At 73.7% G+C, this 56931-nt stretch carries 53 protein-coding genes (2 of these 53 cut by a window edge); 28 read left to right on the top strand and 25 right to left on the bottom strand.

The genetic code is table 11. The annotated features are described in order from the left end of the window. From OG937_35090 to OG937_35075, 4 genes are all read left to right on the top strand, one after another. Window positions 1-68: the 3' portion of an aldo/keto reductase gene (locus OG937_35090; GenBank protein ID WUD76546.1), read on the top strand. The gene continues 925 nt to the left of window position 1, outside the view; the window shows 68 of its 993 coding nt (coding positions 926-993); its start codon lies off the left edge, out of view; its stop codon occupies window positions 66-68. Continuing rightward, window positions 65-376, top strand: a complete 312-nt coding sequence (locus OG937_35085) for an L-rhamnose mutarotase (GenBank protein ID WUD76545.1) — start codon at window positions 65-67, stop codon at window positions 374-376. The genes OG937_35090 and OG937_35085 overlap by 4 nt, the downstream gene beginning before the upstream one ends. After that, window positions 373-1227 (top strand): amidohydrolase family protein, encoded by an 855-nt coding sequence (locus OG937_35080; GenBank protein ID WUD78991.1) that lies wholly within the window; start codon window positions 373-375, stop codon window positions 1225-1227. The genes OG937_35085 and OG937_35080 overlap by 4 nt, the downstream gene beginning before the upstream one ends. A gap of 84 nt (window positions 1228-1311) precedes the next feature. Next, the gene (locus tag OG937_35075) at window positions 1312-2955 is read left to right on the top strand and encodes a PucR family transcriptional regulator (protein WUD76544.1); all 1644 of its coding nucleotides are present in this window, start codon (window positions 1312-1314) and stop codon (window positions 2953-2955) included. 37 nt (window positions 2956-2992) lie between these two features. Here OG937_35075 and OG937_35070 read toward each other — a convergent pair whose 3' ends face one another. From OG937_35070 to OG937_35055, 4 genes are all read right to left on the bottom strand, one after another. After that, window positions 2993-4525, bottom strand: coding sequence for an NCS1 family nucleobase:cation symporter-1 (locus OG937_35070; protein ID WUD76543.1), 1533 nt, complete (start codon window positions 4523-4525; stop codon window positions 2993-2995). 70 nt (window positions 4526-4595) lie between these two features. Further along, the gene (locus OG937_35065) at window positions 4596-5618 is read right to left on the bottom strand and encodes a TIGR03842 family LLM class F420-dependent oxidoreductase (protein ID WUD76542.1); all 1023 of its coding nucleotides are present in this window, start codon (window positions 5616-5618) and stop codon (window positions 4596-4598) included. 20 nt (window positions 5619-5638) lie between these two features. Then, window positions 5639-7039, bottom strand: a complete 1401-nt coding sequence (gene hydA / locus OG937_35060; protein ID WUD76541.1) for a dihydropyrimidinase — start codon at window positions 7037-7039, stop codon at window positions 5639-5641. Between the two features lie 16 nt (window positions 7040-7055). Next, a complete protein-coding gene (locus tag OG937_35055) occupies window positions 7056-7898 on the bottom strand; it encodes an acyltransferase (GenBank protein WUD76540.1) in 843 nt (280 codons plus the stop codon). Between the two features lie 300 nt (window positions 7899-8198). Here OG937_35055 and OG937_35050 point away from each other — a divergent pair, with 300 nt between their 5' ends. Beyond that, complete coding sequence (locus tag OG937_35050; protein WUD76539.1) at window positions 8199-8864, top strand: helix-turn-helix domain-containing protein; 666 nt, start codon at window positions 8199-8201, stop codon at window positions 8862-8864. A 118-nt stretch (window positions 8865-8982) separates the two neighbouring features. Further along, a complete protein-coding gene (locus OG937_35045) occupies window positions 8983-9711 on the top strand; it encodes an SRPBCC domain-containing protein (GenBank protein ID WUD76538.1) in 729 nt (242 codons plus the stop codon). 84 nt (window positions 9712-9795) lie between these two features. Here OG937_35045 and OG937_35040 read toward each other — a convergent pair whose 3' ends face one another. Next, window positions 9796-12015 (bottom strand): NADP-dependent isocitrate dehydrogenase, encoded by a 2220-nt coding sequence (locus tag OG937_35040; GenBank protein WUD76537.1) that lies wholly within the window; start codon window positions 12013-12015, stop codon window positions 9796-9798. A gap of 268 nt (window positions 12016-12283) precedes the next feature. Here OG937_35040 and OG937_35035 point away from each other — a divergent pair, with 268 nt between their 5' ends. Together OG937_35035 and OG937_35030 are read left to right on the top strand one after the other, a co-directional pair. Continuing rightward, window positions 12284-13660, top strand: a complete 1377-nt coding sequence (locus OG937_35035; protein ID WUD76536.1) for an MHS family MFS transporter — start codon at window positions 12284-12286, stop codon at window positions 13658-13660. An 80-nt stretch (window positions 13661-13740) separates the two neighbouring features. Beyond that, window positions 13741-14160: a VOC family protein gene (locus OG937_35030; protein ID WUD76535.1), complete on the top strand. Its 420-nt coding sequence runs from the start codon at window positions 13741-13743 to the stop codon at window positions 14158-14160. Here the strand turns inward: OG937_35030 and OG937_35025 are convergent. From OG937_35025 to OG937_35015, 3 genes are all read right to left on the bottom strand, one after another. Next, entirely contained in the window at window positions 14151-16079 is a 1929-nt protein-coding gene (locus tag OG937_35025) for a GAF domain-containing protein (GenBank protein WUD78990.1), read from the bottom strand. The two genes, OG937_35030 and OG937_35025, sit on opposite strands and share 10 nt — an antisense overlap. A 66-nt stretch (window positions 16080-16145) precedes the next feature. Next, window positions 16146-16970: a 3-hydroxybutyrate dehydrogenase gene (locus tag OG937_35020; GenBank protein ID WUD76534.1), complete on the bottom strand. Its 825-nt coding sequence runs from the start codon at window positions 16968-16970 to the stop codon at window positions 16146-16148. Window positions 16971-17055: 85 nt separating this feature from the next. Next, on the bottom strand, window positions 17056-17541 hold the full coding sequence (locus tag OG937_35015; GenBank protein ID WUD76533.1) for an NUDIX domain-containing protein: 486 nt from the start codon (window positions 17539-17541) through the stop codon (window positions 17056-17058). Between the two features lie 156 nt (window positions 17542-17697). Here OG937_35015 and OG937_35010 point away from each other — a divergent pair, with 156 nt between their 5' ends. Next, a complete protein-coding gene (locus OG937_35010) occupies window positions 17698-18762 on the top strand; it encodes an O-antigen ligase family protein (GenBank protein WUD76532.1) in 1065 nt (354 codons plus the stop codon). 26 nt (window positions 18763-18788) lie between these two features. Here OG937_35010 and OG937_35005 read toward each other — a convergent pair whose 3' ends face one another. Then, window positions 18789-19286, bottom strand: a complete 498-nt coding sequence (locus tag OG937_35005; GenBank protein ID WUD76531.1) for a hypothetical protein — start codon at window positions 19284-19286, stop codon at window positions 18789-18791. 199 nt (window positions 19287-19485) lie between these two features. Here OG937_35005 and OG937_35000 point away from each other — a divergent pair, with 199 nt between their 5' ends. The 3 genes from OG937_35000 (at window position 19486) to yicI (ending at window position 24335) form a co-directional block, all read left to right on the top strand. Continuing rightward, window positions 19486-20523: a LacI family transcriptional regulator gene (locus OG937_35000; GenBank protein ID WUD76530.1), complete on the top strand. Its 1038-nt coding sequence runs from the start codon at window positions 19486-19488 to the stop codon at window positions 20521-20523. A gap of 78 nt (window positions 20524-20601) precedes the next feature. Further along, complete coding sequence (locus OG937_34995; protein ID WUD76529.1) at window positions 20602-21999, top strand: GH1 family beta-glucosidase; 1398 nt, start codon at window positions 20602-20604, stop codon at window positions 21997-21999. After that, a complete protein-coding gene (yicI, locus tag OG937_34990) occupies window positions 21996-24335 on the top strand; it encodes an alpha-xylosidase (GenBank protein ID WUD76528.1) in 2340 nt (779 codons plus the stop codon). The genes OG937_34995 and yicI overlap by 4 nt, the downstream gene beginning before the upstream one ends. 68 nt (window positions 24336-24403) lie before the next feature. Here yicI and OG937_34985 read toward each other — a convergent pair whose 3' ends face one another. Together OG937_34985 and OG937_34980 are read right to left on the bottom strand one after the other, a co-directional pair. After that, window positions 24404-24931 (bottom strand): hypothetical protein, encoded by a 528-nt coding sequence (locus OG937_34985; protein WUD76527.1) that lies wholly within the window; start codon window positions 24929-24931, stop codon window positions 24404-24406. 91 nt (window positions 24932-25022) lie between these two features. Then, the gene (locus tag OG937_34980) at window positions 25023-25811 is read right to left on the bottom strand and encodes an aspartate/glutamate racemase family protein (protein WUD76526.1); all 789 of its coding nucleotides are present in this window, start codon (window positions 25809-25811) and stop codon (window positions 25023-25025) included. A gap of 57 nt (window positions 25812-25868) precedes the next feature. On the opposite strand from OG937_34980, the gene OG937_34975 reads away from it, so the two are divergent. Next, window positions 25869-27089, top strand: a complete 1221-nt coding sequence (locus OG937_34975) for a glycosyltransferase (GenBank protein WUD76525.1) — start codon at window positions 25869-25871, stop codon at window positions 27087-27089. On the opposite strand, the gene OG937_34970 is transcribed toward OG937_34975, so the two are convergent. Further along, window positions 27053-28210: a glycosyltransferase gene (locus OG937_34970; protein ID WUD76524.1), complete on the bottom strand. Its 1158-nt coding sequence runs from the start codon at window positions 28208-28210 to the stop codon at window positions 27053-27055. The two genes, OG937_34975 and OG937_34970, sit on opposite strands and share 37 nt — an antisense overlap. 320 nt (window positions 28211-28530) lie before the next feature. On the opposite strand from OG937_34970, the gene OG937_34965 reads away from it, so the two are divergent. From OG937_34965 to OG937_34950, 4 genes are all read left to right on the top strand, one after another. Next, window positions 28531-29025 carry a hypothetical protein gene (locus tag OG937_34965; protein WUD76523.1) on the top strand — a complete coding sequence of 165 codons (495 nt, stop codon included), beginning with the start codon at window positions 28531-28533 and terminating at the stop codon, window positions 29023-29025. A 60-nt stretch (window positions 29026-29085) separates the two neighbouring features. Beyond that, window positions 29086-29922 (top strand): MOSC domain-containing protein, encoded by an 837-nt coding sequence (locus OG937_34960; GenBank protein WUD76522.1) that lies wholly within the window; start codon window positions 29086-29088, stop codon window positions 29920-29922. 134 nt (window positions 29923-30056) lie between these two features. Continuing rightward, entirely contained in the window at window positions 30057-30665 is a 609-nt protein-coding gene (locus OG937_34955) for a hypothetical protein (protein ID WUD76521.1), read from the top strand. Between the two features lie 166 nt (window positions 30666-30831). Then, entirely contained in the window at window positions 30832-33267 is a 2436-nt protein-coding gene (locus OG937_34950) for a right-handed parallel beta-helix repeat-containing protein (GenBank protein WUD76520.1), read from the top strand. On the opposite strand, the gene OG937_34945 is transcribed toward OG937_34950, so the two are convergent. After that, on the bottom strand, window positions 33237-35537 hold the full coding sequence (locus OG937_34945) for a hypothetical protein (GenBank protein WUD76519.1): 2301 nt from the start codon (window positions 35535-35537) through the stop codon (window positions 33237-33239). The genes OG937_34950 and OG937_34945 overlap by 31 nt on opposite strands. A gap of 249 nt (window positions 35538-35786) precedes the next feature. Between OG937_34945 and OG937_34940 the strand changes: the two genes are divergently transcribed. Then, window positions 35787-36650 (top strand): DeoR/GlpR family DNA-binding transcription regulator, encoded by an 864-nt coding sequence (locus OG937_34940; protein ID WUD76518.1) that lies wholly within the window; start codon window positions 35787-35789, stop codon window positions 36648-36650. 25 nt (window positions 36651-36675) lie between these two features. Beyond that, window positions 36676-37152 carry an SRPBCC family protein gene (locus OG937_34935; GenBank protein WUD76517.1) on the top strand — a complete coding sequence of 159 codons (477 nt, stop codon included), beginning with the start codon at window positions 36676-36678 and terminating at the stop codon, window positions 37150-37152. A 26-nt stretch (window positions 37153-37178) separates the two neighbouring features. On the opposite strand, the gene OG937_34930 is transcribed toward OG937_34935, so the two are convergent. The 3 genes from OG937_34930 to OG937_34920 form a co-directional block, all read right to left on the bottom strand. Next, window positions 37179-38369 carry a hypothetical protein gene (locus tag OG937_34930; GenBank protein WUD76516.1) on the bottom strand — a complete coding sequence of 397 codons (1191 nt, stop codon included), beginning with the start codon at window positions 38367-38369 and terminating at the stop codon, window positions 37179-37181. Between the two features lie 90 nt (window positions 38370-38459). Continuing rightward, a complete protein-coding gene (locus tag OG937_34925) occupies window positions 38460-39860 on the bottom strand; it encodes a hypothetical protein (GenBank protein WUD76515.1) in 1401 nt (466 codons plus the stop codon). Between the two features lie 93 nt (window positions 39861-39953). Further along, window positions 39954-41051, bottom strand: a complete 1098-nt coding sequence (locus OG937_34920; protein WUD78989.1) for a PLP-dependent cysteine synthase family protein — start codon at window positions 41049-41051, stop codon at window positions 39954-39956. Between the two features lie 158 nt (window positions 41052-41209). On the opposite strand from OG937_34920, the gene OG937_34915 reads away from it, so the two are divergent. Next, window positions 41210-41518 carry a hypothetical protein gene (locus OG937_34915; protein ID WUD76514.1) on the top strand — a complete coding sequence of 103 codons (309 nt, stop codon included), beginning with the start codon at window positions 41210-41212 and terminating at the stop codon, window positions 41516-41518. 189 nt (window positions 41519-41707) lie between these two features. Next, on the top strand, window positions 41708-42265 hold the full coding sequence (locus OG937_34910; protein WUD76513.1) for an ATP-binding protein: 558 nt from the start codon (window positions 41708-41710) through the stop codon (window positions 42263-42265). A gap of 64 nt (window positions 42266-42329) precedes the next feature. On the opposite strand, the gene OG937_34905 is transcribed toward OG937_34910, so the two are convergent. Genes OG937_34905 through OG937_34895 form a run of 3 tightly spaced genes read right to left on the bottom strand, consistent with a single transcriptional unit; the run spans window position 42330 to window position 45963 of the window. Next, the gene (locus tag OG937_34905) at window positions 42330-44906 is read right to left on the bottom strand and encodes an ABC transporter permease (GenBank protein WUD76512.1); all 2577 of its coding nucleotides are present in this window, start codon (window positions 44904-44906) and stop codon (window positions 42330-42332) included. Further along, window positions 44903-45673: an ABC transporter ATP-binding protein gene (locus OG937_34900; protein WUD76511.1), complete on the bottom strand. Its 771-nt coding sequence runs from the start codon at window positions 45671-45673 to the stop codon at window positions 44903-44905. The genes OG937_34905 and OG937_34900 overlap by 4 nt, the downstream gene beginning before the upstream one ends. Then, a complete protein-coding gene (locus OG937_34895; protein ID WUD78988.1) occupies window positions 45670-45963 on the bottom strand; it encodes an SHOCT domain-containing protein in 294 nt (97 codons plus the stop codon). The genes OG937_34900 and OG937_34895 overlap by 4 nt, the downstream gene beginning before the upstream one ends. 163 nt (window positions 45964-46126) lie before the next feature. On the opposite strand from OG937_34895, the gene OG937_34890 reads away from it, so the two are divergent. Beyond that, on the top strand, window positions 46127-47023 hold the full coding sequence (locus tag OG937_34890; GenBank protein ID WUD76510.1) for a DUF2797 domain-containing protein: 897 nt from the start codon (window positions 46127-46129) through the stop codon (window positions 47021-47023). 29 nt (window positions 47024-47052) lie between these two features. Here OG937_34890 and OG937_34885 read toward each other — a convergent pair whose 3' ends face one another. After that, window positions 47053-48276 (bottom strand): ROK family protein, encoded by a 1224-nt coding sequence (locus OG937_34885; protein WUD76509.1) that lies wholly within the window; start codon window positions 48274-48276, stop codon window positions 47053-47055. Between the two features lie 83 nt (window positions 48277-48359). Between OG937_34885 and OG937_34880 the strand changes: the two genes are divergently transcribed. The 4 genes from OG937_34880 to OG937_34865 all read left to right on the top strand — a co-directional run bounded on the left by OG937_34880 (window position 48360) and on the right by OG937_34865 (window position 51299). Further along, complete coding sequence (locus OG937_34880) at window positions 48360-49532, top strand: MFS transporter (protein ID WUD76508.1); 1173 nt, start codon at window positions 48360-48362, stop codon at window positions 49530-49532. A 136-nt stretch (window positions 49533-49668) separates the two neighbouring features. After that, window positions 49669-49971, top strand: a complete 303-nt coding sequence (locus OG937_34875; GenBank protein WUD76507.1) for a hypothetical protein — start codon at window positions 49669-49671, stop codon at window positions 49969-49971. 45 nt (window positions 49972-50016) lie between these two features. Continuing rightward, window positions 50017-50763, top strand: coding sequence for a maleylpyruvate isomerase family mycothiol-dependent enzyme (locus OG937_34870; protein ID WUD76506.1), 747 nt, complete (start codon window positions 50017-50019; stop codon window positions 50761-50763). A gap of 68 nt (window positions 50764-50831) precedes the next feature. Continuing rightward, complete coding sequence (locus OG937_34865; GenBank protein ID WUD76505.1) at window positions 50832-51299, top strand: DUF4442 domain-containing protein; 468 nt, start codon at window positions 50832-50834, stop codon at window positions 51297-51299. A gap of 30 nt (window positions 51300-51329) precedes the next feature. Here OG937_34865 and OG937_34860 read toward each other — a convergent pair whose 3' ends face one another. Beyond that, entirely contained in the window at window positions 51330-51725 is a 396-nt protein-coding gene (locus OG937_34860) for a MarR family transcriptional regulator (GenBank protein WUD76504.1), read from the bottom strand. An 87-nt stretch (window positions 51726-51812) separates the two neighbouring features. Here OG937_34860 and OG937_34855 point away from each other — a divergent pair, with 87 nt between their 5' ends. Then, a complete protein-coding gene (locus tag OG937_34855; protein WUD76503.1) occupies window positions 51813-53309 on the top strand; it encodes an MFS transporter in 1497 nt (498 codons plus the stop codon). 55 nt (window positions 53310-53364) lie between these two features. Here the strand turns inward: OG937_34855 and OG937_34850 are convergent, their stop codons facing one another. The 3 genes from OG937_34850 to OG937_34840 are packed head-to-tail and all read right to left on the bottom strand — an operon-like array spanning window position 53365 to window position 56076. Beyond that, a complete protein-coding gene (locus OG937_34850) occupies window positions 53365-54030 on the bottom strand; it encodes a response regulator transcription factor (GenBank protein WUD76502.1) in 666 nt (221 codons plus the stop codon). Further along, complete coding sequence (locus OG937_34845; GenBank protein WUD76501.1) at window positions 54027-55298, bottom strand: sensor histidine kinase; 1272 nt, start codon at window positions 55296-55298, stop codon at window positions 54027-54029. Before OG937_34845 ends, OG937_34850 begins: the two co-directional genes overlap by 4 nt. 58 nt (window positions 55299-55356) lie before the next feature. Further along, window positions 55357-56076 carry a TetR/AcrR family transcriptional regulator gene (locus tag OG937_34840; GenBank protein ID WUD76500.1) on the bottom strand — a complete coding sequence of 240 codons (720 nt, stop codon included), beginning with the start codon at window positions 56074-56076 and terminating at the stop codon, window positions 55357-55359. 150 nt (window positions 56077-56226) lie between these two features. Here OG937_34840 and OG937_34835 point away from each other — a divergent pair, with 150 nt between their 5' ends. After that, entirely contained in the window at window positions 56227-56685 is a 459-nt protein-coding gene (locus OG937_34835) for a nitroreductase/quinone reductase family protein (protein ID WUD76499.1), read from the top strand. Here OG937_34835 and OG937_34830 read toward each other — a convergent pair. Next, window positions 56678-56931, bottom strand: partial view of a DUF4230 domain-containing protein gene (locus tag OG937_34830; GenBank protein ID WUD76498.1) — the 3' end only. The gene runs 418 nt beyond the window's last position; only the last 254 of its 672 coding nucleotides appear in the window; its start codon lies off the right edge, out of view — the gene reads right to left on this strand; the stop codon is at window positions 56678-56680. The two genes, OG937_34835 and OG937_34830, sit on opposite strands and share 8 nt — an antisense overlap.

The raw sequence follows: 56931 nt of genomic DNA, 5'->3' as shown, positions 1-56931 counted from the left end.
GGGCCGACCTGCGCGCCGAGGGCCTGCTCCGCGCGGACGTACCCGTACCGGATGAGGAGGTGTCATGAGGGTCGCCCTGCACACGAAGGTGCGAGCGGACCGGATCGCCGCGTACGAGGCGGCGCACCGTGAGGTGCCCGCTGAACTGACCGCCGCCATCAGCGGCGCGGGCGTGCGGGAGTGGACGATCTGGCGCAGCGGCGGCGACCTCTTCCACCTGCTGGACGTCGACGACTACCCGGCGATGCTCGCCGCGCTGGAACGGCTGCCCGTCAACATCGCCTGGCAGGCGCGGATGGCGGAGCTGCTGGAGGTCGCCCACGACTACTCCGCCGAGGGCGCGGGGGCGCCGCTGCCGGTGGTGTGGCAGCTGTGACCGCGGTGGAGGGCATCGTCGACGCGCACCACCACCTGTGGGACCTGTCGGTGCGCGACCAGGACTGGATCACCGGGGAGCGGCTGGCCCCGCTGCGCCGCGACTTCACCCTCGCCGACCTGGAGCCGGAGACGAAGGCCGCCGGGGTCACCGCGACCGTCCTCGTCCAGACCGTCACGGTGGCCGCGGAGACCCCGGAGTTCCTGGCGCTGGCCGCGGGCAGCGACCTGGTGGCCGGGGTGGTCGGCTGGACCGACCTGACGGACCCCGCGGTCGCGGACCGGCTCGCCGCCCTGCGCGAACTGCCGGGCGGCGAGCACCTGGTGGGCATCCGCCACCAGGTGCAGGGCGAACCCGACCCCGAGTGGCTGCTCCGTCCCGACGTGCTGCGCGGGCTGCGCGCGGTGGCCGACGCGGGACTCGTCTACGACCTGGTGGTGCTCGCCCACCAGCTCCCGGCCGCGACCCGCGCCGCCGGCCTCGTGCCCGAGCTGGTGTTCGTCCTCGACCACCTGGGCAAGCCGCCCATCTCCGAGGGCGGGACACGGCCATGGAGCGACGACCTGCGGTCGCTCGCCGCGCGGCCCAACACCGTGTGCAAGCTGTCCGGCATGGTCACCGAGGCCGACTGGGACAGCTGGACCACCGAGGACCTCGCGCCCTACGCCGCCACCGTGCTCGACGCCTTCGGGCCCGGCCGCCTGATGTTCGGCTCCGACTGGCCGGTGTGCCGGCTCGCCGCCTCCTACGCCGAGGTGGTCGACACCGCCCACGCCCTGACCGGCGGACTGGACGACGGCGAGCGGCGGGAGGTCTTCTCCGGCACGGCCCGGCGCGTCTACGGCCTCTGATCCCCCCGCGCGCGGACCGGCCCCGGGCGGGGTGCGGGTGACTAGACTCCCACCCCTGGCAGCACGAGGGACGGGCGTGGGCGCGTGAGCGACGGCAGACCGGACACACCCCCGGCGAGCGCGGCGGGGCGGCTCACCGTGCGCGACGTCCTCGACCTCGACCTCGTGACGCCCTGGGTGCCGGAGGTCGTGGCCGGTTCCGCCCATCTGCACCGCGCGGTGCGCTGGCTGCACGTGGCCGAGGCCCTGGACGTCGGGGTCATGCTCAGCGGCGGGGAGATGGTGCTGACCACCGGACTGCTGCTGGCGGGCGACGAGCGGGCGCAGCGCGAGTACGTCGAGTCGATGCAGCGCGCTGACGTCGCGGCGGTCGTCCTGGGCCTCGGCCGGGCGTTCCGCACCACGCCCGAGCCGATGCGCCGGGCCGCCGAGCGCTGCGGGGTGCCGCTGATCGTGCTGCACCGGCCGGCACCGTTCGCGCGGCTCACCGAGGAGGTGCACGCGCGGCTGGTGCACGGCCGGTTCGCCGCGCTCGACCTCTCCGACCGGGTCCGCTCCTCGCTGACCGCGCTCAACCTCTCCGGCGCCAGCCTCCAGCAGGTCCTGGACGAGATAGCGGCGCACAGCGGATGTCCGGCCGTCGTCGTCAACCTCGCGCAGCGCGTGCTGGCCTCGGCCGGGAACAAGGGCTCGCTCAACGACCTGCTGCGCGACTGGGAGCGGGTCTCGGGTCAGGTCGCCGAACTGGCCGGCAGCGGCGCGGTGACGGTCGGCCCGGACGGCTGGGTCGTCGCCCCGCTGGAGGCGCGGGGCCGGCAGTGGGGGCGCCTGGTGCTCTTCGGCTACCACGGCCCGGAGGAGTTCGGCCGGGTGCTCGGCGCCCGTGCCTCCGAGGCGCTCGCCATGCACCGCCTCCTCGGTGACCAGGACCGGGGCTGGGAGGACCAGGCCGCCGAGTCGCTGCTGCACGACCTGGCGACGGGCACGGCCCGCCCCGAGCAGTTGGTCACCCGGGTGCGCGCCGCGGGGCTCCCGGTCAACCGGCGCACCTTCGTGCCCGTCGTCGTCCGCCCCCTCGGCGCGGTGCCGGAGGGCCGGGACGACATGCCGGAGCTGATCGAGCACGTGCTGGCCGAGCACCCCGGCGTCGCCGGACTGGTGGCGCGGATCGGCTCCGCCGGCACGGCGGTCCTGCTGAGCATCCCGTACGGTCAGGACGCCGACGCCGCCGTGCACAAGGTGGCGGTGCGGGTGCACGAGGAGCTCGCCGGGCGGCACCGTACCGCGGTGGCCGGCGCGGGTTTCGGCTGCCGGGAGCTGGACGAGGTCCGCCGTTCCTTCGTCGAGGCGGTGCACGTGGCGGACGCGGCGGTCGCCGGCCCGCCCGGGGCACCGGTGGCCCGGCTGCGCGACGTGCGGTTGCGCGGCCTGGTGCGCCTGCTGCGCGACGAGCCGGAGCTGCAGGCCTTCATCGGGCGGGAGCTGGGGCCCCTGCTGGGGAACCCCGCGCTGCTGGAGGTGCTGCGCACCTATCTGGCCACGGGCCGCAACAAGTCGGCCGCCGCCCAGGTCCACCACGTCAGCCGGCCCGCCCTGTACCGGCGGTTGCAGAGCATCGAGTCGCTGCTCGGCATCGACCTGGACGACTGGGAGCAGCTCACCTCGCTGTACGTGGCGCTGCTCGCGCACGAGGCGCAGCGCGCCGCGGGGCCCGGGTCCGGCCGCTGAGCGGACCGGACCCGGGCCCCGGTGCGAACCGGCGGGGTCAGCTCCTGCGGTCGGGCGCGAGACGGCCGAGCAGGAGGTAGACGAGGAGGGAGGCGGCGAGGCCGACGGCCCACCCGTAGTCCGCGAGCGGCTTCAGGAAGGGGATCATCCCGTCGACGGGGAACGGCCCCTGCTTGACGCCCTTGGCGTCGAGCCCGGAGTGCGAGCCGCCGATGGCCAGGACACCGCCGACCGCGAACGCCGCCAGCGCCCGCCAGTTCCACCCGCCGTCGTACCAGTAGCGGCCCTCCGTCCGGTACAGGTCGGCCAGTTCCAGCCGGGTGCGGCGCAGGATCCAGTAGTCGGCGATGAGGATGCCGGCCACCGTGCCGAGCAGACCGCCGACGGTGCCGAGCCAGGTGAAGATGTACGCCTGCGGGCTGGCCAGCAGCTTCCAGGGGAAGATGACGACGCCCACGACCGCGGTGATCAACGAGCCGGTGCGGAAGCTGATCCTGCGCGGCGCGATGTTGGAGAGGTCGAAGGCGGGCGAGACCACGTTGGCCGCGATGTTCACCGACAAGGTGGCCACCAGGACCGTGATCAGCGCGAAGAGCACCGCGGCCCAGTTGTCGAGCTTCGCGGCCAGCGCCACCGGGTCCCAGATCGGCTCGCCATACACCGCCTGCGAGCCGGAGGTCACCAGCACCGACAGCAGCGCGAACAGCGTCATCGTGGTGGGCAGTCCGAGGGACTGGCCCCACAGCTGGGCGCGCTGGCCGGCGGCGTAGCGGGTGAAGTCGGGGATGTTGAGGGAGAGGGTCGACCAGAAGCCGATCATGCCCATGAGGGCGGGGAAGAAGACCTTCCAGAAGTCACCGCCCCAGCCGAGTGCGGAGGGCTGGTCGAGCAGCGGGCCGAAGCCGCCGGCCTTCACGCTCATCCAGATCAGCAGCGCGATCGCGCCGACGATGACGAAGGGGGCCGCCCAGTTCTCGAACCTCCGCACCATCTCCATGCCGCGCACGATGATCGCGACCTGGATGATCCAGAAGACGACGAAGGAGAGCCACTGCGTCCACGGGTAGCCGCCGATCGTCCCGGCGGTCGCCCAGGAGTCGCCGAAGAGCTTCCCCGCGAGCAGGAAGATGCCGGAACCGCCGATCCAGGTCTGGATGCCGAACCACACGCAGGCGACCGCCGCCCGGACCAGGGCGGGCAGGTTGGCCCCGCGCACCCCGAACGACGCGCGGGCGAAGACCGGGAACGGGATGCCGTACTTGGGACCGGCGTGGCCGGTGAGCAGCATCGGTACGAGCACGATGAGGTTGGCGAGGGCGATGGTGAGCACCGCCTGCTTCCAGTCCATGCCGAGGGCCACCAGGCCCGAGGCGAGGGTCCAGGAGGCGACGTTGTGCGCCATCCCGATCCACAGCGCGGTGAAGTTGTACGTGGTCCACTTCCGCTTGGCGAGCGGAACGGGGAGCAGGTCCTCGTTGGCGTAGGGGCCGGACGGGACGGCGTCGGGCGAGAGCTCGACGCGGCCGTCGGCCCCGGCTCTTCCGGCGGGGGGTGGAGCGGTGGCTGTCATGGCAGCCCCCTTCGTTCGAGGCGGGGAACGGGGATCGAACGTGCCGTGCGGGGGGATGGCGGGCCCGGGATCAGCCGCGGAGCGCGGGGATGACGGTGGAGCCGTAGACGTCGATGGTGGACTCCTTGGCGTCCTGCATGTCGTACAGGGCGAACTGGTCGACACCGAGGGCCTTCAGGGCGCGCAGCTTCTCGACGTGCTGCTCTGCGGTGCCGATGAGGCAGAAGCGGTCGACGATCTCGTCGGGGACGAACGCGGTGTCGGGGTTGCCGGTGCGGCCGTGGTGCGAGTAGTCGTACCCCTCACGGGCCTTGATGTAATCCGTGAGCTCCTGGGGGACCGCGCTCGACACCTCGCCGTACCTGGTCACCAGGTCGGCGACGTGGTTGCCGACCATGCCGCCGAACCAGCGGCACTGGTCGCGGGCGTGGGCCAGGGCCTGCGGGGAGTCGTCCTCGGTGACGTACGCGGGGGCCGCCACGCAGACCTTCACCTGCGAGGGGTCGCGGCCGGCGGCGACCGCGGCGTCCCTGACCGACTTGACCATCCACTCGGTCAGGTAGACGTCGGCGAGCTGCAGGATGAACCCGTCCGCCTTCGCCCCGGTGATCGCCAGCGCCTTCGGCCCGTACGCCGCCATCCACACCGGCAGTTCGGCACCGGGCCGCACCCACGGGAACTTCACCACCGTCCCGCCGCCGAGGTCGGCCTCGCGGCCCTCGGCGAGCTCGCGGATGACGTGCATCGCCTCCTCGATGCGGGCGAGGGTGTTGGGCTTGCGGCCCGCCACTCGCATCGCCGAGTCGCCCCGGCCGATGCCGCAGATCGTCCGGTTGCCGAACATCTCGTTCAGCGTGGCGAAGGTCGAGGCGGTCACCTCCCAGGTACGGGTGCCCGGATTGGTGACCATCGGGCCGACGACCATCCGCTCCGTCCGCGCCAGGATCTGGCTGTAGATGACGAACGGCTCCTGCCACAGCACCGTGGAGTCGAACGTCCAGCCGTGGGTGAAGCCGTTGCGCTCGGCGCGCCGCATCAGCTCCACGACCCCCGACGCGGGCGGGTCCGTCTGCAGGACGAGACCAAAATCCATAGCTCTGCTCCCTGGGGTGGCTAGACGAGGTACTGGCAGGTCTCGCGGGTCTGGTAGCGGCCGTGGCCGGCCCGGCCCAGGTAGCGGTCCTGGTCGACGACGACGGTGCCGCGCGACATCACGGTGCGGGCCTTGCCGCGTACGCGCCGGCCCTCGTAGGCCGAGTAGTCGACGTTCATGTGGTGCGTGGAGGCGGACATGACCTGCTCCGCATCGGGGTCGTAGACGACGATGTCGGCGTCCGCGCCCGGCGCGATGGTGCCCTTGCGCGGATACAGCCCGAACATCCGCGCCGGGGTCGCGCAGGCGATCTCGATCCACCGGCGCCGGCTGATGTGCCCGTCCACCACCGCCTGATGGAGTAGGTCCATCCGGTTCTCCACCCCCGGCAGACCGTTGGGGATCTTGGAGAAGTCACCCCGGCCCAGCTCCTTCTGCCCCACGAAGCAGAACGGGCAGTGGTCCGTGGACACCACCTGCAGGTCGTTGGTCCGCAGACCCTTCCACAGCTCCGTCTGGTGCTCCCTGGGCCGCAGCGGCGTGGAACAGACGTACTTGGCGCCCTCGAAGTCCGGCTCGGCCAGGTTGTCCGTGGACAGGAACAGGTACTGCGGGCACGTCTCGGCGAAGACGTTGAGGCCGCGGTCGCGTGCCGTGGCCAGCTCCGCGACCGCCTGCTGGGCAGAGACGTGGACGACGTAGAGCGGCGCACCGGCCACCTCGGCCAGCCGGATGGCCCGGTGGGTCGCCTCGGCCTCCAGCAACTCCCGCCGGACCTCGCCGTGGTAGCGGGGGTCGGTCTTGCCCGCGGCCAGCGCCTGCTCGACCAGGACGTCGATGGCGATGCCGTTCTCCGCGTGCATCATGACCAGGCCGCCGTTGGCCGCGCCACGCTGCATGGCCCGCAGGATCTTGCCGTCGTCGCTGTAGAAGACGCCGGGGTAGGCCATGAACAGCTTGAAGGAGGTGACCCCTTCGTCGACGAGGAGGTCCATCTCCTTGAGGCTGTTCTCGTTGACGTCCGACACGATCATGTGGAACGCGTAGTCGACGGCGCAGTTGCCCTCGGCCTTGGCGTGCCAGGCGTCGAGTCCGGCACGCAGCGACTCGCCCACCGACTGGACGGCGAAGTCCACGATCGTCGTCGTACCGCCCCAGGCGGCGGCCCGGGTGCCGGTCTCGAAGGTGTCCGAGGCGTGGGTGCCGCCGAAGGGCAGCTCCATGTGGGTGTGCGCGTCGACACCGCCCGGGATGACGTACGTCCCGGTCGCGTCGATCACGGTGTCGGCCGTCCAGCCCTCGGCGACCGTGCTGCCGGTGGTGGCGAGGGCGACGATCCTCTCGTCCTCGACGAGGACGTCGGCGTGGACCTCCTCAGCGGCGGTGACGACCAGTCCGCCGCGGATCAGGGTTCGGCTCACCGGTTCCCTCCCTCCCTCAGGCCTCGGTCAGCGGGCCGTAGGCGTCGGGGCGGCGGTCCCGGTAGAAGGCCCACTGCTGACGGACCTCCTCGATCTTCCCGAAGTCCAGGTCGCGGACGACGAGTTCCTCCTCCTTGTCGGAGGCGACGTCGCCCACGAACTGACCGCGCGGGTCGACGAAGTAGGACGTGCCGTAGAAGTCGTTGTCGCCGTACTCCTCCTGGCCGACCCGGTTGATGGCGGCGACGAAGTACTCGTTGGCGACGGCCGCGGCCGGCTGCTCCAGCTGCCACAGGTACGAGGAGAGCCCGCGCGAGGTGGCGGAGGGGTTGTAGACCAGTTCGGCGCCGGCGAGGCCGAGTGCCCGCCAGCCCTCGGGGAAATGGCGGTCGTAGCAGATGTAGACGCCGACCTTGCCGACGGCCGTGTCGAAGACCGGCCAGCCCAGGTTGCCGGGCTTGAAGTAGTACTTCTCCCAGAAGCCCTTGACCTGCGGGATGTGGTGCTTGCGGTACTTGCCGAGGTAGCTGCCGTCGGCGTCGATCACGGCGGCGGTGTTGTAGTAGAAGCCCGCCTGCTCGATCTCGTAGACCGGCACCACCATCACCATGCGGAGCTCCTTGGCGAGCGCCTGCATCCGCACGATCGTCGGGCCGTCCGGCACCGGTTCCGCCCACCGGTAGTGCTCGGGCTCCTGCACCTGGCAGAAGTACGGGGCGTTGAACACCTCCTGGAAGCCGATGACCTGCGCCCCCTGGGCGGCCGCCTCGCGGGCGTACCGCTCGTGGAGGTCGGTCATCGATTCCTTGTCGCCGGTCCACTTCGTCTGGACGAGCGCGGCGCGCACTACTCGACTCATCGGTCTTCCCTCCGACGTCGCGGCAATGAGCGGGCCGCGGAGGTGAACTCCGGGCCGCTTGACGGCTGACATTAGGAGCCCTGGGGTGCGGGGTGCAGTACCACGCTGTAACGCGCTGGGGCCCCCGGCGTTCCGTCGCGTCACCTGTGCGGACACGGCCCACGGCGGTGTCAGGTCCGTTCGCGCGGCAGGTGAAATCGGTGTTTCGTCCCGGGCGCCGGCGTTACCGGCGGGTGTCCCCGACTCACCGACAAGAAATGTGGGCTGGACAAAAAAACTTTTCGGTGAGACGGTGGGGCCATGTTGGACGTGAGCGTGATCGAGGACTCGGCGGCCGCCGCCGCCACGCTGGACCCCGTACGGGCCCGCCTCCTCGCCGAGCTGGCGGAGGGGCCGGCGTCGGCGGCCATGCTCGCCGCCCGGGTCGGGCTGCCGCGGCAGAAGGTGAACTACCACCTGCGGACGCTGGAGGCGCACGGCCTGGTCGAGCTTGCCGGCGAACGCCGGAAGGGCAACGTCACCGAACGGCTGATGCGGGCCACCGCGGCCTCGTACGTGATCTCCCCGCTCGCGCTCGCCGCCGTCCAGCCGGACCCCGGGCGCTTCCGCGACCAGCTGTCCGCGCGCTGGCTGCTGGCCGTCGCCGCCCGGCTCGTCCGCGACGTCGGCACCCTGATCACCGGTGCGGCCAGGGCCCGCAAGCGGCTCGCGACGTACGCCCTCGACGGAGAGGTGCGCTTCGCCTCCGCCGCCGACCGGGCCGCGTTCGTGGAGGAGCTGACCCGCGGGGTGAGCGCGCTGATCGCCAAGTACCACGACGCTGACGGCGAGGGCGGTCGCGAGCACCGCATCGTGGTCGCGCTCCACCCCACCGTCAAGGAACCCGGTCCCCCGTCCGGGCCGTCCGGGGAGTCCGCACCGGCCGTCGGGCGGGCCACGCCGGCCGCCGTCGAGGAGTCCCCGTGAGCGGCCCGTGACCCGTCCCGGCCCGCACTGCACCGCACCGCCGAACACCCCCCACCACCCCACCACCCACCACGTCGTCCGGGCGTCCGGGCCCGTCCCCCGAGGAGCGAGCAGCACCATGTCCAAGGAATTCGAGATCGTCCGCGAGTTCGAGACCGAGGCGAGCCCGGAGGAGGTCTGGGAGGCCGTCACCACCGGTTCCGCCGGCTGGCTGTGGCCCCAGGAGTTCGAGCCGCGCAAGGGCGGCGCCGCGCCCTTCGGCGGCACCCTCACCGCCTGGGACCCGCCGCACCACCTGATCGCCCGGTCGGAGAGCCCGGAGGGCGTCGACAACCAGTTCTTCAACCAGCTCGAGCACGTCGTCGAGGAGCGCGAGGGCGGCGGTGCCTGGGTGCGCTACGTGCACAGCGGCGTCTTCGTCGACGACTGGGACAACCAGTACGACGGCGCGAGCAAGCACACCGACTTCTACCTGCACACCCTGCGCCAGTACCTGACCCACTTCACCGGGCGGCCGGCCGCCTTCGCCACCGTGGGCGGCCCCGCCGCGTCCACCGCGCCGGACGCCCTCGAGGCCGTCAGCCGCGCCCTCGGGGTGCCGGACGACGCGGCCGAGGGCGCCGTGGTGCGTGTCGAACTGCCCGGCGCCGGGCCGGTGGAGGCCGTGGTCGACTACCGCGACCGGTACTTCGTCGGCCTGCGGACCGGCGACGCGATGTACCGGGTCTTCGGCCGCAACCACTTCGGCGCCCCGGTCGGCGTGAGCGTGCACGACTTCGCCCCCGGCGCCGACGGCGAGCGGGCCGGGCAGCGCTGGCAGGCGTGGCTGGACGGCGTCTTCGCGTAACCGCGCGCCCCACCGCGCCCCGTGCACGGGACCGCCCCGGCTGGATCACCAGCCGGGGCGGTTCGCGTCGTGCTGCCGGTCGCGTCAGGCGAGGGTCGCCAGCGCCTCGTTGAAGGTCGCGGACGGACGCATGACGGCCGCGGCCTTGGCCGGGTCGGGCTGGTAGTAGCCGCCGATCTCTGCCGGAGAGCCCTGCACGGCGATCAGCTCGTCGACGATCACCTGCTCCCTCTCGGTCAGCGTCTGGGCGAGCGGGCCGAAGGCCTTGGCCAGCTCGGCGTCGTCCGTCTGCCCGGCCAGCTCCTGGGCCCAGTACATCGCCAGGTAGAAGTGGCTGCCGCGGTTGTCGATGCCGCCGAGCCGGCGGCTGGGCGACTTGTCCTCGTTGAGGAAGGTGCCCGTGGCGCGGTCGAGGGTGTCGGCCAGGACCTGGGCGCGGGCGTTGCCCGTGGTGGTCGCCAGGTGCTCGAAGCTGACCGCGAGCGCGAGGAACTCGCCGAGGCTGTCCCAGCGCAGGTAGTTCTCCTTGACCAGCTGCTGGACGTGCTTGGGCGCGGAGCCGCCGGCGCCGGTCTCGAAGAGGCCGCCGCCGTTCATCAGCGGCACGACCGACAGCATCTTGGCGCTGGTGCCCAGCTCCAGGATCGGGAAGAGGTCGGTCAGGTAGTCGCGCAGCACGTTGCCGGTGACGGAGATCGTGTCCTCGCCGCGGCGGATGCGGTCGAGGGAGAACTTGATCGCCTCGACCGGGGACTTGATCTCGATCCGCAGGCCCTCGGTGTCGTGCTCCGTCAGGTACTGCTTCACCTTGGTGATGAGGTTCGCGTCGTGGGCGCGCTCCTCGTCCAGCCAGAACACCGCCGGGTCGCCGGTCGCGCGGGCGCGGGTGACGGCGAGCTTGACCCAGTCCTTGATCGGCGCGTCCTTGGTCTGGCAGGCGCGGAAGATGTCGCCGGCGGAGACGGCCTGCTCCAGGACGACGTTCCCGGCCTGGTCGACCAGGCGGACGGTGCCGGTGTGCTGGATCTCGAAGGTCTTGTCGTGGCTGCCGTACTCCTCGGCCTTCTGCGCCATGAGGCCGACGTTGGGCACCGAGCCCATCGTGGCCGGGTCGAAGGCGCCGTGCGCGCGGCAGTCGTCGATGACGGCCTGGTAGATGCCGGCGTAGCTGCTGTCCGGGAGCACCGCGAGGGTGTCGGCCTCCTGGCCGTCCGGGCCCCACATGTGGCCGGAGGTGCGGATCATGGCCGGCATCGAGGCGTCGACGATGACGTCGCTCGGGACGTGCAGGTTGGTGATGCCGCGGTCGGAGTCGACCATGGCCAGGGCCGGGCCCTCGGCCAGCTCCGCCTCGAAGGAGGCCTTGATCGCCGCGCCGTCGGCCAGGGACTCGACGCCCTTGAGGATGCCGCCGAGGCCGTCGTTCGGGGTGAGGCCGGCCGCCGCGAAGGTCTCGCCGTACTGGGCGAAGGTCTTGGGGAAGAAGGCGCGGACCACGTGGCCGAAGACGATGGGGTCGGAGACCTTCATCATCGTCGCCTTCAGGTGCACCGAGAACAGGACGTCCTCGGCCTTGGCGCGGGCGACCTGCTCGCCGAGGAACTCGCGCAGCACGGCGACGCGCATGACGGAGGCGTCCACGACCTCGCCCGCGAGCACCGGCACCGACTCGCGCAGCACGGTGGTCGTGCCGTCGTCGCCGACCAGCTCGATGCGCAGCGCGCCGTCCTCGGCGATGACGGCGGACTTCTCCGTGGAACGGAAGTCGTCGGCGGTCATGTGCGCGACGTTCGTCTTCGAGTCGGCCGACCACGCGCCCATGCGGTGCGGGTGCGCCTTGGCGTAGTTCTTGACCGACGCGGGGGCGCGGCGGTCGGAGTTGCCCTCGCGCAGGACGGGGTTGACGGCGCTGCCCTTGATCTTGTCGTAGCGGGCGCGGACGTACTTGTCCTCGTCGGACTTCGGGTCGTCCGGGTAGTCCGGCAGCGCGTAGCCCTGCGCCTGCAGCTCGGCGACCGCGGCCTTCAGCTGCGGGATCGAGGCCGAGACGTTCGGCAGCTTGATGATGTTCGCGGCCGGGGTCTTGGCGAGCTCGCCGAGCTCGGCGAGGGCGTCGGCGATGCGCTGGCCCTCCTCCAGGTACTCGGGGAAGCTCGCGATGATGCGCCCGGCCAGGGAGATGTCACGGGTCTCCACGGCGACTCCGGCCGTGGAGGCGTACGCCTGGATCACGGGCAGGAACGAGTACGTCGCCAGCGCCGGCGCCTCGTCGGTGTGCGTATAGATGATGGTCGAGTCAGTCACCGGGTGCTCCGCTCCACGTCTGCAACATTGCTCGACATCAAGATATCTCGTGAGCGGCCACCACTCGAATGGACCCTCCCGGCGCCCGGGCACCGCCCCCCGGCCCCGCCCCGGCGGCGCCGGGCACCCCGGACGGGACGCTCATGGTGCCCGCCCGCATACCCGGCGGCACAACTGTGGTGTTCCACCACATGGGAGCGTGACGTGGCCGTTTCTACGGTGTGGCGACATCGGAAACGTCCCCGTCCCCCGCCCGGAAGTGGTGACCATGGCAACCCCGGCACCCGCGCCCACCGCACCCGGCTCGCTCCGCAGAATCGTCGCGGCGAGCCTCATCGGCACCACCATCGAGTGGTACGACTTCTTCCTCTACGGCTCCGCCGCCGCGCTGGTCTTCAACAAGCTGTTCTTCCCCAACGAGGAACCCCTGGTCGGCACGCTGCTGTCGTTCCTCACCTACGCGGTCGGCTTCGCCGCCCGCCCGGTGGGCGCCCTCGTCTTCGGCCACTACGGGGACCGCCTCGGCCGCAAGCGGCTGCTCGTGCTGAGCCTGCTGCTCATGGGTGGCGCGACCTTCTGCATCGGCCTGCTGCCGACGTTCTCCACGATCGGCGTCGCCGCTCCGGTGCTGCTCACCATGCTCCGCCTCGTGCAGGGCTTCGCGCTCGGCGGCGAGTGGGGCGGCGCGGTGCTGCTGGTCTCGGAGCACGGCGACGCCAAGCGGCGCGGGTTCTGGGCCTCGTGGCCGCAGACGGGCGCGCCGGCCGGGCAGCTGCTCGCCACCGGTGTGCTGTCGGCGCTGACCGCGCTGCTCTCGGACGACGCGTTCACCTCGTGGGGCTGGCGGATCCCGTTCCTCCTCTCGGGCGTGCTCGTGATGGTGGGGCTGTGGATCCGGCTGTCGGTCGACGAGTCCCCCGTGTTCAAGGCGGCGCTGGCCAGGGCGGAGGCCCGCAAGGCGGAGGAGTCCACGATCGAGCGGCTGCCGCTGGTGTCGGTCCTGCGCGACCACTGGCGGGACGTCCTGGTGGCGATGGGTGCCCGCATGGCGGAGAACATCAGCTACTACGTCATCACCGCCTTCGTCCTCGTCTACGCCGTCGAGCACGCGGCCCTGGGCAAGCAGACCGCGCTGAACGCCGTGCTCATCGCCTCCGCGGTGCACTTCGCCGTCATCCCGGCCTGGGGCGCGCTCTCCGACCGCGTCGGGCGCAGGCCGGTGTACCTGCTGGGCGCGGCGGGCGTCGGCCTGTGGGCCTTCCCGTTCTTCGCGCTGATCGACACAAAGAGCTTCCCGGCCCTGCTGCTGGCCGTCACGGGCGGCCTGGTGCTGCACGGCGCCATGTACGCGCCGCAGGCGGCCTTCTTCTCCGAGATGTTCGCGACCCGCATGCGCTACTCCGGGGCCTCGATCGGCGCCCAGTTCGCCTCCGTGGCCGCGGGCGCCCCGGCTCCGCTCATCGCGACCGCGCTGCTCGCGGCCTACGACAGCTCGGTCCCCATCTCGCTGTACGTCATCGCCGCCGCGCTGCTCACGCTGGTCGCGGTCGGGGTGGCCAAGGAGACGCGCGGCCGGGACCTCGACGCCGTCGAGTCGGGGACCGCTGAGGACGCCCCGCTGGCCCGGTCGGCCCACGCGGGCTGACCCCGGGCGGACACGTTCCGCACCCCCCGGTACGTGGACCCCGTCACGGCATGTCAGTGGCGGGGTCTACTGTCGTGACCGTGAGTGACACGAGAGCGATGACGGGGGTGCTCCACCATGTCGAGCTGTGGGTTCCGGAGCTGGAGCGCGCGGACGCCGAGTGGGGCTGGCTGCTGGGCGAGCTCGGCTACGTCCGGTACCAGCGGTGGGACGCGGGCCGCAGCTGGCGGCTGGGGGCGACCTATATCGTCGTCGAGCGGTCACCGGATCTCGTCGAGGGGCCGCACGAGCGCCGCAGGGCGGGGCTGAACCACCTCGCGTTCCATGTGGCGGGCCGCGCGGAGCTGGACGCCCTGGTGGCCCGCTCGCCGCGGCACGGCTGGACGCTGATGTTCCCCGAGCTGCATCCGTACGCCGGTGGCGAGGAGCACTACGCCGCCTACCTGGAGAACGGCGACGGGTTCGAGGTGGAGCTGGTCGCGGGCCCGGATCAGACCTGACCGGCGGGGCCCGGCGGGCCCTCCTGCCCGGCCGAGAGCCGGTGCAGGCGCAGCGCGAGCTGGATCTCCAGCGAACGGTCCGGGGCCTGCCAGTCGGCGCCGAGCAGGTGGGAGATGCGCTCCAGGCGCTGCGCGACGGTGTTGACGTGCACGTGGAGGGCGTCCTTGGTGCGCACGGGGCTCATCCCGCTGGCGAAGTAGGCGTCCAGGGTGCGCACGAGGTCGGTGCCCCGGCGGCTGTCGTAGTCGGCGACGGCGCCGATCGTGCGGTGCACAAACCCGTCGACGTCGCGCGACTCGGTCAGCAGCAGTCCGAGGAAGCCGAAGTCGTCGCCCGCGGCGCCCTCGCCGACCCGGCCGAGGGCGCGCAGCGTGTCGCCGCAGCGCTGCGCTTCCGCGTAGGCCAGGGCGACGGCGCCGGGCCGGCCGGCCGGCGCGTGGACGGGGCCGGACGCCCCCACCGTGACGGCCGCCTGCACCGCCGTGCCCAGCTGCTGGGCGATCCGGCGGGCGGTGGCGGAGGCGTCGGAGCCCGGCTCCAGCGGGAGCAGCAGCACGGTGCCGCCGTCGCGTGCGGCGGCCAGACCCCGCCGGGTGGCGGCGAGGTGGGAGGCGGCCGACCACAACCGCTGCCGGTCTGCTGCGGCCCCGGCGTGCTCCTCGTCGACGCGGGCGGCGAGGACGACGTGCGGGGCGTCGAGGTCCGCGCGGAGCCGGCCCGCGCGTTCGCGCAGCAGTGCGGGGTCACGCTGCGGGGCGTCGAGCAGGTCGTCCAGGAGCTCGCCCCGGAAGCGCTGCTCGGCCTCGGCGGCGGTGCGCCGGGCGAGCAGCAGCAGCGAGGTGACCATGGCGGCCCGCTCCAGCGTGCGCTGGTCGACGGGGTCGAGTTCGGGGTGGCCGTGCAGCACGAGGGCGCCCAGCAGTTCGCCGCCCGCGGTGACGGCGGCCGTCCAGGTCTCGCCCTGCCGTACGGCGTGGCCGTCCTTCCGGGAGCGGGCCACCGCGTCGGCGAGCGCGTCGGGGACGGGGTCGCGGTCGGTGCCGACGACCCGCACCGTCCCGGAGAGCACCTCGGCGACGGCGTCCGCGACGTCGTCCACGCCGCCGCCGCGCAGGACGAGCTCGGTGAGCCGGTCGTGCACCTCGGAGGCCCGTTCCAGCACGGCGCTGTGGCTGCGGATGGTCTCGTTGGCGGTGCCCAGGTCGGCGAGCGCGGACCGGGTCTCCTCCAGCAGGTTCGCCGTGTCGATGGCGACGGCGGCGAGCGAGGCGAGGGAGGCCAGCAGGGCGATCTGGCCGCGTTCGAACACCCGGGCCCGGCGGTCCGCGGCGTACAGCACCCCGATGACGCCGGTGCCCAGCACGAGGGGCACGCCGAGGATCGCCACCAGGCCCTCGTCGTGCACGGCCGAGTCGATCGGGTCGGTGTGCCGGAAGCGCTCGTCGTCGAAGTAGGACTCGGTGACGTAGGGCAGCGCGGTCTGCGCGACCAGACCGCCGAGCCCCTCCCCCATCCCGAGCCGCACCCGCTGGAACTCGGCGGAGACCGACCCCTCGGTGACCCGCATGTAGGTGTCGCCAGCCTTCCGGTCGATCAGGCTGAGGTAGGCGACGTCCGTGCCGAGCAGGGACCTGGCCCGCTGCACGATGGCCTGCAGCACCGAGTCCAGGTCCCGCAGGCCCGCGAGGTCGCCCGCCGTCTCGAACAGCGCCGACAGCTCGGCCTCGCGCCGCCGCCGGCCCTCCAGTTCCGCCCGCACGCGCAGGGCCAGCAGCTTGGCCTGCTCCATCTCCGCGAGCACGGCGGGGGGCGCGCCCTCGGCCCTGGCCGTGAGGACCGGCCGCTCGTACTCCTCGGCCGGTGCCCCGCGGGCGAGCAGCCGCAGGAAGGGTGCGTCGGAAGGGCTGTGGGGAGCCATGGTTCCGCCGTCGTCGTCGGGGGCGTCGTGTGGGTCGCGGGGCACGCTGTCAGGGATACCGGCAGATCAGTGTGCCGTCCATCCACCGTCCATGGTGAGCGAGGCACCGGTGATGAAGGACGCCTGCGGCGAGCAGAGGTAGGCGGTCAGCTCGGCGACCTCCTCCGGCTCCACCAGCCGCTTCACGGCGGAGTCGGCGAGCATGATCTCGGTGACGACCCGCTCGGGATCGATGCCGTGCGCGGCCGCCTGGTCGGCGATCTGCCGCTCGACGAGCGGCGTGCGCACATAGGCGGGGCTGATGCAGTTCGAGGTGACGCCGCGCGCGGCGCCCTCCAGGGCGGCGGTCTTGGACAGCCCCTCCAGCCCGTGCTTGGCCGAGACGTAGGCGCTCTTGTAGGCCGAGGCCCGCAGGCCGTGGACGGAGGAGATGTTCACGATCCGGCCCCAGCCCTGTCCGTACATGTGCGGCAGCGCCCCCCGGATCAGCCGGAAGGGCGCCTCCAGCATCACCCGCAGCACCGTGGCGAAGACGTCGGGCGGGAAGTCCTCGATGGGGCGGACGAGCTGCAGCCCGGCGTTGTTGACCAGGATGTCGGTGCCCGCGGCGGCCTGCTCGGCGGCGTCGAGGTCGGTCAGGTCCAGCGTCACGGTCTCGACGGCGCCGCGGCGGCCGCCCGCCGTGGCCTGTTCCGCGAGCTCGGCCAGGCCTTCGGCGTCCCGGTCGGCGGCCCGCACCTTGGCGCCTGCGGCGGCCAGGCGCAGGACGCACGCGCGGCCGATGCCGCCGGCGGCGCCGGTGACGAGCGCGGTGCGTCCGTCCAGGTCCGGCGACCCGGACGGCGGGACGGGGCCTGCTGCGGGACGGGGCACGGGGGGCGTGGGCGTCATGCACTGCAGGCTAGGCAGCGCGTGGGCCCCGACCGATGTGTGCGCCGCCCACACTCGTGACACCGCCCGTGGGGGCGGCGCACACTCACTCCTGCGGCGGCCCCGCGGGCTCGAACCAGGTAGGGCCGTCGGACAGCGCGTGCTTGAGGCGCAGCCGCCCGTGGTTGCCGAGGTCGGGCAGACCGTCCACCTCGAACCAGCCGACCTCCAGCGACTCGTCGTCCGCGACCCGGGCCCGCCCGCCGACGGCCCGGCAGAGGAAGGTGATGTCCACGTACTGGCAGCGGTCCCCGTTCGGGTAGAGGACCGGGTCGATCGTCTGGACGAGGACGACGCGCTCCACGACCGCGCGCACGCCGGTCTCCTCCAGCACCTCGCGGACGGCGGTCTCGGCGGGTTGCTCGCCGGGTTCGGCGATGCCGCCGATGAGGGACCAGCGTCCGTTGTCCGCCCGCCGGTTCAGCAGGACGCGGTCGTCGTCGTCGAGGACGACCGCCGTGACACCGGGCAGGAGCAGCTGCCGGTGGCCGACGAGGGCCCGCAGCTCGCGGAGGAATTCGGGAATCGGCACGCCCCCGAGCCTACGTCCTCGGCAGGGCCCTCCCGTGGATCAGGCCCGCGGGCGCGGCACTTGCCGTTCGCGCACGGGATCTCCACATCCCGAGCCCCCAGCGGTTACGGTGACCCCCGGGGCCGGGGGGTTCCCCGGGGGTCAGGGGGTGCGCTGATGGACACGCGAACCGGCGGCACGCGGTCAGGCGTCGGGGGCGCCGGCGACGGCCCGGCGGAACGCCCGCGCTCCGGATGGACGGACGCGGTCGGCGCGTTGGTCCTCGCCGGCTGCGCGGTGTGGTCGCTGGTCGCCGCGGCGGGCCGCCCGGCCCGTCCGGAAGGCGTGCTCCTGGCCGTCCTGGCGGTCACCGCCGGATACGCCGCAGGCCGCGTCGGCGGCGCCCTGCGTCCGGTGGCCGTCCCCGCCGTGGCGGCGCTCACCGCGGTCGTCCTGGTGGTTGCCCTCCCCGGTCGCCTGTCCGGCGGCCCGGACACCCCACCGCTCGGGTACGCGAACGCCGACGCCGCGCTGATGGTGCTCGCCACCGGCGCCGCCTGTTGCGCCGCCTGGGCCGCGCGGACCCGACCGCTCCGGCTGGGCCTGCGCCTGCTCGGCGCCACGGCGGCCGGGTTCGCGCTGGCCGTCGGCTCCGTCACGGGGTTCGCGGCGTGCCTCGGGGTGGTCCTGTGCTCGCTGGCCGCCGACCGCACGCGCCGCGCGGTCGGTCTCGCGGGCCTGGCCCTGGCCCTCGTCGTGGCGGTCGGCGGCACCTGCGCGGTCGCCGTCGACGCCCTGCCGCCGGGGCTGTCGGCCTCGCTGTCAGGGCAGCTCACCCCGGCCCGGGTCCGGCTGTGGCACGACGCCCTGGAGACCGCCCGGGACCATCCCGTACGCGGGATCGGCCCGGGCCGCTTCGCCGAGGCGGGCGCCGGACCGGCTCCCTCGGCGCCCGGCGGGGGCACGCCGCAGTCGGCGCCCCTGCAACTGGCGGCCGAGCAGGGACTGCCCGGCGTCGCCCTCCTCGCCGCCTCGTACGTCTGGCTGCTCTGGGCCCTCCAGCGCTCCCCGCGCCCGACCCCCGTCGTCCTGACCGCCGCGGCCGCCCTGACCGGCCTCGCCATGCAGTCCGCCGTCGACCACGTCCTCAGCTACCCCGTCGTCACCGCCGCCGCCGGCCTCCTCGCCGGCCTCGCCACCTCCCGCCCCCTCGGCGGAACCCCGGACCCCGGCGGCACATGAGCCTCCGGCTCACCCCGCCGCCCGCGTCACGTCCACCCGGGCGAGGTCGGCGAACCGCCGGTTGGCAGCGGCGAACCCGTCCATGGCCGCCGGACAGCCGCACGGATGTCGTCGACGCCGCTGCCGGATCGCAACGGGTAGGCGGCGTGGAACAGCGCGCTGACGGCGTGAGCGAGCTCTCCCGCGGCCTCCATGACCACGTCCGGTGCCTCCAACCGGACCGCGGCGAGTGCGGCGTCCATCGGGACGAGGGCCTGCCAGGCCGCGACCAGGTCGTCCACGGGGTCGTCGGGGTGGGCGGCGCGGTGGTCGACCGCCGAGGCGAGTTCCTTCGTGGCGGCACGGCAGGCGGCCATGAACGTCACGTAGGCGTCGCGGCGGTTCTGCCGCTGCCAACGCCGGTCGTCGAGGTCCCTCTGCCGTACGAGCTGCCACCGCATCGCCGTCCAGGCGAAGCCGCCGGTGACCACCGAACCGAACGCGCCGACCGCGGCGCCCAGCAGTGCCGCTGTTGCCTCGTCCACACGGGACCCCCTCCCGGCGGCCCGTCGGTGCTGCCCGCACCGGCCCTACCCGGCTCGCGGCATGCGTCACACACCGGCACAACGGGCCGGGGGCCATTGCCTCACCCCGGGGGGCCGACATAGCATCGTGCTCCGTAGTGGTGAATCGATTCGACGAATCGATTCGACAGCCCGGGCACACGGGTCGCGAAGGAGCCGCATGACCACGATCAAGGACGTCGCCGAGCGCGCCGGGGTCGCGCCGAGCACCGTGTCGTACGTTCTGAGCGGCTCGCGCAAGATCTCCGAGGACACCCGCCGCACCGTGCAGCAGGCGATCGACGAGCTCGGCTACCACCCGCGCGCGAGCGCCCGCACGCTGCGCAGCGCGCGCACCAACGTGCTGGCGCTGGCCTTCCCCCGCGTGGCGGGCGGCTACCGGGCGGTCGACGGGCAATTCGCCATCTACATCAGCGACGCGGCCCGCGCCCATGGCTACGACGTCCTGCTCATGACCGCGCGGGAAGGCGTGCCGGGGCTGCGCCGCATCGCGCGCGGCGGTCAGGCGGACGCCGCGATCCTGATGGCCGTGGAGATGGAGGATCCGCGCATCGCGGCCATGCTCGAACTCGGCTTCCCCACGGCGCTGCTGGGGCGGTCCGCCGACGACGCCGCGCTGCCGTGGACCGATCTGGACTGGGAGGCGGCCGCCGCCCTCGCAGTCCACGAGGTCGCCGCCGCCGGCCACCGGGACATCGCGTACCTGGCCACCACCGAGCGCGAGATCCAGGCTCGACGCGGCTACGCGATCCGGGGCGTGGCCGGTGCCCGCCGCGCGGCGCCGGAGACCGGGGCCGACGTGCGCGTGCACCAGTCGACCGGGGACATGGCGCGGCTCGCGCGGCGCATCGGCACCCTGCTGCACGGCGAGCGCCCGCCGACCGCCCTGGTGGTGCAGCACGTGGCGGCGCTCCCGCACATCCTCGCCGCCGTGGCGGCGGAGGGGCTACGGGTGCCCGAGGACCTGGCGGTCGTGGCGGTCGGCAACCTCCCCGACGACGTGGGCGGTCAGGACCTGCCGCGCATCGAACTGCCCGTCCCCGAGATGTCCGCCGAGGTGACACGGCTCGCCGTGGAGGCCATCGCCGCCCACGCGCAGGGCACGTCCCCCACGCCGCCGGGGCACCGGCTGATCCCCCCGGTGCTCGTGCCGGGCCCGCTGATCGCCCCGCCCCGCCCGCGCACGGCCGGCGCCTGAACCCGGCGCCCTCCGTCCGCCGTTCCCACCGTCCCGTTCCACGTACCCGCCACTCACCCAGCCAGGGAGCACTCCCCCATGCCCACCGATTTCCCGGTCTTCCCGCCCGGTTTCCGTTTCGGCGCCGCCACCGCCGCGTACCAGATCGAGGGTGCCCACGACGAGGACGGCCGCGGGCCGTCCATCTGGGACACCTTCAGCCACACCCCGGGCCGCACCGCCGAGGGCGCCACCGGTGACGTGGCCTGCGACCACTACCACCGGCACGCCGAGGACGTACGCCTCCTCTCCGACCTGGGCGTCGACTCCTACCGCTTCTCCGTCGCATGGCCGCGCGTCGTCCCGCAGGGCCGCGGCGCGGTCAACGGCAAGGGCCTGGACTTCTACGACCGCCTCACCGACGACCTGCTCGCCGCCGGCATCTCCCCCGCCGTGACCCTCTACCACTGGGACCTCCCGCAGGCCCTGGAGGACGAGGGCGGCTGGCGCAACCGCGCGACGGCCGAAGCCTTCGCCGCGTACACGGCCGCCGTCGCCGAGCGGCTCGGGGACCGCGTCGAGCGCTGGATCACCCTCAACGAGCCCTACTGCTCGGCCTTCGTCGGCTACGCCGAGGGCCGGCACGCCCCCGGCGCGCAGGAGGGCACCGGCGCGCTGGCCGCCGCCCACCACCTGCTGCTCGCGCACGGCCTGGCCGTGCGCGCCCTGCGCGAGGCGGGCGCCCGCGAGGTCGGCATCACCCTCAACCTCGACCGCATCGAGGCGGCGAGCGGCTCCGCCGCGGACCAGGCCGCGCTGCGCCGGGCCGTGACGCTGCACAACGACACGTGGACCGAGCCGCTGTTCTCGGGCCGCTACCCCACCGGCGAGGCCGAGACCTGGGGCGCGCTCGCCGACGGCTCGTACCGCCGCGAGGGCGACCTCGAGGTCATCGCAGCCCCGCTGGACTTCGTGGGCCTCAACTTCTACCGCCCCCTCACCGTCACCGACGCCCCGCACCGCGAGTCCGACCCGGCCCGCCGTACCGCCGTCGACATCGGTGTGCGGGAGACCGACCCGTACGGGACGCGGCACACCACCATGGGCTGGCCCGTCGTGCCCGAGTCCTTCACGGCGCTGCTGCTGGAGCTCAAGGAGCGCTACCCGTCGCTGCCGCCCGCCTTCATCACGGAGAACGGCTCGGCGGAGGCCGACGTCCTCTCCCCCGACGGCCGTGTCGACGACGCCGACCGCGTGACCTACCTCCGCGACCACCTCCACGCGCTCGTCGCCGCGATGGACGCGGGTGTGGACGTGCGCGGCTACTACGTCTGGTCGCTGCTGGACAACTTCGAGTGGGCCCGGGGCTACGGCCAGCGCTTCGGCATCGTGCACATCGACTACGACAACGGCGCCAAGCGCACGCCCAAGGCCAGTTACGGCTGGTACCGGGACCTGATCGGCGCCCACCGGGCGGGACGGCAGGAGCGGTCGTGAAGTTCACCGACGGCTTCTGGATGATGCGCCCGGGCGTCACGGCGAAGTACGCGACCTCCGTCGCCGACGCCTCGGTCGCGGACGACCGGATCGTCCTCCACGCGCCGGTGAAGCCGGTGCGGCAGCGCGGCGACACGCTCAACAGCCCGCTGCTGACGGTCGAGTGCTGGTCCCCCGCCGAGGGCGTGATCGGCGTGCGCACCACCCACCACGCCGGGAAGGCCCGCCGCGGCCCGGAGTTCGGCCTGGCCGGCGCCGGGGACGGCGGCACGGGGAAGACCGCCCGCGACGGCTCGGTGCTCGAGCTGACCTCGGGCGGACTGACGCTGCGCGTCGACACCTCCGCCCCGTGGCGGCTGGACTTCACCGCGGGCGGCCGCGTCCTCACCTCGGCCGGCGCCCGCGGCACGGGCTTCGTCACCGACGCGGACGACCGGCACTTCATGGTGGCCCAGCTGTCGCTCGGGGTCGGCGAGCTGGTGTACGGCCTGGGTGAGCGCTTCACCCCGTTCGTGAAGAACGGCCAGACCGTGGACATCTGGCAGGCGGACGGCGGCACGATCAGCGAGCAGGCGTACAAGAACGTCCCGTTCCACCTCACCAACCGCGGCTACGGCGTCTTCGTCAACCACCCCGGCAAGGTCTCGTACGAGGTCGGCTCCGAGGTGGTCGACCAGGTGCAGTTCAGCGTCGAGGACCAGTCGCTGGAGTACTTCGTCGTCCAGGGGTCAACCCCGAAGGAGATCCTGGCCCGCTACACGGCCCTCACCGGCCGCCCCGCGCTGCCGCCGGCCTGGTCGTTCGGCCTGTGGCTGTCGACCTCCTTCACCACCTCCTACGACGAGGCGACCGTCAGCCACTTCGTGCAGGGGATGGCGGACCGCGGGATCCCGCTGAGCGTCTTCCACTTCGACTGCTTCTGGATGCGCGAGTACCAGTGGAGCGACTTCACCTGGGACGCGGAGGTCTTCCCCGACCCCGAGGGCATGCTCGCCCGTCTCAAGGAGCGCGGGCTGCGCGTCTCCGCCTGGATCAACCCGTACATCGCGCAGAAGTCCGCGCTCTTCGCGGAGGGCATGCGGGAGGGCTTCCTCGTCACGCGGCCGAACGGCGACGTGTGGCAGTGGGACCTGTGGCAGCCGGGGATGGCGCTGGTCGACTTCACCAACCCCGCGGCCCGCGCCTGGTACGCGGAGAAGCTGCGCGCGCTGGTGCGGCAGGGCGTCGACGTCTTCAAGACCGACTTCGGCGAGCGCATCCCGGTCGACGTGGTGTGGCACGACGGCTCCGACCCGGAGCGCATGCACAACTACTACGCGCAGCTGTACAACCAGGTCGTCTTCGACCTGCTGCGCGAGGAGCGCGGCGAGGGCGAGGCGGTGCTCTTCGCCCGCTCGGCGACCGCGGGCGGGCAGCAGTTCCCGGTGCACTGGGGCGGCGACTGCGAGTCGACGTTCACGGCGATGGCGGACAGCCTGCGCGGCGGTCTGTCGCTCGGCCTGTCGGGCTTCGGCTTCTGGAGCCACGACATCGGCGGCTTCGAGGGGACGCCGGACCCGGCGGTGTTCAAGCGCTGGGTGCAGTTCGGCCTGCTGTCCTCGCACAGCCGGCTGCACGGCAGCAGGTCCTACCGCGTGCCCTGGGAGTTCGGCGACGAGGCCGTCACCGTCACCCGCGACTTCACCCGGCTGAAGAACCGCCTCATGCCGTACCTGTACCGGGCCGCACTGCAGGCCCGTGACCAGGGCACCCCGATGATGCGGGCGATGGTGCTTGAGTTCCCCGACGACCCGGCCTGCCACCACCTCGACCGGCAGTACATGCTCGGCGACGACGTGCTGGTCGCTCCGGTCCTCAGCGCGGACGGCGAGGTCGAGTACTACGTCCCCGCCGGCACCTGGACGCACCTGCTGACCGGCGAGCGCGTCGAGGGGCCGGGCTGGCGGCGCGAGACGCACGGTTTCGACACGCTCCCGCTGCTGGCGAGGCCCGGCTCGGTCGTGCCGTTCGGCGCCTTCGAGGAAGGCCCGGAGTACGACTGGGCCGACGGCGTCACCCTGCGGGTGCACGCCCCGGCCGACGGCGGCGAGACGATCACCACCGTGCTGGCTCCTGACGGCACGGCGGCCGCCGTCTTCCGGGTAAGCCGTACGGGTGACACGGTCACGGTCGAGGCCCGGGGCGAGCGCCCGCCGGCCACGCCGTGGAACGTACTGCTCGTCGGCGCGGACGACACGGACGGGGCCGAGGGCGCCACGTCGGCCGAGCGCACCGGGCTGGGCGTGCTCCTGACGTGCGCCGCGGGAACCGGACGGGTGACGGCGCGCTGGTCGTGACCGCGCGCCGGCCGTGAGGGGCCGCGCCCGGGCCCTCGGTGGCCACGGGCGCGGCCTGTGCCCGGCGGCTACGGGCGCAGGCTCAGCCGGCTGCGGATGGCCCGGACGGCGCCCTCGGCGTCGTCCACGGTGACGGTGAAGTGCCGGCCGTTGCCGAGGTCGATGACGACACCGGGCCCGCGGCGGACCACGACCGCGGTGCCCTGTTCCGGCCGCCAGCGGTAGCCCCAGCCGCCCCAGTGGCGGGGGCTGACGACGGGGGCGAGGTGCGCGTCGTTGATCTCCTCCCACCGGAACCGCCGGCGGGGCACGCCGATGTGGCCGCAGAGCACCTGGAGCCCCTCGCGGTCCACGTTCACGCGGACGTGCGTGAACGCGACCGTTCCGAACAGCACCAGCAGCCCCGCCGCGATGCAGCCCACGACCGACATGACCAGCGGCACCGTGCCCGAGGTGTAGGGCGAGGCCACGGCGAGCTCGATGCCGAGCGCCATGCAGGCCGCTCCCGCGGCCGCCAGCAGCCACTGGAAGCGGTTGCTCGCGTGGCCGGTCCACACCTGGGATGTACGCGCGTCGTCACGCTGCGCGTCCGTCATAGTCCGCAGCCTACTCATCCCACGGCGAGTTGGCACCGTTCCACGGAGGGGAAATGAGGGGGACGGCGCCCGGGGGCGCGTCCGAGCGGGGTCAGCGCGCCTCGGCCGCGGCGGGGGTCACTCCGGCGTCGAGGGAGCGGCCCTCGGCGTAGGCCAGCGCCTCGGGCGTGACGGCGCCCGCCCGTCCGCTGAGGATCACCGCGAGGCTGCCGGTGGACGCCGCGTCCGGGCGCGGCCCGGCGCCGATCCGCCGCAGTGTCTGGGCGGCGACGGCGTCCGCCGAGCCGTACAGCCGGGCGGGACCGGCCAGGGCGGCCCGGATGCGGTCGGCGACCAGCTCGTAGTGGGTGCAGCCGAGGACGACCGCCTCCACGTCGGAGGGGGTGAGCGCGGCCGCGGCGGCGATGGCGGTGGCGGTCGCGGCCTCGTCGGCCCGATCGACGGCGTCGGCGAGGCCGGGACACGGCACCTCGGTGATCTCCGCGCCGTTGCCGAATTCCTCGATCAGCCCGCGCTGGTAGGGGCTCCCGGTGGTCGCCGGGGTCGCCCAGATCGCGACCTTGCGGGCCCCGGCCGCGGCGGGCTTGATCGCCGGGACGGTGCCGACGACCGGGATGCCGGGTTCGAGCGCCGCGCGCAGCGCGGGCAGGGCGTGCACCGAGGCGGTGTTGCAGGCCACGATCAGCGCTTGCGGGCGGTGCTCGGCGGCGGCGAGGGCGCAGGCCAGGGCGTGCGCGGTGACGTCCTCGGGGGTGCGCGGACCCCAGGGCATGCCGTCGGGGTCGCTGGAGAGCACGAGGTCCGCGTCGGGCCGCAGCCGGCGGATGGCCGCGGCCGCGGCGAGCAGGCCGATACCGGAGTCCATCAGCGCGATCTTCACGGGGGACAACCCTACGCGATGCGATTGTCGGCCCGCTCTGCGGCCGTACCGGGGGAAATGACGCACGCGGGAGGGCGACGGCGGCAGACTGCGGGGGTGACGTGGCTGACGTGGGTGACCATGGTGTCGTTGCTGTCGTGGGTGTGGCTGCTGCTGGCGCAGGGGTCGTTCTGGCGGACGGACGTGCGGCTGCCCGCCGTCGCGGCGGAGCCCCGGGAGTGGCCGGACGTGGCGGTGGTCGTCCCGGCGCGGGACGAGGCGGAGGTGCTGCCGCGGAGCCTGCCGAGCGTCCTGGCGCAGCGCTACCCGGGACGCGCCGAGGTGGTCCTGGTGGACGACGGCAGCAGCGACGGCACCGGGGAACTGGCCCGTGCGCTGGCGCGCCGGGTGGACGGGCTGCCGCTGCGCGTGGTCGCGCCGGGGCCCGTCCCGGAGGGCTGGACGGGGAAGCTGTGGGCGGTGCGGCACGGCATCGATGTGGCCACCGCGTCCGGCGGCCCGGAGTTCCTGCTGCTGACGGACGCCGACATCGCGCACGGCCCCGAATCGCTGCGCCACCTGGTGGCCGCGGCGCAGGCAGGCGACCTGGACATGGTGTCGCAGATGGCCCGGCTGCGGGTCGCCACGACGTGGGAGCGGCTGATCGTCCCCGCCTTCGTCTACTTCTTCGCGCAGCTGTACCCGTTCCGCCGGGTTAACCGGCCGCGTGCCAGGACCGCCGCGGCCGCCGGCGGATGCGTGCTGATCCGCCGCACGGCGGTGGAGCGGGCGGGCGTGCCCGACACGATCCGGCACGCGGTGATCGACGACGTGGCGCTGGCCCGAGCCGTCAAGCGGACCGGCGGGCGGATCTGGCTGGGCCTGGCCGAGGAGGTCGACAGCGTCCGCCCCTACCCCGGCCTCGCCGAGCTGTGGCGGATGGTCTCGCGCAGCGCGTACGCGCAGCTGCGGCACAGCGCGGTCCTCCTCGCGGGCACGGTGCTCGGCCTGCTGCTGGTGTACGTGCTCCCGCCGCTCGCCACGATCGGCGGGGCGGTCACCGGTGACCGCCCGCTGTGCGCGGCGGGCGCGGCGGCGTGGGCCCTGATGTGCGGCACCTACCTACCGATGCTCCGCTACTACCGGCTGCCGCCGTGGCCGGCGCTGCTGCTGCCGTTCACGGCCGTCCTCTACCTGCTGATGACGGTCGACTCGGCGGTGCAGCACGGCCGGGGCCGTGGGGCCGCGTGGAAGGGCCGCACCTACGCGCGGCCGCGGCCCGACGACGCCTCGGCGTAGACGACGGCGAGCCGGGCGCCGACGGCTGCCGTGCCGTAGCGGCGCCGGGTGCGGTCGGCGAGGACCGCGGGACGGCGCGCGGACAGCCGGGCGGCGGCCTCCACCAGCGCCCGGCCGAGTGCGGGGGCGTCACCGGGTGGGACGAGCACCCCACCGTCGTGCCCGACGAGTTCGGGGAGCGCTCCGGTGCGGGTGCCGACGACGGGGGTGCCGCAGCAGAGCGCGTCCAGGGCGCGCACGCAGAAGCTCTCCACGTGACTCGCCACGAGGAAGAGGTCGGCGTGCGCGACGGTGTGCAGCGCCTCGGCGCGGCCGCGGGCCCGGCGCACCGTGACGAAGTGGGCCACTCCGCACTTGCGTATCAGCTCGCGGACGTCGCCGGGGAGTTCGGCGGACCCTTCGGCGATGACGTCCAGCCGCAGCCGTGGGTCCTTGACCCGGGCGGTGGCGAAGGCGCGCACCAGCACCTCCCAGCCCTCGTGCGCCTCGAAGCGCCCCGCGGCCGCCACCCGCACCGGGTCCTGGCTGATCCGGGTGCGGGCGGGCACCGGCGGCAGCGCCTCGGGGCCGACCGGGTGCGGGACGAGGCGGTGCCGGCCCGGGAGGCGGAGCTCCCCGAGCCGCAGCAGCAGTGCGTCGCTGACCGCGAGGACGGCGGCGGCCTCGCGGTAGATCCGCGCGCGGGACCGCCGCGCGGGAAGACCGGGGAGCGGGCGCGTGGGGTGGCCGAACAGGGACGGGTCGTCCTCGCTCAGCACGTAGGGCAGCCCCGCGGTCCGTGCGAGCCGGGGCAGCAGTTCCTCGGAGCCGGGCACATGGCCGTGGATGAGGTCGAACCGGCCGCACTCGGCCGCTTCGTGGCGCAGCACGCCCTCGACGCGGCCCGCGGTGACCCGGCGCGCCACGGCGCCGCCGTGGGGGACGGCGACCTGGTAATGGTGCGGCCGCTCGGGGTCGCGGCCGGCGTAGGGGAGCCCGCGGACGGCGGGCAGGGTCAACTCGCGGACGGCCACCACGTCGACCACGTCGGCGACGGTCGCAGCGGCCTTGTGCCATTCCTCCGGCCGCGCCGGCCGGTTCTGCCCGAAAAGCATGGCGACGCGCATGGCCCACTGTGGCATATCGGGGGCCTCCCGGGACGAAGTTCGCCGGAGTCACGGAAACGCCGCGTTCCTCCTTCGTGCGGGTGACTTGTTGGTGCGCGAGAGTGCCGGTCCCGTCACCCTCCGACACCACCCGGCCGGGTGCTTCCCCGCGCCCGTGTTCCTGCGTGACGAGCGGTAACGCCCCAGGCCCAGCGCCTTTACGCGATCCGAACGGCGGCCACGGACCGATTTCCTCCGATTCGCTCGCAATAGGGCTCAGCCGTCACTCGCTGCACATGAAATGACCTGCTAATCGGTCTCCCCAACCAGCACATCGTGGGCTTAACTTATGGGCTATGACCTCCCCCCGCGGTTCTTACGGCGGTGGCTACTACACGTCGCCGTTCTTCCCCGACACCCCCATCTACGACAGCCTGGTCGCAGAGCGGGGCACCCCTCAGATCGCGCCGATCCGCGTACCGTCCGCGTACGACACCGGCAGCAATCTCCCGGCCCTGCCGGCCGCGCTCCCCGCGCTGCCCCCCGGCCCCTCGCAGTACTCCTCCGCGCCGAGCACGCCGTCGTACTCCGGCTACTCGGCGCCCGGCTACCAGCAGCCCCAGCTGCAGCAGGCGCCGGCGCCCTACATCCCGCAGCAGGCCACCGCGCCCCGGCCCGCCGCCTTCAACGGCGGGTACCAGGCGCAGCAGTACCAGGGCCCGGCCGGCTACGAGCAGGTGCGCCCCGCCGCCGCGCCGCGTCCGGTGCCGCCGCGCCCCGTGGCGCCCAGCGGCTACGACGAGCAGCCGTACCAGCGGCGCAACCTCGGCCAGGGCTACTACTCCGGCTGACGCCGGCGGGCGGCCCGGTCCCCGCCGACGGGTGACCGCGCCGCCTGGCACGATGGCTGAATGACGACTCCGACGCCGACACCACGCCTCAGCTCACTGCACGTCCACCCCGTCAAGTCGCTCGGTGGACAGCGGTTGTCCGAGGCAATGGTGGAGCCGTGGGGGCTCGCCGGAGACCGCCGGTGGATGCTCGCCGATGCTGCGGGACGATGCGTCACGCAGCGGGAGCAGCCCCGGCTGGCCCTGGCACGCGCGGAGTCGTCCCCCGGTGGTGGGCTGCTGCTCACCGCCCCGGGGATGCCGTTGCTGGACATCGACGCACCGGGACCGTCCACGACGGTCCCGGTGCACATATGGGGCGACAAGGTGGAGGCCGTGCCCGCGGGAGACGCGGCCGCCGCCTGGTTCAGCACGTACCTGGGCGCGGAGGTCACCCTCGTCCACCTCGACGACCCGGCTCGCCGCCGCCCGATCGACCCGGACTACGCGCGCCCCGGTGAGACCGTCAGCTTCGCCGACGGCTTCCCGCTGCTCGTGACGACCGAGGCCTCGCTGGCCGCCCTCAACGCGCTGATCGCCGCGGGCGACCACCCCGGCGAAGGCCCCCTTCCGATGGACCGCTTCCGTCCCAACGCCGTCATCGCGGGGACCGATCCCTGGGCCGAGGACACCTGGACCCGGATCCGCATCGGGGAAGTCGAATTCCGCGTCGTGAAGCCCTGTGGGCGTTGCGTGGTGACGACGACGGACCAGCGCACCGCGGCCCGCGGCCGGGAACCCCTGCGCACCCTCGCGCGCCACCGCAGATTCGGGGGCAGACTGGTTTTCGGACAGAATCTCGTGCCCGTACGACCCGGAACACTCCGGGTGGGAGACGCGTTGTCGAGTAGGGAGTGAACGCGTCCCGAGACCGCGGCACGGTCCGGGCACCGGACGGGTGCCGGCGTGAGATGGCCCCCCTCCCGCCCGGTCCATGCCGCGCATGTGCCGTGCCGTGTGCGGTACTTGGACGGTGAAGGGGGTGCGGCCCGATGGCGGCCACGCACGTACGGTGGTGGCGTTGGCGGAAGAACAGCCTGCGCCGCCGTTCCGACGTGTTCGAGGCCTGCGCGGGGGTCGCGGCGGGCTGCGCCATCGTCCTGGGGGCGCCGGCCGCGGGGCTGGTCGCCGGGCTGGCCGTGGACCACTCCCTCCAGCACACCGTCGGCGTCGAGCACGCCACCCGCATCGAGGTCGGGGCCGTGGTGCTCAAGGTTGGGCCGCGCGAGGCCGCCGACCCCGACCCCGAGTCCGGCCACGTCCGGGAGGAACGCCGTGACGCCGTGGTCCGCTGGACCGCTCCGGACGGGCAGGTCCACACCGCCCAGGTGCGCGTGGTCGCCACCCACGACAAGGGCGACCACCTCACGATGTGGACCGACAAGTCCGGTGCCGTGCCCGTACCCGCGCCCCTGGACGCCCGGTCCGCCACCACGCATGCGATGCTCGCCGGGATCGGCACCTTCCTCGCCGCGAGTGTGCTGGCGTTGATGGGGCGCCAGGTGCTCATGTGGCAGTTGATGCGCCGCAGGCTCGCGGAGTGGGAGCGCGAGTGGGCCGCGGCCGGGCAGAGCTGGGGCCGCGCCGGGGCGGGCGGCTGACCACGCCGGATACGTACGCCGGTGCCACGGATCATCCGCAATCGGCCTCATCCGCCCGGTTCCAACAGCTGATCCATCAGCATCGGGTGCTGGCGCGCGCCCGGCGCGCGCTACCGTTGAGGCCCCCAGGTCGGCGCAGTGCAAGAGGACGGGGCAGAGCATCTCCATGGCACAGGGCGTGGTTCAGGTGACGCACACCAGCAGCTCGCGGTGGCGCCGCCGCACGGGAGAGTACGAGAGCCTCGCCGCGGCCCTGGAGGCGGCCGCCGAGGGCGACGTGCTCTCGGTCAACCCCGGGACCTACCGGGAGAACCTCGTCGTGGAGAAGGCCATAACGCTCCGCGCCGCCGAGGGGCCGGGCTCCGTCCGCATCGCCCCGCCGGCCGGCGTCGCGCTGACCGTACGGGCCGCGGCGACGGTCCAGGACCTCTCCGTCGAGGGGCAGGACACCTCCGCCGCCGCCCTGCTGGTCGAGGGCGCCGCACCCGAACTCACCGGACTGCGGGTCAGCACGCGGTCCGCGGTGGGCATAGAGGTCCGCGACGGGGCGCGGCCGACCGTGCGCCGCTGCACCGTCGACAACCCGGCCGGACTCGGGATCAGCATCCTGGAGGCCGCGGGCGGGCTGTTCGAGGACTGCGAGGTCGTGGCCGCGGGCCAGACCGGCATCTCCGTACGCGGCGGGGCCTCCCCGCGGCTGGAACGCTGCCGGGTCCGCAACGCGTCCGGCGCGGGACTCGCCCTCACCGGTGAGGGCACCGTGGCCGAGGCGGTCGGCTGCGAGGTGTACGAGGTCAAGGGCACCGGCGTACAGGTCGCCTCGCGCGCGGCCGGCCATCTCACCGAGTGCCAGGTGCACCGCACCACCGGCGACGGCATCACCCTGGACACCGACGCCGTCCTGACCCTCTCCGACTGCGACATCCACGACATCCCCGAGAACGCCGTGGACCTGCGCTCCCGTTCGGTGCTCACCCTCACCCGCACCACGGTGCGGCGCTTCGGCCGCAACGGCCTGTCGGTGTGGGACCCGGGCACCCGGGTGGACGCCAACCAGTGCGAGATCCACGACAGCCAGGGCGACTACCCGGCGGTCTGGGTCAGCGACGGGGCGGCCGCCGTCCTCGACTCCTGCCGCCTGCACGACGTGCCCGACGCCTTGTTCGTGCTCGACCGGGGCTCGCGCGCCGACGTGGTCGACAGCGACATCTCCCAGGTCCGCAACACCGCGGTCTCGGTCAGCGACGGCGCCACCGTGCAGCTCGACGACTGCCGCATCCGCGAGGCCTCCACCGGTGCCTGGTTCCGCGACCACGGCAGCGGCGGCACGCTGTCCGCCTGCACCATCGACGACACGGCGACCGGGGTCATCGTCACCAAGGGGGCCGATCCCACGCTGGAACGGTGTGTCGTGACCAACCCGGCCGAGGCCGGGTTCTACGTCTCCGCGGGCGGCCGCGGGACCTTCACGGGCTGCCGGGTCACGGGCAGCCGGGGCTACGGCTTCCACATCATCGACGGCTGCCGCTCCACCCTCACCCGCTGCCGCACGGAACGCTGTGCGCGCGGCGGTTACGAGTTCGCGGAGCCGGGCCCGGTGACGGAGGACTGCACCGGGGACCAGAGCGGTGAGCGCCGCACCGTGCCGGAGTCGTCGTCGCGTATGCCGGCTCCGGCGGGCGAGCGGCCGCCCGCGCCCACGTCGTTCGGGCTGCTCGGCGGACTGCCCGTGACGCCGACCAGCACCGCCGGGCCCACGGCCGTTCCCGCGCCGGCCACGGCCGGGGACGCCCGTCCCTCGGACGAGGTGCTGGCCGAACTCGACGCGCTGGTGGGCCTGGACAACGTCAAGCGCGAGGTGCGCTCCCTGATCGACCTGATCGCGGTGGGCCGCAGACGCCGCGAGGCCGGCCTCAAGGCCCCCTCCCCGCGCCGCCATCTGGTCTTCACCGGCTCCCCCGGCACGGGCAAGACGACCGTCGCCCGGCTCTACGGCGAGATCCTGGCCACCCTCGGCGTGCTGGAGCGCGGCCACCTGGTGGAGGTGGCCCGCGTCGACCTGGTGGGCGAGCACATCGGCTCGACCGCCATCCGCACCCAGGAGGCCTTCGAACGCGCCCGCGGCGGGGTGCTCTTCATCGACGAGGCGTACGCCCTGGCCCCCGAGGACTCCGGCCGGGACTTCGGCCGGGAGGCCATCGACACCCTGGTGAAGCTGATGGAGGACCACCGCGAGGCCGTCGTGGTGATCGTCGCGGGTTACACCGCGGAGATGGAGCACTTCCTGTCCGCCAACCCCGGCGTCGCCTCCCGCTTCTCGCGGACCATCACCTTCGACGACTACACCCCGGTCGAGCTGCTGCGGATCGTGCGGGCCCAGGCCGAGGAACACGAGTACCAGCTCTCCGAGGACACCGGCGAGGCGCTCTACAAGTACTTCACCGCGATCCCCAAGGGCCCGGCCTTCGGCAACGGCCGCACCGCGCGGCAGACCTTCGAGGCCATGGTCGAGCGCCACGCGGGCCGGCTCGCCCGGATCAGCGAGCCCAGCCACGAGGAGCTGCAGTTGCTCTACCCGGAGGACCTCCCCCCGCTGCCCTGACCCTGCCCGGGCAGTACTCCCTCCACGTTGCGGTACAGCCAGCGGAGCAGCGCACCGCGCTCGGCCGCGAAGGCCGGGTCGGCCTGGTAGTCGAAGTGCGTCAGCAGGGGCGCGGGCAGTGGGTGTTCCTCCGTCCGGCCGTACGCCGCAGGATCGGGCAGCGGCGCACGGTCGACCGGTGGCCCGGGCTCGTCGAGGTGCACCGGGCCGCCGATCGGATCCGTACGCCGCCACAGATTGCGCCAGGCGTGCAGCTCGCCGTGGAGCGAGGTCAGCGCGGGGGGCCCGAAGTAGGCGGGGAACCAGCGCCCGTACAACCGGCCCAGCGGCGAGCCGTAGGTGAGCAGGGCGATCCGCGCCCGGGTCGCCGGATCCAGCTGCCAGACCGCCGCCGCGGCCAGGACGCTCCCCTGGGAGTGCCCGGAGAGGATGATCCGGCCGTGATTCGCCCGCGTCCAGGTCGTCATGCGCCAGGTCAGGTCCGGCACCGCGCGCTCGGCGTAGCAGGGCGGGGCGAAGGGGTGCGCGGCGCGCGGCCAGAAGGTGCCGACGTCCCAGAGGATGCCGACGGTGCGGCGTGCCCCGGCGTCGCGGTAGGCCCTGCGGCCGAGCGCGATCAGGGCCACCACCCCGGCGCCGACCAGCCAGGAGCCCAGGGCCTGGGCGGTCTCCGCGACCGTGCGCACCCATCCGGGCGGGTCGGCCCCGGCCCGCCCGGGGACGGCACCGCTCAGCCATGCCCCGGCGAGCGCCCCCGCGCCCAGCAGGAAGGCCACCGTCCCGATGACCCCGATGAACAGGGCTGCCTGATCGGTGAGTTCGGCCCTGGCCCGGGCCAGGGCGATCTGGCGGCTGCGCGCCGGCTCGTGCTCCTCCCCCGGATAGTCGGACTCCACCTTCGGCACCAGCGCCCGGGTCCGGCGCAGCAGCCTCCTGCCGCGCACGACGACCACCACGGCCAGCACCAGCAGCAGCACCGGGATCGCCGATGCCTGCCAGGACAGCAGCACGGGCGGCCCGGCGACGGCGCTGCCCCCGCTGCCCGGCGTGGCACCGCGGTCCAGCCAGTCCGCGACCCGCTGGGCGATCCCTCCGGTGAGCACCCCGCCGAGCGAGCACGCGAGCAGGGCCACCGCCGGTCCCCCGAGACCCCGCAGCTCCGCCCGCCCGCCGCCGGAGCGGTGCATCAGACGGGCGACGCACGCCAGCACCACGAGCAACAGCCCCTGTGCCAGGGCGAGCCAGCCGAAGGCCTCCCCTGCGGGCAGCCGCCCGCCGGCGTTCCATCCCGGCCGGTGCCAGCAGGCGTATCCGGCCGTGGCCAGCAGCGCGGCGGCCGTCCCGCCGAGCATCGCCCGGGCGAGCCGTGGATCCAGGGCCTCGTCCGGCGCGTGCTCGCTGCGTCCCATGCCGCAGGTCACGGCGATCGCCGCGACCGTCAACCCGGCCAGGGCGCCCGTCAGCAGCCAGCCGACCGCGGCGAGTATCCGGATCCCGCCGACGTCCATGTCCCGTTCGAGCGGGGGGACGACCAGGGCGACCGCGACCGTGAGCAGCCCGGCCGCCGTGTGGGCCGCACGGAGCCTGGCGACCAGCCGCCGCCCGTACCAGAAGCCGCGCCGGGCCAGCGGCGTGACGTCCGGCCCCTCCCGCTCGCCCGGATGCGGGCCCGGCAGGGGCCGCTGGGACTCGTAGGCGTACCAGGTGCGCCGGGAGAGCCACCACAGCAGCAGGGTCAGCCCGACGGGCAGCGCGGCCCCGGCGGCGATCCGGCGCCCCGGCTCGCCGGCGGCGAGGAACGAGAGCCAGCTCTTCCCGCCCGCGCAGGCCGCGTTGCCCGCGCACTGCCAGGCCACCAGGTCCATCGCGACCTCGCAGGCCGCCGCCACCAGCAGCACCGTCAGCGACAGCGCCAGCAGCCGCACCAGCACGTCGTACGCCCGGTCCAGGCGCGGCCGGGAGACCGGCGGCCGCATCCAGTGGGCCAGGTTGGCCACCATGAAGGGCAGCAGGAGCAGCCACAGTGCACGACTGCCGTCCCCGGACGTCAGATTGCACCAGGAGTAGGCGTCGGGCACCGGGCCCTCGCCGTACTCCTGCGGACGCCGCTCCGCGTCGGCGTCCTCGGCACGCCGGTAGATCCCGGCGGTGTCGTCACCGCAGACGCGCGTGATGCGCGGGTCGTTGAGCATCGTCTGCGGGGTCGTCCCGCCGACGCCGTGGACCAGCAACTCCAGCGCCAGTTCCGTCCGTACCGTATCCGACCGCATCGCGATCGCCTCCCCGTACTTTCCCCGTGACGCGCGTACGGCATCGCGCGTATTCAGAATCGGGCACACGTACCAGTACTGGACAGAGGTGTTCACGAATGCCACCCGAACGTGTCACACGCGGTACGTGTGGGACCGGTCACCCCGCGCCCTTCGCCCCCCGTCCGGCGGGGGCGGTCGTGGAAGGATGGCGAGACTGCCGGTCCGGGCAGCATCGGGATCACATCAGAGGATGGGACGGGACCTCGGGTGAGCGACAACCAGAACCTGCTCGCGGAACAGCGGCGTGCGCTGATCCTGGACGAGGTCCGGCGCCGCGGCGGGGTCCGGGTCAACGAGCTGACCCGGAAGCTGAACGTGTCGGACATGACCGTCCGCCGCGACCTCGACGCGCTCGCCCGTCAGGGCGTGGTCGAGAAGGTCCACGGCGGCGCCGTGCCGGTCGCCCCCGCCAGCAGCCACGAGCCGGGCTTCGAGGCGAAGGCGGGCCTCGAGCTCGGGGCCAAGGAGGCCATCGCCCGCGCCGCCGCCCGCCTGGTCACCCCCGGCAGCGCCATCGCGCTCACCGGCGGCACGACGACGTACGCCCTGGCCCAGCACCTCCTCGACGTGCCCGACCTCACCGTGGTCACCAACTCCGTCCGCGTCGCCGACGTCTTCCACTCCGCGGCCCGCGGCGCGGGCGGCGGCCGCGAGGGCGCCGCGACCGTCGTCCTCACCGGCGGTGTGCGCACCCCCTCGGACTCCCTCGTCGGCCCCGTCGCGGACCGGGCGATCGGCTCGCTCCACTTCGACCTGCTCTTCCTCGGCGTCCACGGCATCTCGGTCGAGGCCGGCCTGTCCACCCCCAACCTCGCCGAGGCGGAGACCAACCGGCGCTTCGTCCGCTCCGCACGCCGGGTGGTCGTCATCGCCGACCACACCAAGTGGGGCACCGTGGGACTGAGCTCCTTCGCCACCCTGGAGGACGTGGACACCCTCGTCACCGACGCGGGCATCCCCGAGGTGCTCCGGGCGGAGATCGCCGAGCACCTGTCGGACCTGATCGTCGCCGGCGAGCCCGGGGACACCGAGCCGGGCGGCGCCCTGCGCGAGGGTCCCGCAGACAACTGACAGAGTATCAACTACCGTACGGCCCATGACCCGCCGACTGCGCCCCACACGTCAGGTGGACCTGGGCTTCCTCGCCTCGGCGCCGCTGCGTCTCGTCTTCGCCGCCGACGTCACGGCGCCGCCCGACGCCGTGCACGCCGCGCTCGCCAAGGACACCGAGGGCTGGACGGCGTGGTTCGGCGCCGTCACGGCCGCCGTGCCGACCGCCACGGGCCGCGCGATCGGGCTCCGGGGAGGAGTGCGTTTCGAGGAGACCGTCCTCGCCGACGAGCCCCCGCGGCGCTTCGCCTACCGCGTCGACGCCACGAACGCCCCTGGCCTGCGCGCCCTGCTGGAGGAATGGGCGCTCTCCCCCACCCCGGCCGGCGGCACCCACGTGCGCTGGACCTTCGCCGCCGACGGCGCCCCGTCCCTGCGCACCTTCCTGCTCCTGTCCCGCCCGGGCCTCGGCCTGTCGTTCCGTTCCGCGGTCCGCTCGCTGGACCGCCGGCTGGCCTCCTGAACGGGCCTCCCGGCGGAGCCGGGGCCTCAGGTACGGGAGACGGTGCCGCAGCCCTCTGACCCCGTCCGCCCGGCCTTGAGGTCCCTGCTGCGGTCGTAGGGGTCCACGGTGGGCCCCGACCGACCGGGGTCGTCCCCCGGCGAGGCGTCGGAGGCGAACTGCGGGTGGAGCCAGCCGTCATGGACGGAGCAGGCCGTGTTGGCGACGTCGTCGACGTACAGGGTGATCGCGAACTTGCCGGGGGTCACCCGGTAGCGGGACGGGTCGGGGAACTCCACGTCCAGGATGCGGCGGATGATCGTCCGGGCGACCTCGGTGGAACCGGACCCCGCCTGCACCAGGGGGTACACGAAGGTGTAGTCGGCGTGGACGACGACGGCGCGGTCCTTGCCCTTCGCGAAGGCCATCCGGCCGCGGGTCTTGACCACATCTCCCGCCAGGGCGACTTCGGAAGGCTTGAAGCGCACCGCGAGCCGGAGCGGGTCGTTCTTCTCGGTCGGCTTGCGGAAGGCCGTCTCGAACCGGGTGCGCAGGTCGCGCTGGCTCGGATCGAGCATCCCCAGGGCGGCGTCGGGCCGTTCGCCCCGAAGCGTCGCGGGGTCGAGGTTGGTGTCGACCAGGTACGCCTTGACGTTTTTGAGGGCCGCCGTCACCTGCGCCGACGTCATCCAGCCGGCCGACCGCGCCTTCGGCGGGACGATCCCCGCGGCGCCGTCGGCGTACTGCTTCGCCGGGGAGCCGGCGAACGGGTCCTCAAGCGTGGGCGTGCCGGGGAACGCCTCCTTCGACGGGGCGCTCGTCGGCCGCGCGGTCTCCGCGGGGAGCGGCGAGGGGTCCGGGGCCGCGCTGCCGCGCATCGCGTCCAGCGCCCAGCCCGGGTTCAAAGCGAACAGCAGCACCCCGACGGCGACGAGGACGCCGACCAGCCCGAGCCACCGGCGGCGCCGGTGGCCGCGCGCCTCGACCGCGTAGACCGCGGGGCCGGTGCGCCAGCCCTCGGGCTGCGCGGGCGGCGGGTTGCCGCGCCCTTTGCGCTTGGTGCGGCGCGCCGCCTCCGCGTCCTGCTGCCGCAGTCGCTCGGTGACCATACGGGCCCGCGCGGAGGGTTCCTTGGGCGCCGACGCGCGGATATCCGCCTCGCTGTCCTGGACGAACCGCTCCCAGATGTCGTCGGGCACGGAGGGGACGTCGTCGGGGGGCGGCGGAGTGGTGGTCACCGGAAGCTCTTTCACAAGATCGGACTGACAGGCCTTTCTATAACCGAACGCAGTTTCCCCACAAGCCCCGTCGGCCCCGGGACCACCGCCTCACCGGTACTCCGCGAGCCGCGGCCGCACACCGACCACGACGAGGGCCGCGGCGATGCCGAGGACGCCCGCGGGAACGGCGGGCCAGCCGTCGAGCGCGGAGCGCGCGGCGTCCGTGCGCACGGTGAAGTCGGCCTGCTGGTCCTGCGCGAGCACGTCCAGGGTGGTCGCGAAGTCCCAGAAGTCGAACCCCACCTCGCCGCGCCCGACGTCGGTGAGCACCACGGCCGCCTCGTCGATCCGCTTGCCGGCCATCAGCTCGACGAGCTTGCGGTCGTCGGCGCGGAAGTGCCCGTAGCGCTCGTTGACGTCGGCGTACGCGGGACGCTCGTCCGCCGCGGCCCAGCCGTCGGGGGCGAGCAGGCCGTCCAGCCGCCGGTTGAGCGCGTCGAGTTCGGCGCGCTGCTGCGGCTCGGCGCCGTTGACGAGCCAGCGGCTCTGCGTGGCGGCGGCCTCCGCGGCGACCGCGCGGGCCTGTGTGAGCCGGGACCAGGGGCGCAGTCCGTCCCGGGTCCCCGCGTCGAGGTCGGCGGCGGCACCGGTGAAGGAGAACACGCCGGCGAGGGTGACCCCGAGCGCCGCGGCCGTGGCGGCGGCCAGCGCCGGGTTGAGGACACGGCGGTAACGGCGGGTCAGGTCCCGCTGCCACCACAGGAGTACGGCGACGGCGACCAGGCCCAGGAACCCCACGGCCACGGCCGAGCGCACGGCGGCGTCCTGCGCGGTGCGCGACGCCGCGGTGGCCTGCGCGTCGTAGGCCTTCGCCAGCGTCGCGACCTTGGGCAGCAGGTGGCTGTGCATGATGTCGCCCGCCTCGGCGGAGAAGGCGACGGCGACCGCCGGCGGGTGGCCCGCGGCCCGGTCGTGGTGCTGCTCGTCGACGTAGGCGGCACGACCGCTGGCGTCGTCGTAGCGCCCGAGCAGGTCGAGGATGCCGCGCACCTGCGCGGCATGGGCCTCGTCGCCGCCGAGCTGCCGGAGGAGGTCGCTGGCCTGGGCACGGCGCTGCTGGGCGGTGATGAGCGCGAGGAGGCGGTTGCCGACCGACACCTCGGGGTCGTCGACCGCGTGGCCGGGCACCAGCTGGTTGGCGCGCTGGGCGTCCAGGTCCGCCAGGGCGAAGCGGAGTTCCGCAGTGACGGCGGCGCGGTGCGCGGAGGTGTCGCGCAACTGCTCGGCGTCCGACCGTACGGTGACGGCCCCGACGACCACGGCGAGGCACAGGGCGAGGACGGCCACCAGCGCGGCGGTCGCCTGGACGACCAGGCGCGCCGGGGGCGGCATGCGCCGGCGCCGCGCCCGGACGGGCGGTACCGGCGCCCGGCGCACCGGCGGTGCGGACGCACCGGGTGCGGGGGACGGCGGCGCGACCGCCGGAGGCGCGACGTGAGAGATCGTCATATCCGGACGCTAAGAGCGCCCGTGGAAGGGAAGGCGGTACTCCGGCGGACTCCCGGTGACCACGACGTAACAGAACGGAACGGACGGACCGGGTCAGTCCGGCCAGCTCCCCGCCGTCAGGAAGGCGTCGATGGTGACGGCGTACGGCGTGACGTCCAAGCCCTGTTGGGCGAGCCAGGCATCGGAATAGTACTTGTCCAGGTACCGGTCGCCAGGGTCGCACAGCAAGGTGACGACACTGCCCGTGCGGCCCGCCGCGACCATCTCCGAGACGATCTTGAAGGCGCTCCACAGGCCGGTGCCCGTCGATCCCCCGGCCTTGCGCCCGATGGCCGCCTCCAGGGCGCGGACCGCCGCCACCGACGCCGCGTCCGGCACCTTCATCATCCGGTCGATGGCACCGGGCACGAAGCTGGGCTCCACCCTCGGGCGGCCGATGCCCTCGATCCGTGAACCGCGGTCGCAGCACACGGAGTCGTCGCCGCTCACCCAGCCGTCGAAGAACACCGAGTTCTCCGGGTCCGCGACGCACACCAGGGTTTCGTACTGCATGTAGTGGATGTAGCGGGCGATGGTGGCCGAGGTGCCGCCGGTGCCGGCGGTGGCCACGATCCACGCCGGGCAGGGGTTCCGTTCCAGGCTCAGCTGCTGGTATATCGACTCGGCGATGTTGTTGTTGCCGCGCCAGTCGGTGGCGCGCTCGGCGTAGGTGAACTGGTCCATGTAGTGGCCGCCGCTCTCCTCCGCGAGGCGGGCGGAGACCTCGTAGACCGTCCGCGGGTCGTCCACCAGGTGGCACCGGCCGCCGTGGAACTCGATCAGCCGCTGCTTCTCCCAGCTGGTGGTGCGCGGGATCACGGCGATGAACGGCACGCCGATCAAGGCGGCGAAGTACGCCTCGGACACCGCGGTCGAACCGCTGGAGGCCTCGATGACGGGCTTGCCCGGCCGGACCCAGCCGTTGCAGAGGCCGTAGAGGAACAGCGAACGGGCGAGGCGGTGCTTGAGGCTGCCGGTCGGGTGGGTCGACTCGTCCTTCAGGTAGAGGTCGATGCCCCAGGCGTCGGGGAGCGGGAAGCGCAACAGGTGTGTGTCGGCGGAGCGGTTGGCGTCCGCCTGGACCTTGCGCACGGCCTCTTTCAGCCACCCCCGGTAGTCCGGGTCGGTCCGGTCCACGTCGACGGTGGGCATCGCCTCCGTCGCCCTCGCACGGTCTTCGCGGTCACCCTTCTCGCTGCTGTCCACCTGCGCCGCCTTCCGTTCGCGCCCGTGTCCCGATCATAGGCAGACGCTGGTGCCACGCCCCCCGGAGCGGGCAGACTTCGAGCGGACGAAGGAGGGGATGCGCCGTGGCCGAAGCGGAGTTCACCGCCACAGGGGTGCGGATCGGACGGCGGCTGCGGTCGCTCACCCGGGGCGGGCAGGTCCTGATCCGTGACGGCCGCCTGGTGCTGCTCACCAGCCGCGGGCGGGAGATCGACAGCGCCCCGGTGGAGGACGTCCACGCCCTGACCCCGCGTTTCGCGGTGCGGCGGCGCACCCTGACACGGCTCAACGGCACCGGCTACCTGCTGACCCTGCGCACGCAGGGCGCGGCGTCCGCGGGGCGCTTCCTGGACGCCCTGCGCACGGCCCGGGAACGGGTCGCGCGCCGCTGAGCCGAGCGGAACGGCACTCTCCGCGTTCACGGAGTTGCGGTAAGCATCCATCGGGGTGATCCTTGAGTGGCGTCACGGAGTCACTGCAGCAGTCACTCACAGCAATCCCGCAAAGGTGTTCCCATACCATGCGGGCGGGGCATGCCCCGATCACAGGGGCGCGCCCTCACCGCGGAGGGAGTCGCAGCCGTGATCAGCTCAGAAGGCAGTAAACGGCAGTGTGCCCTGGAACTTGAGGCACTGCCGTCCCGGATCCAGCAGGTACGCCGCATCGTCGCCGCTCAACTGCGGTACTGGCGGCTGGACCCCCTGATCGACCCCACTCTGCTGGGCATCACCGAACTGCTCGGCAACGTCCACCGGCACGCCCGGCCGGACAAGCGCTGTTCCGTCGAGCTGAGTTTCGCCTCCGGCTGGCTCACCGTCGCCGTCTCGGACAACGATCCGCGCCTGCCGCGGGTCCGCGAGTTCGAGCCCCTGGCCACCTGCGGCCGCGGCCTCGCCATGGTCGTGTCGATGAGCGACAGCTGGGGCACCGAGACCGTCAACGACGGTGGCAAGGTCGTGTGGTTCACGCTCCGGGCCGAGGCGACGGTCTCGTCCAGGGCGATGACCGAGCAGGTGTCGGCGGCCGTCGTCCGCAAGGTCGCCCCGCGGACGCTGCCGGTGCTCCCCGAGACGCCGGAGGCCTGGGCCCCGGTGCTCGATCGGCTGGTCCCGGCCGCGGCCGAACCGGTGCTGGTCTGACGCGCGGCCGCCGCACCCCCGGAGGGGCACGGCGGCCGTGGCCCCCGGGCCGTCGTCGGCGGAGTCATTCCGCTGCGATGGCCCTCAGTACGTCCAGACGCGCCGCGCGCCGGGCCGGACGCCAACCGGCCAGGACTCCGGCGACCAGCCCGACCAGCACGACGACCGCGAGCTGGACGGGCGGCACCGCGAAGGCGCTCGTGCCCGCGCCGTCCGACGCCTTGACCAGTGCCCAGCCGAGGAACCCCCCGAGCCCCAGCCCGCCGGCCGTGCCGAAGGCGGCGACCAGGACGGACTCCCAGCGGACCATGGTCCGCAACTGGGCCCTGGTCTGCCCGACCGCGCGCAGCAGCCCGAGTTCGCGGGTGCGCTCGTGCACCGCGAGGGTGAGCGTGTTGGTGATGCCGAGCAGCGCGATGAGGACGGCCAGCGCGAGCAGTGCGTAGACGAGCGTCAGCATGATGTCCACGCCCGAGGCGGCGGATTCCGCGTACTCCTCACGGGTCTGGACCTCGGGGTTGCCGTACTGCCGGGCGACTCCTTGGACGGCTGTGCGGCCCTCGTCGAGGGCGACGCCCTTCTTGAAGGCGACGGCGACGAGGTCGTCGGCGTCCTGCACCTTGTGCGGTGCCCAGGCAGTGCGGGTAACGATGTAGTCGCCGCCGAGGCCGGCCTCCGGGTAGACGGCGCGCACGGTGAAGGTCTGGCGGGTGCCGTCGGCGAACGCAAGCACCATGGTGCTGCCCGGCTTCCAGTGGTGCTTGTCCGCTTCCTTGCGGGAGACGGCGATGCCGTCCCGGCCGAGGCCGCTCAGGGAGCCGTCGACGGCACCGAGGTCGAGCACGCGCGTCAGGGCGACGGGGTCGGTGACCGTCAGCTGCCGCCCGCCGCCGTCGACTTCGGCGACGCCCTTGCCGAGCCCGACCGCCGTCGCCACCTCGGGCAGCTTCGCCACGGCGGGTGCGAGCCCCGGGCTGAGACCGTTCGCACCCGCACCGAACCCCGAGGCGGTCAGGGCGACGTCGCCGGCGAAGGAGCGGTCGACGGTCCGGTCCATGGTGGCCTTCAGGGAGGCGCCGAAGACGGTGAAGAGCGACACGACCGCGACGCCGATCATCAGCGCGGTGGCGGTGGCCGCCGTCCGCTTCGGGCTCCGCAGCGCGTTCCGCCGGGCCAGCGCTCCGGTGGCACCGCGCAGCCGCGCGAGCGGGGCTCCCAGGACGCGCACCGCGTACGAGACGGCGACCGGCCCCAGGACGACGAAGGCGACGACGACCACGGCGGCGCCGACCGAGGTGAGCCACACCTCTGGCGTGCCCGCCGCGCCCGCGACGGTCGTCGCGGCACCGGCCACCGCCAGCACGGCCCCCAGCGCCGCCCGTCCGCGCGAGGCACCGGAGTGGTCCACCGCCGTCTCGCGCAGCGCGGCGAGCGGCGCCGTCCGCCCGGCACGTACGGCGGGCAGCACGGCCGAGCCGGTGCAGACGAGCAGGCCGATGCCGAGCGGTACGGCCATGGCGGTGGCGCCGACGACCAGTCCCCCGTCCGGGAAGGGGAATCCGACGGCCGGGAACAGCGCCTGCAGCCCGGCCGCGATGCCGATCCCGCCCAGGAGCCCGGCGGCCGAGGCGGCCAGTGCCACGGCCACGGCCTCCGTGAGGGTCGAGCCCAGCACCTGACGCCTGGACGCGCCGAGCGCCCGCAGCAGGGCGTTCTCCCGGGTGCGCTGGGCGACGACGATCGCGAAGGTGTTGTGGATGCTGAAGGTCGCCACGAGCAGGGCGATCCCGGCGAAGACCGTGAGCAGGGTCGTGAACAGCGACAGGAACCGGCCCGAGACCTGGTCGAGGTTCTCGTCCGTGGCCTGCTGACCGGTGATCGCCTCGACACCGTGGGGCAGCACGCCCGCGACGCGCCTCGCCAGCTCTTCCTGGCCGACGCCGGAGGCCGCACGCACCTTGATCGTGGACGCCCGGCCGGGCCTCGGCATCAGTTGGCGCTCGGCGTCGGCGCGGGTGAGGCCGGTGAAGGTGGACTGGCCCATGCCGTCCTCGCCGCCGAAGGTCACCAGTCCGACGATCGTCACGCGCAGCGGGTCGGGGGTGCGCAGTACGGTCGTGTCGCCGATGCCCAGCCCGCCCTGCTCGGCCGCGGCACGGTTCACCACGGCCTCGCCGGCGGCCCTGGGAGCGCGGCCCTCCGCGAGGGCGTACGGGTTGAGCCCGGCGTCGTCGATCCAGTTCCCGGCGAGGGTCGGCGGGCCCTGACCGCCGACGGGCTCGCCGTCACGGCCGACGAGTTGGCCCGCGCCCTCGATGTCGGCCGCGACGGCCGCCACCCCGGGTACGGCCCGCAGCCGCGCGACGAGCGCGCTGTCGACGGGTTCGCGGGTGCCTTGTCCCTCCCCGGGGACGGTGACGACGTCGGCGCTGCGGACGACCACGTCGGTGCCGCTGTTGGCGTGTCCAAAGAGCGTGTCGAAGCTGGCGCGCAGGGTGTCGCCCATCACCATGGTGCCCGCCAGGAAGGCGACACCCAGGAAGACCGCCAGGAAGGTGCCGGCGAACCGGCGCTTGTGGGCCCTCAGGGAGGACAGGCTCAGCCGCAGGGACGCGCGGACCGGCCCGGTCGGCGCGCTCATGACGTCACCCGCTGCCCTGGTGCGGTGCGGCGTCCCGCGTCGCGGGCGGTGTCGAAGGCCTTCATGCGGTCGAGGACCTTCTCCGCGCTCGGGTCGGGCATCGTGTCCACCAGGCGTCCGTCGGCGAGGAAGACGACCTCGTCGGCGTGGGCGGCGGCGACCGGGTCGTGGGTGACCATGACGACCGTGCGGCCCATCTCGTGGACGGCCCGTCCCAGCAGGCGCAGCACCTCCTCGCCGGACCGCGAGTCGAGGTTGCCGGTGGGCTCGTCGGCGAAGACGACCTCGGGCCGCCCGGCCAGCGCCCTGGCCACCGCCACGCGCTGCTGCTGGCCCCCGGAGAGCTCGGTCGGGCGGTGCCGCAGCCGGTCGCCCAGGCCCACGACGTCGATCAGGGCGTCCACCCACTCACGGTCCGTCCCGGCACCGGCCAGGTCCTGGGGCAGGGTGATGTTCTCCGCCACGGTCAGGGTCGGCAGCAGGTTGAAGGACTGGAAGACGAAACCGACCCGCTCCCGGCGCAGCAGCGTCAACTGCCGGTCGCCGAGCGCCCCCAACTCGGTGTCGCCGATCCAGGCGGTCCCGGAGGTGAGGGTGTCCAGGCCGGCGGCGCAGTGCATGAGGGTGGACTTCCCGGACCCGGAAGGACCCATGATCGCGGTGAACCGCCCGCTGGGGAACCCGACCGTGACCCCGTCCAATGCGCGCACCTGGGCGTCGCCCGCCCCGTAGGTCTTTACTGCGTCGGCAACGCGGGCGGCGGTCATCGCTCCCCGCCCTTGGGGAAGCGGCCGAACTGCTCGTCCAGGACGGACAGCCGGCGCCAGTACTCGTCCTCGTCGATCTCGCCCGCGGCGAAGCGGCGGCCCAGTACGGCGATCGGCGAGTGCTCGCCGATCGCGGCCCGGGCGTGCCAGGGGCCACGGCCGAGGCCCCTGCGCCACGCGGCGCGGCGCAGCACGAATGCGACGCCTCCGATGACGGCGGCCCAGATCAGCGGGAAGAACAGGATCCAGGGGCCGGGGCCCCCGTCCCAGTGGTCGGCGAGCGAGGTCAGTGCGTTGGCGTCCATCGCGAATCGTCTCCTTGGTGATGCCGTGGTTTTCCGGCACTACGAGACTGGTCCGCGCGCGGCCGCTGGTCGTCGTACGGCCAGCGGCACCGCGGGTACCACCCGGGGAGTACGGCCGCTGTCGGTGCCTGCGCCTAACATGCGGATCATGTGGCGATGCACAGGTCTGCGATGGGTGTCCGGGGGCCCGGCGTGGACCTGGTGGCACCCCCGCCACGGCGACCGGCGCAGTCCCGTGCGCCTCGGCGACCCGCTGGCGCTCGCCGTGCAGCCGGGCGCGGTGCGGCAGTGCATGGGCGTGTGGCGTTCGGGGCGCTGGACTCCGTGCCCACGGGCCGCGGAACTTCCCGCGCGGGCCCGCCGCGACCAGTGCGAGCAGTGCGCGGCGCTGGACCGCTCCCGGTCCGTGGCGGCGGACACGCGGCTGGACGACCCCCGGACCTTCGCGGTGTACCTGGCCTGGTTCGGCCCGGGTCTGGGCAAGGTCGGCATCACGGCGGCCGAGCGGGGCAGTGCGCGGCTGCTCGAACAGGCCGCGATCTGCTTCACGTTCCTGGGCCGGGGGCCGCTGATGGCCGCGCGTCGCGCCGAGTCGGTCCTCGGGACGGCGCTGGGCATCCCGGACCGGGTGGCGACGTCCGCGAAGCGTGCCGCCCGCGGCGCGCTGCCACCCGCGCCCGCACGGGTGGCCGGGCTGCGGGCCCTCCACGAGGCGGCGGCCGCGGTCCCCGACTGGCGGGACACGCTGACCGCCACCGGGTTCCAACCCGTCGACCACGCGGCGGTGTTCGGCCTGGAGCCCGACGCGCCGCAGGCCACCGCCGCGGTGACCGGGCTCGCCCCGGCCACCGCCCTGGGCGGCACCGTCGTGGCGGTGGCCGGGGGCGATGTCTACCTCCGCACCGCCGGGCCGGCCGGCGGTGTCCTGCTGCTCGACACGCACCTGGTGCCGGGATGGCCGCTCACCGCGTCGGTGGAGGACCTGCCGGCCCCGCCCACGAAGGCGCTACCGCAGGCCACCGAGCCTCCGGAGCCGCTGTTCTGACGGTGTGTCGGTGATCCCGGGGACGGACCTCAGGCGCCGAGCGCCGTGAGCGGGTCGTCCAGCACGGGCTGCCAGGCCAGTTCCGCGGCCCCGACGAGGCTGTTGTGGTCCAGGGCGCAGGCGAGCAGCGGGATGCCGCCGCTGCGCCCCCACAGGCTGCGTTCGGCGACGACGGCACGCAGCCGCCCCGGGTCGGCGTCGAGCAGCCAGCGGTGCAGGCCGCCGAGCAGGATCCGGTCGGGGTTGAGGACGTTGACCAGTCCCGCGAGTCCCTGGCCGAGGCGGTCGATGAGGCTGTCGGCGGCGCGCCGCACCGCGGGGTCGTCGTACTCCTCACGGAGCAGGGCGCGGCACTGGTCGGGCAGCGAGCCCTCGGGGCCGGGGATCCGGCCGGCGGACTCCAGGAAGGCGAGGGGGTCCACTTCGACGTCGAGGCAGCCACGGCTGCCGCAATGGCAGGGGCGGCCCTCGGGGTTGACGGTGAGGTGGCCGACCTCCAGGGCGAGTCCGGCACTGCCGGTGTGGAGCTTGCCGTGCAGGACGAGCGCACCACCCACGCCGCGGTGGCCGGTGGCGACGACCAGCAGGTGCTCGGCTCCCTGTCCGGCGCCGTGCCGGTGCTCGGCGAGCGCGGCGACGTTGACGTCGTTGCCGACGAAGCACGGCGGCGGCGCCCCGTTGGGGGAGATGATGCCCGACCGCTCGATCTGCTCGCGGAAGATGTCCAGGACGGGTGCGCCCGCGGGCCAGGCGAGGTGAAGGGGGTTGAGCGCGGCGCCTTCCGGCTCGGCGACGGCGGAGGGCACGGCGAGACCGGCGCCCGCGCACGCCCGGCCGGAGGCGCGCAGCAGCTCCGCGCCGGCTGCGACGACGGCGCCGAGGACCCGGGCGGGGTCAGCGGGCACGGTCATGGCGACCGGAGTGGACGCGAGGATGTGGCCGCCGAGTCCGACCAGGGCGGCGCGGAATCCGTCGGCGTGGATCTGCGCGGCGAGGACGACGGGCCCCTCGGGGTTGACGGCGAGCCGGTGCGAGGGCCGGCCCTGCGCTCCGGCGGGTCCGCCCGGCCGGGTGTCGACCCGGATCAGGCGCAGTGCCTCCAACTCGGCGGCGACGGCCCCCGCGGTCGCCCGCGTCACGCCGAGTTCGGCGGTGAGCACGGCGCGGGTGGGGGCACGCCCGGTGTGCACGAGCGCGAGCGCGGGACCGAGCGCACCACGGCCCCGCTCCAACCTTGTCCGAGTCTGGGTCACAGTCCTATTCTCACTTTGTGCCGAGCCTAAACAAAATACGGAGCGTACTCGCCCGGCAAGATCGCGCAAGTCCGCCGCTCCCTTTGCGGCGCCTCCGTGTCGCCCTGACCGCGTTCTTCGCCCTGGACGGATTCGTCTTCGCCGGCTGGGTCGTTCGCATCCCCGCCGTCAAGGAGCAGGTCGGCGCCTCGGCCGGGGCGCTCGGCCTCGCGCTGCTCGGCGTGTCGGCGGGGGCGGTCGCCACCATGATCCCCAGCGGGCGGCTGTGCCGGCGCTTCGGGGCCCGGCAGGTGACCGTCGGCACCGGTGCCGTCCTGTCACTGGGCGTCGCGCTGCCTCCGTTCACCCACTCCCCCCTCGCCCTCGGTCTCGTACTGCTCCTGCTCGGCGTGGGCTTCGGCGGCATGAACGTCGCGATGAACAGCGTCGCCGTCGACCTGGTGGCCGCGCTGCGGCGCCCCATCATGCCCGGTTTCCACGCGGCGTACAGCCTGGGCGGACTGGTCGGGGCGGGCGTCGGCGGACCGCTGGCCGCGCGGCTGACACCGGCCCAGCACCTCGTTGGCGTCGCGGTGTTCGGGCTCCTGGCCACGGTGCTGCTCGGGCGGCTCCTGCTCAGACACGCCGTCCCCCGTCCCGCGGAGCCCGCGGATCCCTCGGCCGTCACCATGGAGGGTGCACACGACACGGCGCGTCAGGCAGGCGGCCGGCGGATGGTCCCCGTCTTCGGCCTGATCGCGCTGTGCACCGCCTACGGCGAGGGAGCGCTCGCCGAATGGGGTCCGCTCCACTTTCAGGAGGACCTGCACACCGGTCCGGCCCTCGCGGCCACCGGATACGCCGCCGTCGCCCTCGCGATGACCGTAGGACGCCTCTCCGGCACCGCCCTCCTGTTGCGGCTTGGCCCGACCCGCGCGGTGGTGCTGGGCGGACTGACGGCCTGCGCAGGGATGCTGCTGGGGGCGTTCGGCCCCGAGGTCTGGCTCGTCCTGGCCGGCTTCGCGCTCACCGGGCTCGGGCTCGCCAACGTCTTCCCCGTGGCCATCGGCCGGGCCGGCGCCCTCGGCGGCCCCGGCGGTGTTGCCACCGCCTCCACCCTGGGGTACGCGGGCTTCCTGCTCGGGCCGCCCACGATCGGCTTCCTCGCCGACGCCTTCGGGCTGCCGGTCGCACTGACCACGGTCGCCGCGCTGGCGGCGGTGGCCGCCGTGGTCGCGCACACGACCCGGCACGCGTCCGCGGCCGCCGGAGTCTGACGCGTCGCATCCGGATTCCCCCGGCGTGCGGGAAGCGTCATGCTGGACGGTGCCCTGTGGACCGCACAGCAGCCGGAGGTGACATGCCGATCCCCCGAAGCTCCGGGCCGCCGCCCGGTCCGTGTACCGGGAGCGTGTGTCGCGCGTCTACTTGTGCCTGGTCGCCGCCGCCCTCGTCCTGGTCCTGCTCGACACCGCGTTCGTCTCGCACGCGGACGCGACGCTGTCCGGAGTGTGGCTCGTCCTGCTGACGTTGCCGTGGATGCCCATGTTCTGGTCGCTGTTCGACGCCATCGGCGGTCTCGGGGCGGCCGACGCCGCCCACGGCTGGGGTGGTTGGTCGACGGCGGTGGCGGCGGCCGTGGTGTCGGCGGTCCTCAACGCGGTGTTGTCCGGACTGGTGGCGCGGGCCCGCCGCCGGCGTCGCCCCGCGCACTGAGCCGGTACGGGCCCGGCTGTCGGTGCCGGCTGCCACAATCGCGTCATGGAGACAGCCGAGTTCATCGAGGTGCTGCGACGCGACGGCGGACTGCTCGCCGACGCGGCGGAAGCGGCCGGGCTCGACGCCGAGGTGCCGTCCTGCCCCGGCTGGCGCGTGCGCGAACTGGTCCGCCATCAAGGGGTCGTGCACCGCTGGGCGACGGGTTACGTCGCGGAGGGGCGGCGGCAGCCGGAGCCCATCGAGGCCGAGGCCCCCAGGGACGACGCCTCGGTCCTCCCCTGGTTCCGCGAAGGCCACGGGCTGCTGGTCGCGGCCCTCGATGCGGCGCCCGTCGACCTGGAGTGCTGGTACTTCCTCAAGGCCCCCTCCCCGCGGGCCTTCTGGGCGCGGCGCCAGGCGCACGAGACGGCGGTCCACCGGGTGGACGCGGAACTGGCCCTGGGCCGGGCCCCGTCCCCGGTGGATCCGGGGTTCGCGGCCGACGGCATCGACGAGTTGCTCGCCGGTTTCCACGTCCGGCCGAAGAGCCGGGTCCGCAGCGGGACGCCCAGGACGCTCCGCGTGCGCACGACCGACACCGACGCCGCGCGGGACGACTGGCTCGCGCGCATGTCGGCCAACCCGCTGTCCGTCGAACGGTCCGCGCCGGGCGAGGCGGACTGCACGGTGAGCGGCACCGCCGAGGAGCTCTACCTCACCCTCTGGAACCGGGGGGCGTACGAGAAGCTGCAGGTGACGGGGGATGACTCCGTGATCGACCTGTGGCGGCGCACGGCGGCGATCGACTGACGCACCAGGCGCGACGCAGGGCGGCGCCCCGGTTACCGGCCGGTAACTTCACCTGCTAGCGTCTTCGCATGGCACGACGTTCCCTCACGCCCGCCGCCCTGCACCGCGCGATCACCTGGTGGCCGCCCTACCTGTTCTCCGGCATCCGCGTCCTGCACATCGCCGACGACTGGAGTTCGGCCCGGGTCCGGCTGCGGCTCCACCGCTTCAACCGCAACTACGTGGGCACCCACTTCGGCGGATCGCTCTTCTCGATGAGCGACCCCTTCTGGATGCTGCTGGTCATGAACCGCCTCGGGCGCGACTACCTGGTGTGGGACCGCGCGGCGGAGATCGAGTTCGTCTCGCCCGGCAAGGGGGACGTGTTCGCCGACTTCAAGCTGACCGAGCACCGGCTCGAGGAGATCAGGGAGCTCACCGCGGGCGGCGACAAGGCCCTGGTGTGGTTCGAGAACGACGTCGTCGCGGACGACGGGACGGTCGTGGCCAGGGTCCGCAAGCAGCTGTACGTCCGCCGGAAGCGCGACTCCCGCTGAGCGGAAGGCCGCCGGCGACGCCGGAAACCCTCAGACCTGGCCGAGCATCCGCTCCAGGACGGCGCGCTGCACGGGCTTGACCTCCTCATGGCGCACCCGGCCCGCCTCGGTCAGCGCGACCCGCACCCCACGCCGGTCCTCGCTGCAGATCCCCCGGCTGACGAGGCCGTCCTTCTCCAGCCGGCCGACCAGCCGGGAGAGCGCGCTCTGGCTCAGGTGCACGCGGTCCGCGAGCTCCTGGACGCGGTAGGTGCATCCGCCGTCGTCGGGGTTGCCCTCGGCGAGCAGGTCGAGCACCTCGAAGTCGCTCGCCCCGAGTCCGTGCGGGTTCAGCTCACGGTCGAGTTCGCACGCGGTGCGCGCGTGCAGGGAGAGGACCTCCCGCCACCGCTCCACGAGCACATGCTCACTCTTCACGCCGGTCATGGCCGCAGGATAGCAGAAAATCAACACTGCATGTACGCACATTAAATGCGCTTGCATCTGATGCACATGCATGTAGTGTTCCTCGGCATGACCTCTCCGCACACCGCCGTCCCCGGTTCCGACGGGCGCTGGAGCGCCCGGCAGTGGGGCACCCTGCTGGTGCTCTGCGCCGCGCTCTTCCTCGACGCCCTGGACGTCTCGATGGTCGGCGTGGCCCTCCCGTCCATCGCGGACGACCTCGACCTGTCCACCTCGTCGCTCCAGTGGGTCGTCAGCGGCTACATCCTCGGCTACGGCGGCCTGCTGCTCCTCGGCGGCCGTGCCGCCGACCTGCTCGGCCGGCGCCGGGTCTTCCTCGTCGCGCTGGCCGTGTTCGCCGTGGCGTCCCTGTTCGGCGGACTCGTCGACTCCGGTGAACTGCTCATCGCCAGCCGCTTCGTCAAGGGCCTGAGCGCGGCGTTCACCGCCCCGGCGGGACTGTCCATCATCACCACGACCTTCGCCGAGGGGCCGGTCCGCAACCGTGCCCTCAGCATCTACACCACCTGCGGCGCGACCGGCTTCTCCATGGGTCTGGTCCTGTCCGGCCTGCTGACCGAGGTGGGCTGGCGCTGGACGATGCTGCTGCCCGCGCCCGTGGCCGTCCTGGCCCTCGTGGCCGGCCTCCGCCTGATCCCGTCGAGCCCCCGCGAGCGGCACTCCGGCCGCGGTTACGACCTGCCCGGCGCCCTGACCGGCACCGGGGCGATGCTGCTGCTGGTCTTCACCGTCGTCCAGGCTCCAGAAGCGGGCTGGAGTTCGGCCCGCACCCTGCTCTCCTTCGCCGCCGTCGCCGTCCTGCTGGCCGCCTTCGCGGTGATCGAGCACCGCAGCAGCCACCCCCTCATCCGGCTGGGCGTCCTGCGCTCGCCCCACCAGATCCGCGCCAACCTCGGCGGCGCCGCCTTCTTCGGCTCCTACGTGGGCTTCCAGTTCCTCGTCACCCAGTACATGCAGTCGCTGCTGGGCTGGTCGGCGCTGCAGACCGCGCTGGCCTTCCTGCCCGCGGGGGCGCTGGTGGCGCTCGCCTCCACGCGCATCGGTCCGCTGGTGGACCGCTTCGGCACGCCGCGGGTGATCGCCACCGGATTCACCCTGCTGTTCCTGGGCTACGTGCTCTTCCTGCGCGTCGACCTCACCCCGAGTTTCGCCGCGGTAATCCTGCCGTCGATGCTGCTGCTGGGCGCCGCGTGCGCGCTGGTCTTCCCGTCGCTCAACATCCAGGCCACCAACGGCGTGCGCGACGAGGAGCAGGGCATGGTCTCCGGCCTGCTGAACACCTCCTTCCAGGTGGGCGGCGCCATCTTCCTCGCGGTGGTGACCGCGGCGATCACCGCCGGGTCCGGTGACGGCCGCCCCGCCTCCCCGCAGGCCGTGCTCGACAGCTACCGCCCCGGGCTGGTCGTGGTCAGCGCGATCGCCCTGGCCGGACTCCTGATCACCCTCACGGGGCTGCGCCGCAGGGTGTCGTACGGCTTCGTCGTCGCCTCCTCCGACACCGCCACGCCGGTGAGCGAGGAGCGCAAGGTCCCGGTGCGGGACTGACCTGCCCGCAGCCTGGGGGCCCGCGCGCGCCACGGTCCGCGCGGGCCCCTGCGGTTCAGCCGAGCCAGCCGGGCCGCACCAGGCCGGATTCGTAGGCGAGGACGACGAGCTGGGCCCGGTCCCGGGCGCCGAGCTTCACCATCGTGCGGCTGACGTGCGTCTTGGCGGTGAGCGGGCTCACCACCAGGCGGCGCGCGATCTCCTCGTTGGACAGACCGATCCCGACCAGGGCCATCACCTCACGCTCCCGCTCGGTGAGCCGGTCGAGTTCGGCCGCGGCCGAGGGCTCCTTGGACCGGGCGGCGAACTCGGCGATGAGCCGCCGGGTCACGCCGGGCGACAGCAGCGCGTCGCCGTCCACCACCGCCCTTACGGCACGCACCAGTTCCTCCGGCTCGGTGTCCTTGACCAGGAAGCCCGAGGCGCCCGCCCGGATGGCCTCGAAGACGTACTCGTCGAGCTCGAACGTGGTGAGGATGACGACCCTGACCCCGGTCAGCGCCGCGTCCTCGGTGATCAGGCGGGTGGCCTCCAGTCCGTCCATGACGGGCATGCGGATGTCCATCAGCACCGCGTCCGGGGTGAGTTCGCGGACCAGGCGCAGCGCCTGGGCGCCGTCGGAGGCCTCCCCCACGACCTCGATGTCGGGCTGGGCGTCCAGCAGGGCGGCGAAGCCCGCGCGTACCAGGAGCTGGTCGTCGGCGAGCAGGACCCGGGTCATGGGTTCTCCTTGTCGGGGACGGGCGGCGGCGCGGCGCCGGCGGCGAGCGGCAGACGGGCCAGGACGCGGAAGCCGCCGTCGGCTCGGGGTCCGGCCTCGACCGTGCCGCCGAGCGCCGCCGCCCGCTCGCGCATGCCGAGCAGCCCGTTGCCGCCACCGGAGTCGGGGGCGTGGTCGGCGGTCGTGGTGGCGGGGCCGTCGTCGTCGACCCGCAGTTCGACGGCGTCCCGGCGGCGGGTGACGCGGATGCGGGCGGTACGGGAGCCGGAGTGGCGGATGACATTCGTCAGCGCCTCCTGGACGATGCGGAACGCCGCCAGGTCGACGCCCGGTGGCAGGGCGCCGGTGCGGCCGTCGCGGGTGATGTCGACGGCCAGGCCGGCGCCCGCGGCCTGTTCGAGCAGTTCGGGCAACCGGTCCAGGCCCGGTGCGGGCGAGCGGGGTGCCTCCCCGGGGCTGCGCAGGGTGCCGAGCACCTGGCGGACCTCGCCGAGCGCCTCCTTGCTGGCCGCCTTGATGGTGGTCAGTGCCTGCCGGGCCTGCTCGGGGCGCTCGTCCATGAGGGCGAGGGCCACCCCCGCCTGCACGTTGATGACCGAGATGCTGTGGGCGAGCACGTCGTGCAGCTCGCGGGCGATGCGCAGCCGCTCCTCGTCGGCGCGGCGCCGTTCGGCCTCGGCCCGCTCCCGCCGGTCGCGGACGAACTGTTCCCTGCGCAGCCGCCACAGCTCGGCGACGGCGAGGATCGCCAGCAGCCAGGCGGCGGCCCCCGACACCTGGGCCCACGAGGCGGCCTCGTCCCCGGCGGGCGGCAACCAGCGGTACAGCCACACGGTGATGAGCAGGTAGGCCGTGTACAGGGCGGCCGCGATGATCAGGACGGCTCTGCGGCGACCGGCGGCGACGGCCGTGAAGTAGGCGGCGACGATGCTCAGGAAGACCGGCCCGTACGGGTAACCGGCGGCGACGTAGACGAGCGTGACGGCCGATACGGCGGCGGCGACCGCGACGGGCGCGCGGTTGCGCCACAGGAGCAGGACCGGCCCCGCGAGCAGGAGCGCGTACCCGAAGTGGCCGAGGGCGACCCGGCCGGGCGCGTTGTGCGCGGCGGCCGTGGTGCCGACCACCTGGACGACGGCGATGATCAGCGACGAGACCCACGGGTGGCGCGGGCGCTCGCCGCCGCCGCCGCGGGAGTGGCCGGGCCCGGTGTGGCGCCGCCAGGCCCCCCAGGGCGGGCCGCCACCCCGTGTCACGTCGTCGGTCATGCGGCCACGCTAGACCGGGGGGCGGCGGGTCGGCGTCCGGTCGGCGGGGTGATCGCGTCTACTCCCCGTGGAGTACGCGCTCACGGCGGAGCCCCGCTTGGTGCGCGAGGCCCGCGACGGCGTGGTCGAAGAAGTCGTCGCGCGCCTCGACCACGTTGTTGAACTGGCCGAACACCTCGAAGCTGACGAGCCCGAAGAGCTGCGCCCAGGCGGCCACGAGGGAGGGGATCGCCCGTGCCGGCAGGTCGCGGTCGAGGTCCTTGCCGAGCCGCCAGGCGTCGGCGTGGGCGGCCTCCGACAGCGGGGCGTCGGCCGGGGAGGCGGCGAGCGCCCCCGCGGTGTGGGCCTGCTCGGCCACGGCGATCAGTGCCAGCCCGACCCGGGACGCGGGGCCGATCGTGTCGAGCGGCGCGGAGTAGCCGGGCACGGGGGAGCCGTAGATGAGGGCGTACTCGTGCGGATGGCCGAGGGCCCAGCGGCGTACGGCCCGGCAGACCTCGCTCCAGCGCTCCACGGGGTCACCGCCCGCGCGGGCCAGGGCCCCCTCGGCGGCGGCGCCCACCGCGTCGTAGGCGTCGATGATGAGGGCGGTGAGCAACTCGTCCCGGCTCGGGAAGTAGCGGTAGAGCGCGGAGGAGACCATGCCCAGCTCCCGCGCGACGGCGCGGAGCGAGAGCCTCGATGCGCCTTCGTCGGCGAGCTGCCGGCGCGCCTCTTCCTTGATGGCCGCGGTCACTTCGTCGCGGGCCCGTTCCCTGGCCGTTCGGATCACGCTCATGCGATCAGTGTACGCACGAATGGAGCGACGACCAAGAAAGAGAGCAGTGCTCTTGCCATGGAGCGCCAGGGCGTGCACACTGTTCTCAAGCGAGAGCACCGCTCACGGACCGTCCTCGGTCCACGGCCCGCGCGTCACGGAGGAGTCCTCATGTCCGAGCACGTCATCAAGCCCGGCTGGTTCACGGTCAACGTCTTCAACCGCGCGGTGGCCTGGCTGACCCGCCGCGGTCTGAGCGTGTGGGGCTCCCGCGTGCTGGCCGTCCGCGGCCGCAAGAGCGGGGAGTGGCGGCGCACCCCGGTCAACCTGCTGGTGGTGAACGGGGAGCGCTACCTCGTGGCGCCGCGCGGGCACGTCCAGTGGACGCACAACATGCGCGCCGCCGGCGGCGGTCGGCTGCTGCTGGGCAAGAACGTCGAGGAGTTCAGCGCGACCGAGGTCGGCGACGACGTCAAGCCCGAGGTGCTGCGTGCCTACCTCAAGCGCTGGAAGGCCGAGGTGGGCGTGTTCTTCGGCGGGGTGGGCGCGGACTCCACCGATGAGGAACTGCGCGCCATAGCCCACAAGCACCCGGTCTTCCGCATCACCGAGCTCCGGCCCGTCAGCTGAAGCGGACCTCCACCTTCTCGAACCCCAGCGAGGTCAGCAGCTGTACCAGCATGGCCCGGGTGTTGGTCTCCGCCCGCTTCGTCAGCTCGGTGGACTTGGCCGCCTGCTGGATCTTCTTCGCGGCGAGTTGCTGGACCTGCTGTTCGTCCCCCGGGTGGGAGGAGAAGAAGTCGCCGAGCCGGTCGAAGAAACCGCGCTCCTGGGCCACCACGTAGGAACGGTCGGGGTCGAGCGAAGTCCGCTCGA

Origin of the sequence: Streptomyces sp. NBC_00510 (assembly GCA_036013505.1) — a bacterium.
Lineage (GTDB): Bacteria > Actinomycetota > Actinomycetes > Streptomycetales > Streptomycetaceae > Actinacidiphila.
This window is presented reverse-complemented; position numbering and strand designations above follow the sequence as displayed.

Bases quoted from the DNA above. Each gene is read 5' to 3' on its own strand.
- OG937_35085 (WUD76545.1), top strand. From the start codon at position 65: ATGAGGGTCGCCCTGCACACGAAGGTGCGAGCGGACCGGATCGCCGCG.
- OG937_35070 (WUD76543.1), bottom strand. From the start codon at position 4,525: ATGACAGCCACCGCTCCACCCCCCGCCGGAAGAGCCGGGGCCGACGGC.
- OG937_35065 (WUD76542.1), bottom strand. From the start codon at position 5,618: ATGGATTTTGGTCTCGTCCTGCAGACGGACCCGCCCGCGTCGGGGGTC.
- OG937_35055 (WUD76540.1), bottom strand. From the start codon at position 7,898: ATGAGTCGAGTAGTGCGCGCCGCGCTCGTCCAGACGAAGTGGACCGGC.
- OG937_35050 (WUD76539.1), top strand. From the start codon at position 8,199: ATGTTGGACGTGAGCGTGATCGAGGACTCGGCGGCCGCCGCCGCCACG.
- OG937_35045 (WUD76538.1), top strand. From the start codon at position 8,983: ATGTCCAAGGAATTCGAGATCGTCCGCGAGTTCGAGACCGAGGCGAGC.
- OG937_35035 (WUD76536.1), top strand. From the start codon at position 12,284: ATGGCAACCCCGGCACCCGCGCCCACCGCACCCGGCTCGCTCCGCAGA.
- OG937_35025 (WUD78990.1), bottom strand. From the start codon at position 16,079: ATGGCTCCCCACAGCCCTTCCGACGCACCCTTCCTGCGGCTGCTCGCC.
- OG937_35020 (WUD76534.1), bottom strand. From the start codon at position 16,970: ATGACGCCCACGCCCCCCGTGCCCCGTCCCGCAGCAGGCCCCGTCCCG.
- OG937_35010 (WUD76532.1), top strand. From the start codon at position 17,698: ATGGACACGCGAACCGGCGGCACGCGGTCAGGCGTCGGGGGCGCCGGC.
- OG937_35000 (WUD76530.1), top strand. From the start codon at position 19,486: ATGACCACGATCAAGGACGTCGCCGAGCGCGCCGGGGTCGCGCCGAGC.
- OG937_34995 (WUD76529.1), top strand. From the start codon at position 20,602: ATGCCCACCGATTTCCCGGTCTTCCCGCCCGGTTTCCGTTTCGGCGCC.
- OG937_34985 (WUD76527.1), bottom strand. From the start codon at position 24,931: ATGACGGACGCGCAGCGTGACGACGCGCGTACATCCCAGGTGTGGACC.
- OG937_34975 (WUD76525.1), top strand. From the start codon at position 25,869: ATGACGCACGCGGGAGGGCGACGGCGGCAGACTGCGGGGGTGACGTGG.
- OG937_34970 (WUD76524.1), bottom strand. From the start codon at position 28,210: ATGCCACAGTGGGCCATGCGCGTCGCCATGCTTTTCGGGCAGAACCGG.
- OG937_34965 (WUD76523.1), top strand. From the start codon at position 28,531: ATGACCTCCCCCCGCGGTTCTTACGGCGGTGGCTACTACACGTCGCCG.
- OG937_34960 (WUD76522.1), top strand. From the start codon at position 29,086: ATGACGACTCCGACGCCGACACCACGCCTCAGCTCACTGCACGTCCAC.
- OG937_34955 (WUD76521.1), top strand. From the start codon at position 30,057: ATGGCGGCCACGCACGTACGGTGGTGGCGTTGGCGGAAGAACAGCCTG.
- OG937_34950 (WUD76520.1), top strand. From the start codon at position 30,832: ATGGCACAGGGCGTGGTTCAGGTGACGCACACCAGCAGCTCGCGGTGG.
- OG937_34945 (WUD76519.1), bottom strand. From the start codon at position 35,537: ATGCGGTCGGATACGGTACGGACGGAACTGGCGCTGGAGTTGCTGGTC.
- OG937_34935 (WUD76517.1), top strand. From the start codon at position 36,676: ATGACCCGCCGACTGCGCCCCACACGTCAGGTGGACCTGGGCTTCCTC.
- OG937_34925 (WUD76515.1), bottom strand. From the start codon at position 39,860: ATGACGATCTCTCACGTCGCGCCTCCGGCGGTCGCGCCGCCGTCCCCC.
- OG937_34920 (WUD78989.1), bottom strand. From the start codon at position 41,051: ATGCCCACCGTCGACGTGGACCGGACCGACCCGGACTACCGGGGGTGG.
- OG937_34905 (WUD76512.1), bottom strand. From the start codon at position 44,906: ATGAGCGCGCCGACCGGGCCGGTCCGCGCGTCCCTGCGGCTGAGCCTG.
- OG937_34900 (WUD76511.1), bottom strand. From the start codon at position 45,673: ATGACCGCCGCCCGCGTTGCCGACGCAGTAAAGACCTACGGGGCGGGC.
- OG937_34890 (WUD76510.1), top strand. From the start codon at position 46,127: ATGTGGCGATGCACAGGTCTGCGATGGGTGTCCGGGGGCCCGGCGTGG.
- OG937_34870 (WUD76506.1), top strand. From the start codon at position 50,017: ATGGAGACAGCCGAGTTCATCGAGGTGCTGCGACGCGACGGCGGACTG.
- OG937_34865 (WUD76505.1), top strand. From the start codon at position 50,832: ATGGCACGACGTTCCCTCACGCCCGCCGCCCTGCACCGCGCGATCACC.
- OG937_34860 (WUD76504.1), bottom strand. From the start codon at position 51,725: ATGACCGGCGTGAAGAGTGAGCATGTGCTCGTGGAGCGGTGGCGGGAG.
- OG937_34855 (WUD76503.1), top strand. From the start codon at position 51,813: ATGACCTCTCCGCACACCGCCGTCCCCGGTTCCGACGGGCGCTGGAGC.
- OG937_34850 (WUD76502.1), bottom strand. From the start codon at position 54,030: ATGACCCGGGTCCTGCTCGCCGACGACCAGCTCCTGGTACGCGCGGGC.
- OG937_34845 (WUD76501.1), bottom strand. From the start codon at position 55,298: ATGACCGACGACGTGACACGGGGTGGCGGCCCGCCCTGGGGGGCCTGG.
- OG937_34840 (WUD76500.1), bottom strand. From the start codon at position 56,076: ATGAGCGTGATCCGAACGGCCAGGGAACGGGCCCGCGACGAAGTGACC.
- OG937_34835 (WUD76499.1), top strand. From the start codon at position 56,227: ATGTCCGAGCACGTCATCAAGCCCGGCTGGTTCACGGTCAACGTCTTC.